Origin of the sequence: Candidatus Cloacimonas sp. (genome assembly GCA_039680785.1) — a bacterium.
GTDB lineage: Bacteria > Cloacimonadota > Cloacimonadia > Cloacimonadales > Cloacimonadaceae > Cloacimonas.
Genome location: JBDKSF010000014.1, coordinates 1 through 46,824, shown reverse-complemented (window position 1 = coordinate 46,824; position 46,824 = coordinate 1). Strand labels below are relative to the sequence as shown.

The 46,824-nt window shown below is 37.7% G+C and carries 29 protein-coding genes and 1 pseudogene; 18 read left to right on the top strand and 12 right to left on the bottom strand.

What is annotated here, in order from left to right; genetic code table 11:
- Positions 1-112: 112 nt before the first annotated feature.
- Positions 113-4,156 (bottom strand): PEP/pyruvate-binding domain-containing protein, encoded by a 4,044-nt coding sequence (locus ABFC98_00695; GenBank protein MEN6444544.1) that lies wholly within the window; start codon positions 4,154-4,156, stop codon positions 113-115.
- Between the two features lie 480 nt (positions 4,157-4,636).
- On the opposite strand from ABFC98_00695, the gene dnaN reads away from it, so the two are divergent.
- From dnaN to mtaB, 7 genes are all read left to right on the top strand, one after another.
- A complete protein-coding gene (gene dnaN / locus ABFC98_00690) occupies positions 4,637-5,806 on the top strand; it encodes a DNA polymerase III subunit beta (protein MEN6444543.1) in 1,170 nt (389 codons plus the stop codon).
- Positions 5,807-5,811: 5 nt separating this feature from the next.
- Positions 5,812-6,885, top strand: a complete 1,074-nt coding sequence (recF, locus tag ABFC98_00685; GenBank protein MEN6444542.1) for a DNA replication and repair protein RecF — start codon at positions 5,812-5,814, stop codon at positions 6,883-6,885.
- On the top strand, positions 6,886-8,109 hold the full coding sequence (locus ABFC98_00680) for an MFS transporter (protein ID MEN6444541.1): 1,224 nt from the start codon (positions 6,886-6,888) through the stop codon (positions 8,107-8,109). It abuts the gene before it with no gap.
- Between the two features lie 175 nt (positions 8,110-8,284).
- A complete protein-coding gene (locus ABFC98_00675) occupies positions 8,285-9,343 on the top strand; it encodes a spermidine/putrescine ABC transporter substrate-binding protein (protein MEN6444540.1) in 1,059 nt (352 codons plus the stop codon).
- Positions 9,344-9,366: 23 nt separating this feature from the next.
- Positions 9,367-11,148: an aspartate--tRNA ligase gene (gene aspS, locus ABFC98_00670; GenBank protein ID MEN6444539.1), complete on the top strand. Its 1,782-nt coding sequence runs from the start codon at positions 9,367-9,369 to the stop codon at positions 11,146-11,148.
- Entirely contained in the window at positions 11,115-11,717 is a 603-nt protein-coding gene (locus ABFC98_00665) for a phosphoribosylglycinamide formyltransferase (GenBank protein MEN6444538.1), read from the top strand. Before aspS ends, ABFC98_00665 begins: the two co-directional genes overlap by 34 nt.
- Complete coding sequence (gene mtaB, locus ABFC98_00660; GenBank protein ID MEN6444537.1) at positions 11,714-12,970, top strand: tRNA (N(6)-L-threonylcarbamoyladenosine(37)-C(2))-methylthiotransferase MtaB; 1,257 nt, start codon at positions 11,714-11,716, stop codon at positions 12,968-12,970. Before ABFC98_00665 ends, mtaB begins: the two co-directional genes overlap by 4 nt.
- A gap of 223 nt (positions 12,971-13,193) precedes the next feature.
- On the opposite strand, the gene ABFC98_00655 is transcribed toward mtaB, so the two are convergent.
- The 11 genes and pseudogenes from ABFC98_00655 to ABFC98_00605 all read right to left on the bottom strand — a co-directional run bounded on the left by ABFC98_00655 (position 13,194) and on the right by ABFC98_00605 (position 30,419).
- On the bottom strand, positions 13,194-13,970 hold the full coding sequence (locus ABFC98_00655) for an ABC transporter permease (GenBank protein MEN6444536.1): 777 nt from the start codon (positions 13,968-13,970) through the stop codon (positions 13,194-13,196).
- Positions 13,967-14,908 carry a UDP-N-acetylmuramate dehydrogenase gene (gene murB, locus ABFC98_00650; protein ID MEN6444535.1) on the bottom strand — a complete coding sequence of 314 codons (942 nt, stop codon included), beginning with the start codon at positions 14,906-14,908 and terminating at the stop codon, positions 13,967-13,969. The genes ABFC98_00655 and murB overlap by 4 nt, the downstream gene beginning before the upstream one ends.
- On the bottom strand, positions 14,905-17,793 hold the full coding sequence (locus ABFC98_00645; GenBank protein ID MEN6444534.1) for a helicase C-terminal domain-containing protein: 2,889 nt from the start codon (positions 17,791-17,793) through the stop codon (positions 14,905-14,907). The genes murB and ABFC98_00645 overlap by 4 nt, the downstream gene beginning before the upstream one ends.
- 15 nt (positions 17,794-17,808) lie before the next feature.
- Complete coding sequence (locus ABFC98_00640; protein MEN6444533.1) at positions 17,809-22,092, bottom strand: sigma 54-interacting transcriptional regulator; 4,284 nt, start codon at positions 22,090-22,092, stop codon at positions 17,809-17,811.
- A gap of 446 nt (positions 22,093-22,538) precedes the next feature.
- The gene (locus ABFC98_00635; protein ID MEN6444532.1) at positions 22,539-23,267 is read right to left on the bottom strand and encodes a hypothetical protein; all 729 of its coding nucleotides are present in this window, start codon (positions 23,265-23,267) and stop codon (positions 22,539-22,541) included.
- Between the two features lie 226 nt (positions 23,268-23,493).
- Positions 23,494-24,174, bottom strand: a complete 681-nt coding sequence (locus ABFC98_00630) for a hypothetical protein (GenBank protein MEN6444531.1) — start codon at positions 24,172-24,174, stop codon at positions 23,494-23,496.
- A 120-nt stretch (positions 24,175-24,294) separates the two neighbouring features.
- Positions 24,295-24,453, bottom strand: a pseudogene (locus ABFC98_00625) (helix-turn-helix domain-containing protein).
- Positions 24,454-24,474: 21 nt separating this feature from the next.
- Positions 24,475-24,612: a hypothetical protein gene (locus tag ABFC98_00620; protein ID MEN6444530.1), complete on the bottom strand. Its 138-nt coding sequence runs from the start codon at positions 24,610-24,612 to the stop codon at positions 24,475-24,477.
- A 98-nt stretch (positions 24,613-24,710) separates the two neighbouring features.
- Positions 24,711-28,361, bottom strand: coding sequence for a hypothetical protein (locus ABFC98_00615; GenBank protein MEN6444529.1), 3,651 nt, complete (start codon positions 28,359-28,361; stop codon positions 24,711-24,713).
- Positions 28,362-28,685: 324 nt separating this feature from the next.
- The gene (locus ABFC98_00610) at positions 28,686-29,750 is read right to left on the bottom strand and encodes an XRE family transcriptional regulator (GenBank protein ID MEN6444528.1); all 1,065 of its coding nucleotides are present in this window, start codon (positions 29,748-29,750) and stop codon (positions 28,686-28,688) included.
- 225 nt (positions 29,751-29,975) lie between these two features.
- Complete coding sequence (locus ABFC98_00605) at positions 29,976-30,419, bottom strand: hypothetical protein (GenBank protein ID MEN6444527.1); 444 nt, start codon at positions 30,417-30,419, stop codon at positions 29,976-29,978.
- 391 nt (positions 30,420-30,810) lie between these two features.
- On the opposite strand from ABFC98_00605, the gene ABFC98_00600 reads away from it, so the two are divergent.
- The 11 genes from ABFC98_00600 (at position 30,811) to lgt (ending at position 46,619) form a co-directional block, all read left to right on the top strand.
- Positions 30,811-31,992: an aspartate kinase gene (locus ABFC98_00600; GenBank protein ID MEN6444526.1), complete on the top strand. Its 1,182-nt coding sequence runs from the start codon at positions 30,811-30,813 to the stop codon at positions 31,990-31,992.
- Positions 31,989-34,079 (top strand): methionine--tRNA ligase, encoded by a 2,091-nt coding sequence (gene metG, locus ABFC98_00595; GenBank protein MEN6444525.1) that lies wholly within the window; start codon positions 31,989-31,991, stop codon positions 34,077-34,079. The genes ABFC98_00600 and metG overlap by 4 nt, the downstream gene beginning before the upstream one ends.
- 12 nt (positions 34,080-34,091) lie before the next feature.
- A complete protein-coding gene (locus ABFC98_00590; protein MEN6444524.1) occupies positions 34,092-35,585 on the top strand; it encodes a SpoIID/LytB domain-containing protein in 1,494 nt (497 codons plus the stop codon).
- Positions 35,578-36,459, top strand: a complete 882-nt coding sequence (gene hslO / locus ABFC98_00585; protein ID MEN6444523.1) for an Hsp33 family molecular chaperone HslO — start codon at positions 35,578-35,580, stop codon at positions 36,457-36,459. Before ABFC98_00590 ends, hslO begins: the two co-directional genes overlap by 8 nt.
- A complete protein-coding gene (locus ABFC98_00580; GenBank protein MEN6444522.1) occupies positions 36,456-39,119 on the top strand; it encodes a CRTAC1 family protein in 2,664 nt (887 codons plus the stop codon). The genes hslO and ABFC98_00580 overlap by 4 nt, the downstream gene beginning before the upstream one ends.
- A gap of 3 nt (positions 39,120-39,122) precedes the next feature.
- Complete coding sequence (locus ABFC98_00575; GenBank protein ID MEN6444521.1) at positions 39,123-40,364, top strand: amidohydrolase family protein; 1,242 nt, start codon at positions 39,123-39,125, stop codon at positions 40,362-40,364.
- A gap of 1,188 nt (positions 40,365-41,552) precedes the next feature.
- On the top strand, positions 41,553-42,512 hold the full coding sequence (locus ABFC98_00570) for a GDP-mannose 4,6-dehydratase (protein ID MEN6444520.1): 960 nt from the start codon (positions 41,553-41,555) through the stop codon (positions 42,510-42,512).
- Positions 42,502-43,875, top strand: coding sequence for an SLBB domain-containing protein (locus ABFC98_00565; GenBank protein ID MEN6444519.1), 1,374 nt, complete (start codon positions 42,502-42,504; stop codon positions 43,873-43,875). The genes ABFC98_00570 and ABFC98_00565 overlap by 11 nt, the downstream gene beginning before the upstream one ends.
- Positions 43,876-43,890: 15 nt before the next feature.
- Positions 43,891-44,997: a DegT/DnrJ/EryC1/StrS family aminotransferase gene (locus ABFC98_00560; protein MEN6444518.1), complete on the top strand. Its 1,107-nt coding sequence runs from the start codon at positions 43,891-43,893 to the stop codon at positions 44,995-44,997.
- 12 nt (positions 44,998-45,009) lie between these two features.
- Entirely contained in the window at positions 45,010-45,795 is a 786-nt protein-coding gene (locus ABFC98_00555; GenBank protein MEN6444517.1) for an electron transfer flavoprotein subunit beta/FixA family protein, read from the top strand.
- Positions 45,792-46,619: a prolipoprotein diacylglyceryl transferase gene (gene lgt / locus ABFC98_00550; protein MEN6444516.1), complete on the top strand. Its 828-nt coding sequence runs from the start codon at positions 45,792-45,794 to the stop codon at positions 46,617-46,619. The genes ABFC98_00555 and lgt overlap by 4 nt, the downstream gene beginning before the upstream one ends.
- The last annotated feature ends 205 nt before the right edge of the window (positions 46,620-46,824 follow it).

Sequence of the window (46,824 nt, the reverse complement as noted above, 5' to 3'; positions counted from 1 at the left end):
TATCTGGTTCCATAAGAGTAGTTTTCCAATTCTACCCAATCCATTGATTCCCAGCAGTTTTTTGTTTTTTAAGCTCAGATTCATTTTGATTTGCTCCTTTTATTTTTTTGTTTTATAAGCAATGCACGCTAACCAGAGGATAATGTCCTTTGTAAATAGCTCCGCTGATAGCATCCAGAGCTATTTTATCGCCTGCTTTCAAACAGGTGTCCCCTATTTTACAGTTAGAATCAGTTTCAGAAACCACCAATTCTCTGCAATTTACCACTCCGATAAGTCCTAAACGCGTAGCTGTAACTGCTGCATGAGAAGTTACACCTCCCCGGGAAGTTAACAATCCCTGACATTCAAAAAGCAGCTCCAAATCATCCGGCACAGTATCAGGACGCACCAAAATTAGGGATTCCCCTTTTCCTGAAAATGTTTCTATATCTTCCTTGTCAAAAACGATTATTCCATTAACCGCGCCTTTCCCAATCCCAATTCCGTAGGCAAGTATTTCCTGTTCTCCTTTTATTGAGCCAAATACATTGTAGTCAGGGGCTTTTTGAATTATCTGTTCGCGAGTTTGCAATATATATAACTGATCCGGAGATGGTCCTTCAAAAGTGAATTCCATTTCCTGATGCGGATAATTTTTATCTTCAATCAGCTGTTTTGCGTAGCGCAACAGAGCATTGTAAATATCAGGAAAAGTGTTTTCCAAAGAGCTTTCCACCACTGTCTGACTATGTAATCTTTGCATTTCCGAAATGGGCAAAGTATGCACTAAACCAGCTACAACATCTTCTCCTTGGCTGCAGAGGGTAAAATCACCATTCAAACAGATTCCCCCTTCCTCATTAAAATCGGCATAAGTAAATAGAACTCCGGTTCCTGATTTTAGCGAGATATTGCCCAAAACCATTTTTTGAATGATGACAGCAGTGCCCCATTCGTCGGCAATATGCAGTTTTTGACGATATAAGCGAGCTCTGTCTGTATTCCAGCTATCCAAAACATTGGAAATTGCTTTGTAAAGTTGCATAAAAGGTCTTTGTTCCAGTTCAATATTATGTATTTCCAGCACTTTTTTATAGTCCTGAACCATATCCTGCATTTGAGCATCGGAAAATTGTGTTTTTAGTTCAACCTGATATCGCTTTTTATAATTTATCATTACAGCATCGAATTCATCGCGAGGAATGCCATAAGCCATTCCCCAACTTTGAATTAGGCGTCTATAGCAATCCCAGGCAGTCCATCCGTAATTATATTTTTTGGATAGTTTAACCGTTACATCGTCGCTTAAGCCAATATTCAAAAATGTATTCATTGCTCCCGGCAAACTCATTGGAGCACCGGAACGCACAGATAACAGCAATGGCTTGTCAGGATCTCCCAAAACCAATCCCGTATTTTTCTCCAGGATGTTTAAATTTTGCATTATCAGAGCATCCAGTTCGTTGGAAATATCAGGATGAGTATTTATTATTTCTCTATGGCGAAAAAGATCAGTAGTAATAACACAACCGGGAGGAATGGGAAATTCGTATTGAAACATCCTTTTCAGAAAATATGCCTTAGACCCCAACAAAACTTGATTTTCAATGCGAGAGTTCTTTTTATTCAGATGAAAAAAGAGATTATCCGGATCATAACTAATCACCTTGGGTATATCTGCGGGCTTAAAGAGGGACTTCATTTCGGATAGGGACTCAAGAATCCGCGTGATAAAATTGTCCAGACCTTGCACCAAAAATGATTTGGAAAGCAGGTTGCGGTAAAATTCCTCCGCAAAAATATCCAATTCCGTATTTCCGCGTTTACTTTTATCCGCTATGTGCGAACCAATCTGGCGCAGTTGAGTTTCATAAAATCTATAATAGTATTCGTTGATGATTTCCACCACGCCATCTTTCAGCAGCTTAAAAATATCAAGATATTGATCTATGGAAAGGTTACTTAAATATTTAGCCGATTTCAACATATCCAAAGCCGAACCGTAAGCATCATTCGTAACCATTATTTGTTTCATTGCATAATCGTAAAGTTCCAGAATACGAATAATGCGGCGTAAAGTTTTTCCCGTAATATAGTTCAGATTCAATTGTTGGACATCGCGTTCAAAGAGTCGTTTCACTACATTTTCTATTCTGAAAATCATTCCCATTGCTTCCAGTTTGGGTTCGCGATACATTCCATACATAGAAGGAATGCCAGCGGCAATGTGTCTTTTGTAATATATGTTTTCCCAGGCAGTAGTGGCTTTGGGATCCAAAATCACCGCATTCATTTTTCCAATGTAAGAAAGCAATTGCCTGATAGAATTGTCATAGTCCTTTCTTAAAAAGCTGTTGGCAAGTCGGGTTTGTTCGTGAGCATTGAACCAATTGTAGCGCGTAAGAAATTTAACGATATCATAAGGATCAAGGTTATATTTATCCTTCAGCAAAAAATGTGAATAGCATAACAGCTTCAGCCGGGTTAAAGAAAAGTCCTCCGGTTCAGTTTCAAATAATTTACTCACTCTTTGCCAAGAGAGGGAAAGCAACTCATCCGGACTAAGATTATTTTTGCTTAAAAATTCATTCACGGCGCTGTTTTGCTTTTTAGTAAGATCATCCGGAAGCATAATATACATCATCACATCTTCGGGAACCATTCCTTTCAGCTCATTATAATCAAGATTTGTCCAATAGCGCAATATCTTGTTTATCAGCATTAGGTGCATATTATTGCTTTCGGTATGAATCTGTTTGCGCAGAAAATGCAATAAGAGGTCTTTTCTATGGCATATTTCATCCAGAGAAGTGCTGATATCCCTTATTTCACCTTCCGCTCCAATTTCATTGAAAAAAACGGGAAACATTTTCAGCAAGTGCTTGGTTTGCACGACCACAGGTTTGAAATTAGAATTCAAAAAGGCGGAAACATCTTTTTGAAATAGGTCCGTATCGGATATAAAAATCCCTTCGCGACTTATGCTGATAATTAAATATGCCAACAGGTCTTTGCACTTCAGCGGATCAATGGCGATTAATTCCAGCAGCATTCGCAAATGTTTTATATGGTTTTTATCCACTTCCAGCTGCCAATCATTATCAATCTTGATTTTCCCGGGCGGAGTGAATTCCAATTCCATAATTTTGGGTAGCAAGTGTTGACAGTGTTTATTATTGTTATGTGAAAGAACTGTTTTACCAATAGTTAAAATACAATCCAGCACAATGTTAAGACGAGTTTTCTTAAATTCATACAAGGTCTCAAAGATGGAATTTAGCATCAGGGGAACTTCTTCTTCACTCAGTTCGTTTTCCAAATCGGATAATTGGCGATTCAAGTCCCACAGCAAATGATCTTTCAGTTCCTCCATCCCGGGTAAACCCAATAAGTAAAAAATGTATTGGATGCGCATAGTTAATGTTTTAAATTCACATATCGCTTCCCGCATTGAAACAGCTATGTCAGAATAAGCGGGAATATCTTTCAGAGAGGCAAAGGTCTGTCTGTTTTCCAGCTCTTTCAGCCATTTACTGTAAAATTCAGCGCCTATTTTAGCAGAGAGCTTTTCTCTTTCGTTTGCGTTCTCAATCCCCATTTTATGTGCCCAATTTTCAATGTCCGTGGTTTGTTGCCAGAATTCCAAACCCGCTTTCAATAGGTCTTTCAGCAAAACAAAACATTCAGCATTGCCATCATACACTTGTACTAAACGAGTTAAACATTTACGACAAACGCCGTTTATGGGTATGAATCTTTCTCTGCTGCGTCTTTGCCAATTAATCAGTTCCTTCAATAAAAAGGCATATACGCTGGCTGGGATGTCCTCTTTTTCACACAAAGCAGAAATAAAATCCAGATATTCTATTATTATTCTTTTTTCTTGCAGTGGCTTACTGCATTTTTTAGCAGCCAAAATATATAAATTGCCTATTATGGTTAAGGTCTTTTCTCTATCAGGAAATTGCACATAAAACCACAAGTCCCCCAAAATACTTTGCCGGATAAGCGTAGCAACTGCTTCAGGATTTGTATAGGGATGATACAGCTCTTCCAAAAAAATTTGGGCACGCTGATAAATGCCATAATTACCTTCAGTTAAGAAAAGTAACCATTTTGCCTGTTCATCAAGCTCTATTTCGGATACTTTGGTAACTGCAAGATTTTCTGCCAATGCTTTTGATTTAAGGGTTTCCAAGACCTAAACCTCATATTTTATTGCAAAATCATAACAATGCTTTTTCTTTAATATATTGGGGCAGATTTCTGTCAAGGAGTTTATCGCTCAAGATATTAGCTTTCTGCCTCGCGGAGAAGTTTCCCTCCATAACCCAATGACTTTCCTCCAACATTATCTGGCGCAGATAATTACACTTAAATTTCGCCCATTACCGATAGACAGTATATAACTTATTGGCAGATGAAAGCTTATCTTACACTATCGTAACACTTCTCTTACACTGACCTTGTCTCGTTACAGAAGTGTTACTTAAATGTTACTGCATTACTAAACCATCGAGTAAGCGGCTTATGGGCAATTGGCGATATCTCTCCAATCCATTTTTCATCCCCCTCCGTGGCTAAAAAAAGTATTTGACTAAATAGCTTATCCTATTTTGTTGGAAAAAAAGAAAAAAATCCGAAAGAGGATATTATGAGATTAGCGATTGAAAAAAAGGATCTGCTTGCCCGTATACAACATCTTGTATCTATTGTTCCTACGAAAAGTACCTCTCCGATACTGAACAATTACCTTATTAATGTATCCGAAGAGACCAATATGATGAGCATTTGCACAACGGATTTGAAGCTAACTGTTGTAGTGGAATTTCCCGCTGCCGTCTCTGAAGGTGGAACAATTGCCGTTTCTGCCCATCATTTTAATGAAATTATAAACTATATGACAGATGCCGTTATCAATCTTTGGCAGCATGATGACCTCTTGATGATTCAAAGTGGGAAGGTAGATTTTAATCTGTTAATTGCCGATCACACTCTTTTTCCCGTTGTTCCTGAAACCAAATTAAACAATGCCATAACTCTGGATGCCGCATTATTCAACCGAATGATTGACAAGACCTATTTTGCCGTTTCCACGGATGTAAACAGGCCCATACTTACTGGTGTTTGTTGGAAAATTTATTCCGATCATCATATTATGGTGGCTACAGATGGAAGAAAAGTTGCTGAAATTAAAATACTAAATTCCTCTCTGCTGCCTTCTTTAGGAGTAAATGATAATCAGGAAAACAATATCTTCACGGATCAAGATCAACTTTATGTAGAAAAAGTGATTCCAGTTAAGACACTGCAGTTTATGCAAAAAATCTTCAACGAAGAAGTGAAAGAGCTAAAAGTGGCTATGGACGATACTCGGATTCTGTTTTCTTATGGTGAGTTCTTTGTTTCCTCGCAAATTATGGAACATAAATATCCTGATTATGATAAAGCATTTCCAACCGATTTACCGAATAAATTCGTCATTAATAAAGATGCCTTGATGACGGCCATCAAAAGAGTTGCCCTGGTTGCTCCGGACGATAATATGCGTATCCATTTTGATTTGGATAGTGAACGCTTTGAAGTTAATACTTCCAATCGCGATACAGGCGACGCAAAACAAAATATGGATGACTATAATTATTCGGGTAGTTCTACGGGAGTTTCTTTTAACTACAAATATATGCTGTCCATTTTGGAAGCAATAGATACAGAAAAAGTCGTCATCAAACTCGGTTCTCCCAAAGAAGCGATGATGATTTTCAATGAAAATGCCGTTCCAGACCAGGAAATTACTTTCCTCCTGATGCCTTTGCGTTCATAAATAATGTGAACCTGGTTAAAATTGAACTGGAGAATTTCCGCAACTATCTGAAAAAAGAGTTCAGTTTTGAGGCACAAGGTGGACTGATTATAGGTCCCAATGGTTGCGGAAAAACCAATCTACTGGAAGCGATTGCCTATTGTAGCATTGGAAAATCGGTGCGTTTTCATCGCGATGAGGAATTATTGCATTTTGATAAGCGATTTTTTAGAGTGCAGGGTTCTTTCATTAGTGATCAAAATTCTGCCAATACAGTTGCTTTAAGTTATGCCGATCAGCGTAAACTATTGAAAATTTCTGATCTGCCAATACGCCAACTAAGCACCCTCTTTGAAGTGATAAAAATTATCTATTGTGCCCCTGAAGATCATCTATTGATAAGCGGTTCACCCCGTTTTAGGCGACAATATTTTGATCTGGCAATTTCTCAACTCTATCCACCTTACATATCTGTTTTAAGACATTTTTTGCATCTGGTTCAACAACGCAACGCAATGCTGAAAAGAAATTACAGTAAAGAAGAACTGCTTAGCTGGAATTCTTCCTTTGCCGATTCCCTGTCTGAGGTCTGGAATTATCGTAATAAGTATCTGAAACAAATAAACAAGGCCTTCAAAGAGACCTTCCAAGATGTTTTTCCTGTCTCCACTTCTATTTCTTTGGCTTATTTACCTTCCCTAAAAATGCCTCTCGAAAGTTCCGTGGATGATATTATCAAGCATTTAGCCCAGCTGGAAGAAAGAGAAAAAATAACGCAACATTCTTTAGCCGGAGCTCATTTGGACGACTATGAATTTAAGCTGGCGGGGAAAAAAATGCGTATTTATGCTTCTCAGGGACAAAAACGCATTGCCGTGATCATCTTGAAACTGATTCAGGCACATCTGATTGAAAATGTAACTAAAATCAAACCCATTCTGCTTTTTGACGATATTTTCGCTGAACTTGATTCATTTCACTCTTTGGCAATTAGAAATTGTATCAATAATCGCTATCAAGTTTTCATTGCCAGCCCCAAAGAAGAAATAGCACAGATCTGGCAGGGCTACCCGATTTTATCTTTAACAGGTGAAGAATAAATGAAATTAAACCGTAACATAATGGGTTGGATGCTTTATGATTTTGCCAATTCGGCTTTTACGACTATAATTGTAACAGTCGTCTATAGTGTCTATTTCATAAAAAGTGTGGTAAGCGGTCCAGCTGGTTATGGAGAAATGCTTTGGGGAAGAGCCATTGGAATTTCTATGACTTTGGTGGCTATTTCAGCGCCCATTTTGGGTGCGGTTGCCGATTATTCTCGTGCCAAAAAAAGAATGCTGTTCATCAATTGCTATATCACTGTTATTTTTACGGCGCTTCTTTTCTTTGTAAAACCGGGCTATGTATTCACCGGAATGCTGTTTTTCATTATTGCCAATTTTGGTTTTAATAGCGCCAATGTATTTTATGATGCTTTTCTGCCCGAAATTTGCCAGCCCGAAGATATAGGCAAGGTCTCAGGTTTTGGTTGGTCTTTAGGTTATGTGGGTGGCTTAGTGTCACTTTTGGTAGCTTTGGTTCTGGTAAAAATTAATGTTCGTTTGGTTTTTCCAGTGGTGGCTTTGCATTTGTTTTTGTTTTCGTTGTTCACTTTTTTTTGGCTGAAAGAATTCAAGCGTCCTTCCAAAAGATCAAACTATTATAAAATTGCCTGGCAAAGAGTGATGTATTCATTAAAAAACATAGCCAGCTTGCCTCAATTGTTAAAATATATCATCAGTTACTTTATTTATAACGATGGAATAACCACGGTAATTGTTTTTGCTTCTATTTATGGAGCGGAACTTTTTGGAATGACGACTACTCAAATGATAACCTATTTTATTTTGGCACAATTCACTTCCATTTTGGGGGCGGCATTTTTTGGCTGGCTAACGGATAAACTGAATGTAAAAATTTCCTTGAATATATCACTATTGATCTGGATTTGCGTTGTTATTTGGGCTTTTTTCTGCCGTAGCGCAACTGAATATTATTTTGTCGGTCTCGTTGCCGGCTTGGCAATTGGAAGCAGTCAAGCAAACAGTAGAACTATGCTGTCGTTATTAACTCCTCGAGATAGACAGGCGGAATTCTTTGGATTTTATACCTTGACAGGACGATTATCTTCTATTATTGGTCCTATATTGTATGGATGGATAGCTCATAAAACGGGAAATATCCGTTATGCGGTTTTAGCGTTGATATTTTTCTTCGTGATTGGCTGGATTATTTTACAAAGTGTTAAGCTGCAGGAAGGAATTGAGCAAGCCAAAAAATAATCAGAAAGCGCCAATCCACTTTCTGCTAAAGTATTTATTTTATTAGCAGCCCAAAGAAAATTATGGCAAAGCCGCGGGCGAATTTTTGTGATACTACAAGACCAAGTTATAGGGAAATGCTTTCTCCGTTTAAACAAGGACTGAAAAGCTTCCCCTACCAAAAAAGGAGAATATGATGAAAAGAAAAAATGTTATCATTCTGATGCTGTTTATATTACTGCTAATTTTAAGCAGCTCCTGCAGTAAAAATAAACCAGTTCTCTATATCTTCAATTGGAGCGATTATATTGATCCTGAGCTCACCAAAGAATTTGAACAGCAGAATAAATGTATTATAAAATATAGCACTTACGATTCCAATGAGAATATGCTCACCAAAATAATGAGCTCCCGGAAAGCATTTGATCTTGTTTTCCCCAGCGGAGATCATATTACAATTATGCGCCAAGCCAATTTACTTGAGCCCTTAGACCTTTCTCGCATACCCAATTATAAAAATCTGGATTCTCTTTTATTGGCAAAAGCAGCCAGCTTTGATGAGGGCAATAAATATGCCATCCCCTATTTTTGGGGCTTAACTGGCATTATTTATAATACAAAATATGTTCCCAAAGAAATTCTCACTTCTCAAAGCTGGAATATTTTAAGCAATCAATTCTTCACCAGTAAAAATAAAGTTACGATGCTGGACGATGCAAGAGAAGTTGTTGGCGCCGCTTTAATTTATAATGGTTATGATCTTAATGATACAAGCACGGAGGCATTGGCTGCAGCTGAAAAAACCCTTGCCGAATGGGATAAAAATATTACCCAGTTTGATTCCGATAGCTATAAAAATGAAGTTGCGGACGGAACTACTTGGATGGCTCAAGCATATAATGGAGATGCTTTACAGGTAATGGAAAATAATCCTGATTTGGGTTTCTTTTTACCTAAAGAAGGCACCAGTTTATGGATGGATAACATAGCTATGCTAAAATCCAGTAATAATAAAGAACTCGCCTATAAATTCATCAATTTTCTGCTGGATGCAAAGATCAATGAACGCAACACGGAATATTGTCGCTATGCAACTCCCAATAAAGAAGCAAATAATTTGTTGCCTGAAGAAATCAAAAATAATGCCCTCATCTATCCTAATGAACAGTATTTGCAAAAATGCTATATGATCAATGCCATTGGCGAAAATGTGAAGAAAATAGATAAACTATACGAAAACATTAAACTAAACTGAGAAAGATAAAGAGAGAAAAACAAATGCCGGATAACTTGGGAAATTTAGCTCGCAGCCATTACTGCGGAGATTTGAACAAAAACCAGATCGGACAAAATGTAACCGTTATGGGTTGGGTAAATAAACGCCGTGACTTAGGTGGATTGATCTTCATTGATTTGCGCGATGTAAAAGGCATTTTGCAAATAACTATCCACCCGGAACAAAAAGAGGTCTTCGCCAAAGCCGAAAAAGTCCGAAACGAATATGTGGTTGGGGTTTATGGAAAAATATGTGCCCGCAGCGAACAAAACATCAATCCTTCTCTTCCTACCGGCGAAATTGAATTAGTGGCTGAGACATTATATATTTTTAATGATGCCCAACCCTTACCTGTCCAATTTAATGAAAGTGCTATGGCAGAAGAAGATTTACGGCTCACTTATCGCTATTTGGATTTACGCAGACCCAAATTACAAAATATTATCATTACCAGACATCGCATTATGCAGATTATGCGAGAATTTCTCAATAATGAGGGTTTTTATGAAATTGAAACCCCAATCTTGATGAAAAGCACTCCTGAAGGGGCACGGGATTATCTTGTTCCCAGCAGAATTCAGCCCGGAAAATTTTATGCCTTGCCTCAATCTCCGCAGATGTTTAAACAACTTTTAATGATAGCTGGTTTTGATAGATACTATCAAATTGCGCGTTGTTTTAGGGATGAGGACTTACGAGCAGACAGACAACCCGAATTTACGCAACTGGACATAGAACTCAGTTTCGTAACCAAAGCTGAAATTTTTGACCTCTTAGAGCGCTTAATGCAAAAGCTTTTTAAGGATATCTTGCATATAAACTTAACTATCCCTTTCCTAATTATTCCTTATAATGAAGCGATGGAAAATTACGGTTGTGACAAGCCGGATATCCGTTTTGACATAAAATTACACGATATCTCCACAATCGTCTCTCAAAGCAGTTTTGCCGTTTTTGCTTCCGCTTTGCAAAACGGAGGTGTTGTAAAGGCAATTGCCATTCCCGGAGCTGCTGATTTTAGCAGAAAACAACAGGATGAATTGGTTGAATTGGCTAAACACTTGGGCGGTAAAGGAATCGCTTTTGCCAAAGTTACTGAAAACGGTTTGGAAGGTGGCATCAGTAAATTCCTAAGTCCGGAGGAAGCTACAGCAATAATAGTAGCCACTAAAGCCGGACAAAATGACCTTATTGCTTTTGCCGCAGATAATTATGAAATGGTTTGCAAAGTTCTATCGGGCTTACGCAATTTTCTGGCAAAAAAGCTAAACCTAATTCAGGAAAACAGTTATGCTTTTTGTTGGATTACCGATTTTCCTCTTTTTGCCAAAAACACCGAAACAGGTAAATGGGAACCGGCTCATCATATGTTTACTTTGCCCAAGGAAGAACATATTCCTTACTTGGATGTTCCGGAAAAAATCGGAGAGATTCAAGGTGAGTTATATGATCTTGTTTGCAACGGAACAGAGCTATCCAGTGGCAGCATTAGATGTCATAGATTCGATATTCAAAAGAAGATTTTCGCGATTTTGGGCTTTACCGAAGAGGAATTGCAAGATCGTTTCGGTTTCTTTTTGGAAGCATTAAAATATGGAACTCCTCCTCATGGAGGCATAGCTCCCGGTTTAGACAGATTGGTAATGATAATTACAGGCGCTGATTCCATCCGGGATGTAATCGCTTTTCCCAAAACATTGAAGGCAACTGATTTAATGACTCAAGCCCCTTCCGAAGTAGATGAACAGCAATGGAAAGAACTACATTTAGCACTCATAAAATAGCTGTTTTTAGCAGCGGCTTAAGTCGCGGTTCAAATTTGAGCGCTATGCACAGCTATTTTACAGAAAATAAGTTACCGATCGAAATCGCTTTGGTGATTTTTACTCGTCCAGATGCCCCTGCCGTTCAATTAGCCAAAAATTTAGGACTACATTATCAAATTGTTGCTGCCCATAATATGCCAAGTTTTGAAAGCAAAGTTCTGGAGCTCTGCCAGCAAAATAAGATAGAACTTATTGCGCTTGCCGGCTTTATGAAAAAGCTTTCCCAGACCTTTCTGGAACAAATAAACATCCCTGTGATGAACATTCACCCGGCTTTACTTCCCAAATATGGAGGCGCAGGAATGTATGGAATGGCAGTTCATAATGCTGTTTTTGCTGCCCAAGAAAAGGAAAGTGGCGTAACAATTCATCTGGTCGATCCCCAATATGATCACGGAAATATCATTGCTCAGGAGACCATCACGATTCAGGACTGTAATTCTCCTGAAGAAATTGCCGAAAAAGTTCTGAAAACAGAGCACTCCACTTATGCCAAAACTATCTATCAATTATTGAGTAAGCGTTGATCCGTATCGCCATATCCACCCTTGGTTGCAAAGCTAATCAAGCGGAATCATCCATAATTTTAGACCAATTCACCGATTACACCTTAGTTAATTGGCAGGAAGAAGCCGATATTTACATCATCAACACTTGCACTGTAACCAACCGAACGGACTATAAAAGCAGGTATTTAATCCGTCAAGCGTTGGCTCAGAAAGCCAAAAATCCCTTTGCTAAAATTGTGGTAACCGGTTGTTTTGCCCAACGCTATCCCGAAGAAATCGCCCAAATGGGCAATATTGATTGGATTGTAGATAATCAACAAAAACTTAATATAGCGGACATTCTGGCAGGCAGCAACTATGAATTTATGGATATTATGCAGGCAAAGGAATATGTTTTCAAACCAACGCACAAAATGTATGATCGAACTCGCGCCTTTCAAATCATTCAGGATGGCTGCGATTTTAACTGTGCCTATTGTGCAGTTCCTTATGGAAGAGGAAGAAGTCGGTCGGCAACTTTGGAACAAGTTTTACAGCAAGCCCAATTATTCGTGGACAACGGTTACAAGGAAATTGTCCTTTCTGGCATAAACATAGGGCTTTATAAAGATGGAACTAACAATTTAGCCACCGTTTTAAAGAGTTTAAATGCCCTAAAAGGTCTGGAATTGATTCGTCTCAGTTCCCTGGAACCGCAACTGTTTAATAGGGAATTACTTAACCTGATTCCTACTTTAGATAAGCTTTGCTTGCATTATCACCTACCGTTGCAATGCGGTGCGGCTACGGTGCTAAAACGGATGCAGCGCCACTATACTCCCACCACAGCTTATAGGTTAGTAACAGATATTTTGGAACGAATTCCTTCGGCAGCTATCGGAATGGATGTGATAACCGGTTTCCCAGGAGAAACGGAAGCAGAACATAAACAGACCTGTGATTTTTTGCGTTCTCTGCCTTTGGCTTATTTGCATATTTTTAGCTTCTCCAAAAGAAAAGGGACTCCTGCTTATGATCTGCCAAACCAAATCCCCAAAATGGAAAAAAACAAGCGCAGTAACGAACTTATCCAAATATCGCACGAACTTACATCCAATTATACAAAATTCCTGTGTGACAATGATATTTTATTACGCGGAATTGTGGAAAAAAGTGAGAATGGCTATTGTGAATTCTTGAGCGATCACTATGTTCGGGTTCGCTTTTTGGGCAATTATAAGGTGGGTGATTTGGGACAAGTAAAAAGCAAGGAAGCGCAAATGCCGCTATAACCAATACTTTGTCCACAAACTAATTGGGCAGGTAGGATTATGAACGGCGCAAAAACAGCAGACAGATAATGGGATTAGCTAAGCCAGCTGAATTTTTGATAGGACAAATAAAAAGATAGATCTGAATTCCTCCGTTCCCCTCTCAAAAACATACTCCTCTTTTTTATAGCTCCGTGCTTTTATCCTTTTTCGGTGTTTTCGGTGTCATCGGTGGCTATTATATCTATCTTGCCGGCTCCAGATATTCATCTATCGTGTGATATTTCCACTTAAGCAAAATTCTATCCAGCAAAGCTACTATGCCAAATAATGCCAAACTCAAGGCAACAATCACTAAAATCACGGCAAAGACCTGGGCTGTTTGATAGGATTTTGTAGCTCTGGTCATATAAATTCCCAAGCCAGAAGTTCCCCCTAACCACTCACCAATTACGGCTCCCATAATGCTGTAAGTGGCAGCCAGTTTTAGTCCTGTAAAAAAATTAGGCAGAGCAGCGGGAATCTTTAAAAGTGTAAATATCTTATAAGGCGTTGCCCCCATAGAAGTTAAAAGCCGTATTTGATCTATGGATACACTTCTGAAGCCGTCATAAAGTCCTAAAGCAATGGGGAAAAAACACATTAGCACTACGGCAAAAATTTTGGCGCTGATTCCATAGCCAAACCAAATTATCAACAGAGGCGCTACCGCTATGATGGGAACTGTTTGTGAAATAACCAGATACGGATAGAATATTTGCTTTATTACTTTGGATAAGTTCATTGCAATAGCCGTGAAAGAGCCCAAAACAATGCTGATTAAAAGTCCGCTGACCGCTTCCAGCAAGGTTGGTTTTAAATGATGCCAAATCAAATCAGGATAATCTACAAACACCTTTAATACTTGTAAAGGAGAAGGGATAACCCAGAAAGCAATGATTCCTTTGGCACTGATAAACTGCCAAAATGCGACCAAGATGATCAAAAACAGCAAAGGAAGCAGGATATTTCGGCTTTTCATATCTCGCCCAAAATGCGAATTTCGGTCTGCAATTTAACGCCATAGCGTAGAAAAACAGTGTTTTGGATATGTTGAATAAGCTGCAAAACATCTTTGGCTGTAGCGGAACCAAGATTGACAATAAAGCCACAGTGTTTTTCAGAAACAGCCGCATCTCCGATTCTGAAACCTTTTAAACCACATTCTTCAATTAATTTCCCGGTATAAAAACCTTGCGGACGCTTAAAAACACTTCCCGCACTGGGCAATTCCATTGGCTGTTTCTGCCATCTTTTTTGTTCTAATTCATTCATCTGCTGCCTAATTAATGCAGGATTTTCTTTTTTTAGATGAAACACGGAAGAAAGATGAATTAATCCTAAATCTTGCAATGCACTATGGCGATAGGAAAAATTGTGGTCTGCAGCTCTCAAATGGATACGAGATTTACCAGCAATAATTTTATCCAATACAGGCATTATACAATTGCTGGCATAGAGGATATCCTTAATTTCGTAATTATAGGCACCCGCATTCATAAAAACAGCCCCTCCTACGGAACCCGGAATTCCTGAGGCAAATTCCAAACCGCTTAAACCATTTTCACAAGCGAAATTAGCCAAATCTTTTAGAGTAACTCCACAAAATGCAGAAATGTATTCTTCATCCTTGGTTATTTTAGTAAAATGCTCCGTGCTGATTACCATTCCTTTTAGCCCTTTATCGGAGATAAGTAAATTAGAGCCCTTTCCTAAAATAAAATAAGGGATAGAATGCGTAAGACAAAATTGTAGCAATTCAACCAATTGTTTTGTGTTATCAGGTAGGCAAAAAATTTCAGCGGGACCGCCAATTTGGAAGGTGCAGTGTTCTTTTAAAGGAACTTCACTCTGAATAATTCCTTCCTCAAATAGATGAGGCAATTCCTGGCGTAAAAGCAAGAATGCGCTAAAACTCATAAATGTCCTGCTAAATTACTGAAAAATTTGCCGATTTCGGAGATCAGATGTTGTTCATTTTGCAGTTCTATGCAACGGCCTGGAAGAATCTGCTTGAAATATTGTCCGTAACTTTTTTTGGAAACGCGGGAATCCATTATCAAGACAATTCCACGGTCAGATTTACTTCTGATTAGCCGTCCAAAACCTTGTCTTAAACGCAATAAGGCATTGGGTAACATTAGGTGCATAAAGGAATCCTTATTCTCGCGTTCTAATTTATCGATAAGAGCTTCCACCAATGGTTCTGAAGGGACTTGAAAAGGAATTTTGTATAATATCAACAAGGATAGTGAATCACCTTGAATATCCACTCCTTCCCAAAAAGAAGAAGTTCCAAGGAGCACGGCATTTTTGCTTTTCTTAAAATCATCCAAAATGGAATTTCGGCTGCTACCTTTGCCTTGAGCAAAAAAAGGACGATTGCTATGATAAAGTGTATCGCTGAGATAATCGTAAACAGTATCCAAATCCTTATATGAAGTAAAAAGAGCCATCGTCCCCACATTGGTTGTAGTGAATATTTGTTCCAAACAACCCAATGCTTGGCTTTGGAAAAACTTATCTTTATGTTCAGGCAGAAAACTGCTAATTAACAATAACGACTGCTTGTCATAATCAAATGGCGAATCCACAATGCTTTCCACTACTTTCTTTTCCGTAACCAAATTTAAACCCGCTTGATTGAGAAAGAATTTGAAAGAACCTCGGATGGATAAAGTGGCAGAAGTAAAAACAATACAAGGTATGTTCTTATACAGCAAACGATTTAATAAACCAGATACTTCTACCGGTGCATAACAAAAAGTGCTGGCAGGATAATTGCGTTCAGGATGGAGCTCGTTTTCAATCCATAAAGCATAGTTTTCTAAATCGGGATTTAATAAATTTAGTAATAAATCTTCCGTTTCGGAAAATCTTTGCAGATAACCGCTTAAGTTATCCTTGATGATGTCCAGATTGAGTAACTGCTCACTTTTCAGAGTAGTTAGCACATTATTTAAGGCAACTAAATCGTTGAGAATATTTTTAAGAGCCAAAGATAACGCTTTCAGCAGATTATAAATATCAGGATAAGTAGCAGTGTCTTTTATGCGTAATTTATGGTAGTTTGCTTCTCTGCTGTTACCAAGATCGGCAGCCATAGTAAAGATAGTGGTAATTAGCTGACGCTGTCCATCAAGTTCATTTGTCAGCTTGGAACAAAGAGATTGGATATGGGTTTTAGTGGCATCGGTCAATATACTTTTCTGAACTGCCTGATGAAGTTGAGGTAAAAAACCTCCGGAGTATTTTTTGGCAGAATGAGATAGCTGATTGAACAAGCTGTTAAAATCAGCATAACTTAAAGTGAAACCCAAGTTTTTGGAAGCAGCGGAAACTAAATTATGCGCTTCATCAATTACCAGATACTCATATTCGCCTAAAGTGGAATTTTCCATTTGCGCATCGGCAAGCAACAAAGAATGATTGGCAACGACGATAGATGCGTTATCAATATCTTTGCGCAATTTCATTACATAACAACCGTGAAAATTAGGGCACTTTCTACCCCCACAAAGATAACGATCGGAACAAATCTTATGCCACAGAACACTATAATGGTTCTTGTCAAAAGAGGAATTTTCGGATATGTCTCCCGTGTGAGTGTGTTCTTTCCAAACAAGCAGATTTAATAAACCATGCGCATCGTAAGAAGACATTCCTCTTGTTTGTTCTTCCAAAATATCCTGCCAGCGTCTTTCACAAATATAATTTTCTCTGCCTTTAACCAAAACGGCTTTAAATGGCAAGGGTAAAATTTTGCGCAATTGAGGCAAATCCTTGAAGAAAAGCTGCTCTTGCAGGTTCTTGGTATTGGTGGAAACAACTACTTTGGCTTTATTGCGGTTGCTAAATTCAATTGCCGGAACCAAATAGGCAAATGACTTGCCTACTCCCGTTCCCGCTTCCACTACTAAAAATTCTTTTTTAGCAAATGCCTCGGCTACTTGTTTTGCCATTGACAGCTGTCCTGAACGATATTCATAATTAGGAAATTCGGTGGCAAAAATACCATTTTCAGCAAAGACATCTTGTATGTTGTTTAAAGAACCGGAACCACTATGCTCAATCACATTATTCAGTTCGTTTATCACTGGAACGGGTTTTATGCCTGAAAGTGCCGTTGTGCGCAGTTGTTTAACAATCCATTTTAAATACCCATTTAAACAACTGGTCAATTGCGCTTGCATACTTAAATCCATTAAGCGTGCATTGATCATATAATTATAGTGTGTTAAAATGTAATCGTTCAGAGCATTAAAAAGAAGCCCAGTAGCAATGGCATCCGCATCAGCTCGATGTGCATTATCGAGTTCAATATCAAAAAATGCAGCGAGCGTAGGCAATTTGTGATCTGTAGTAAAAGGCAGATAAATTCGCCCAATTTCCATTGTATCCAGGTACAGGTTATTTAAAGGAAAGTCATTGCCGTTTATTAAAAAATCATTGATGAAAGAGAGATCAAAACTTATATTATGCCCTACCAGAATGCTGTTTCCAACAAAGTTACTGAAATCCACCAGCACTTTTTTAACCGGAGGAGCCAATTTAAGATCATCCGCAGAAATATGAGTTAAATGTTCAATAAACTTAGGAACTTTACCTCTGGGTTTTACAAAGCTGACAAATTTATCAACTACTTCGTTTCCACTAAAACGGATGGCCGCAACCTGAATAATTTCGTCTTTACTGAAACTGAGCCCTGTGGTTTCGATATCGATAGCCACAAATTCGGGCTTATCAGAAAAAAACTCCATATTGGATACTTCGGGTTTAATTGCTTTCCTGGCTTCGCTATTCACACATCTTCCTGTTCTTTAGTTCTCTTCTCGATAGAGGTTATATCTTTGCATCTTTTTTATCAAACCCTGACGGGATAGGCCAAGTTCTTTGGCTGCCTGGGTCTGATTCCATTGATATTTTTCCAGGGATTGGGAGATCAGTTTACGCTCCAGTTCTTCAATTGCATCTTTCAAATTTTTCTTTCCTGAAAGCATAGCGATCGTATTGGAATATTCCGTATGCCGATACACTTCTTCGCTAAAATCGCTTGGTTTGATGAATGTATTGGGCTCGGCAAGAGTTACGGCGCGTTCAATTTCATTTTCCAGCTGACGCACATTTCCAGGCCAATCGAATTGTTCCAAAATCTTCATTGCTTCTGCAGAGAAGCCGGGAACATTTTTGTTCATCCGTTTATTATATTTATCTAAAAAGTGAATTGCCAAAAGAGGAATGTCTCCAGCTCGGTTTTTTAAAGGTGGAACATCAATGCGAATCACATTCAACCGGTAATATAGATCTAAACGAAAATCGCCTCGTTTAACTCTTTCCATCAAAGGAACATTGGTAGCACAAACAACACGCACATTAACTTTTTCGGTTTTAGTGGCGCCGACTCTTTTAATTTCGCCTTCCTGTAAAAAACGCAGCAATTTGGCTTGGGTTGATTGGCTGATGTCGGCAATTTCATCAAGAAAGAAAGTTCCTCCATCCGCAATTTCAAAAAGGCCTTTCTTATCATAAGCGGCACCCGTGAAAGAACCCTTCACATGACCAAAAAGTTCACTTTCCAAAAGGGTTTCAGGTAAAGCACCGCAATATTGAGCTACAAATGCTTTCGTTCTGCGGTTGCTACTATAATGTAAAGCACGGGCTATCAATTCTTTACCTGTTCCGCTGGGGCCTTCCAAAAGGACAGTGGTAGGTGTATCTTTTACCTTTTCAATGATCTCAAATATTTTCAACATTTCCGGGCTTTTGCCTATTATATCAGCGTAGAGATTATTGGAAGACAGCTGTTCACGAATTATGGCATGGCTTTTTTCCAGATTGGCGCTGCGAATGTTGTCTATAATTACAATAATTTGATTGGCAAGAGCGGAGAGTAAATTGATTATGCGTTCCGAGAAATATTTGGAACCGCTTTTACAAAAGAGCAGAACAACTCCCAAGGTATTTTTTCTGATGGACAATGGCAACACCAGAATATTATTATACATAGGAGCAAAATGCGGTTGTTTAATGTTTTCCAGCTTTCCACTCTGATAAATGTCTGTGCAAATATTCAGGAATTGCTCATAGTATTTCTCTTCCGGCGAAAAATTGTTATAGATCTTATATTCCCAGGCATCCGGTAAACTGGGATTGGCATGCAACAATAAAATTCCGCCGTCGGCGCTGGACATTTCCGTTAAACTGGCAAGGGACTGTTCAATCAGAACATCCAGATCAGTTATGGTATTCAGTTTCTGGGTTATCTCGTAAAATTGATTCAGCAAATTCTCTTCAAATTTTGCCTCTTCCATTTGCGATGAATACTCACGCGAGATTTTTTGCATTAGGATATCGTTCTGTTCCAATAACTTAATGGAGCCGTATTTTTCTATTATTTTCTGGTTATTTTTCAAAATTTGCAGCGCTTGCTCCCATTCCTGCATATCTAAAAGCACACCCGCGAGTTCATAATTTGCCAAAGAGAGTTCATAGTTGCTGCCTACTTCCACAAAATTTCGGATCGCATTATTCAAATGATCCTTGGCAGCTTCTGGGTTTTTTCTTTCCAGCAAAGCGCGCAGATAATAAGCTCTTCCAATTTCAAAGGGCAAATTCTGTTCGGTTGCAAGCTTTTGGGCTTCCGCGATGTAATAATCCGCACTTTCAATATTTCGCGTTAAAATGAAGTAATATGCCTGTTTCAGATAACCTTCGATAATTTTATCCCGCGCCGCAATGGACTTGAAAAAATCCAAGCTTTCCACCAAATAGCGATATGCCTCTTTAAATTTATGCAGCTTGGTGAAAACGCTACCCAGGTTTCCGTATAAATCGGCTTTAATATAATCATCGGAAACGGAAGGAAGTAATTCCAACCCTTTTATGTAGAGGTCATAAGCCAAATTCAATTCATCCTGTTTTTCATAGACCTCGCCTAAGTTATTGAAGCTGCGTAACAGACCTTCGTTAAAATCGCTTTCTTGAGATAATTTTATTGCCTTTTCATAGTAGGATATGGATTCCACCCAATCGCCTTTTTTAAAATATAAAGCTCCTAAGTTATTCATCGAAGCGATGGTATTTCGGTTAAAAACGAATTCATTGGCTATTTCCAGTGACTTTTTCAGCGCTTCTTCCGCTCTATCATACTCATTATGATCCATCAGGGTTACCCCGATGTTATTGTAAATATTGGTTATATTATAGGGCTCGGCAAGCAACCTTTGGATTTTTAGTGCTTCTTCCAGATAATATAACGATTTTGCCGGATCGCCTTTATCATCCATCAAACCACCTAAATTATTATAGCAAACCGAGATCCCATTCAAGTTGTAATACTGTTTTTCCAACGCCAAACTTTTCAGAAAATAGGCCTCGCTCTTTTCCCAAAAACCCTGAAACATATATAACACACCCAAGTTGTTATAGATGGCTGCCAAACCGCTATGATCTTTTGCCAGAGAATAAAGTGTTTCCGCTGCGTTAAATACCTCTTCCGCTTGCTCCCATTCATTGATGTAATAATGAATTTTACCGCGTATTTTCTTTGCTTCTGCTTGAACGCAGTGTCTTAGTTTTTGATCCGAAATACTATTGAAAGAGTGGCTTACATTATCTAAGGTAGTGAACGCATCATTGAATGTTTCGTTTTCAGTTTGGATATCGGCTTTTAGCAACAGAATCTTAATTTTCCAATATGGATCTATGGTGGCGGGAGAATATTGTTTTATTATTTCCAAAGCAAAAGCGGAAGAATTCACGGCATAAAGATCACTTGCCAGCTTATAAACGATCTGTTCTGCCGGCAGATTATTTTCCGTACAAATATGCAATGCCTGCCGAAAATGATCAATCGCTTGATCTTTCTTATTTAAAGCCGAATATGCCTCTGCGATTTTTTGGGTGCTCGCTAATTTGCCTGCTGGATTTTTTGTATGTAATAACACATATTCTTCCAGCTTCAGCACACTCTCGGCATCATTAATAAGTGAGAAATCCGATATCACTTTATTAAAAAGCGCCGCATTATATTTCTTACTGAGCATTTGGAGCGAAACGATCAGCTGAGGATATTCATTTTTTGCTTGCAGATATTCCATCAAACGAGATAATAAATTGTTGTTTATTACCTCCAAACTGCTCTGCAACCATTCGGAAAATGCTTTTTTCTTCTGAATTGAACAACCTTTTGCGGGATCGGAAATCAAACCTTTTTCAGTTAAAAACGCTAAATCCGCTTTGAAATTTTTGGGTTTGCCCAGCGCTTTCAACAGTTCTTCCGCGGCGAAACCATCCAAAACATACATTCCAGCCAGAATTTCTTTTTGGGACGAAGTAAGGGCTTCCAACATTTCGTAATATATCTGCTTTGCATCAAAGGTCTTTTCCAGATAGGGGCTCAAATTAAACTTTCCCTTCGGTTTCTGGGCTTGCATCTCTCTGATGACTTTTTCTATTATCATGAGGTTTCCGGAAGTTATTTTTTGAAATATCTCACTTTCGCTGCCATTATTAAAATCAGTGTCGGGAAAAGTCATTTGCAATAGCTGTTGGCAATCTTCCACTCCCAAAGCGGGAATATTTTCCAGCTCCGAAAAAGGAAATAACCGCGCCTGCGTAAATACTACAATTTGAATTCCCAAGTCCGGAAGATATTGAACCAAATATTGTAAATAATCACGCGTATAACCGTCCAAAACATCACAATCATCCACTAATAACAACAATGGCTGATATAATTCCATCCCTTGCAAGCGTTCCGTCAAATAATAGAAAAAATCATATTTATTGACTGAACCGATATTATCCCTAAATTCTTTGTAGTAACCATAAAGGTCTTCTTCAGTCACATCAGTGATGATTTGAATAAGCTCCGTGAAATGATTCAACACCAAAGGATGCGGAGAAAATCTAATCCGCCGCTCATAAACATCGGAAACGCTATCCATCAAGGGCTGAACAAAGTGACTTTTACCTGTACCAGATTTGCCGGTTATCTCTATTAAATGACTCTTGGAACTATCTCTCAAAAAGCCCATCACTCTGGATAGAGCTATCTTCTTGGTTATATATGCATCCAGTTTCTGAGTTATATCCTCTGCCATTTTTCCCACCTATTGGCGATTTTGTTTACAGTGCACCTGTAAATGCAGTTGACAACCTGTCAAGCAAAAAATGTGTTTTTTTTTGTTCTGCTTAAGCCATTCCTAAGAACCAATTTTCACCTTTACCATATTGAATTCTATCTACTTGCATCATAATATCTTATCATTTATAAAGTTACGCCTGAAATGTCAAACCGTGACACCTGCTTTACAAAACAGCAGAAATGCCCTCCGTTTTTATCACCAATTGTCAAATCATCTGAAATCAAAACCAGTCAAAATCGATAGCTATTTGTCAAATCATGACTCCAATCTGGCATATTATAACAGGGATTTGTTAGACACAATTCAACAAAAACCATCTCACCCCTTATTCGGGAATTTGCAAAGGGAACATCATGAATTATGGGCTTTTGTATTTTCTAATCGTGCTCTCTATTGTTATTCTACTTAATCAAAACAGACCAGCTATTATTATCTCTGATTTCCAGCTGCTTTCTTTCTACACGGTAAATAAAATCCATCAAGCTATAATTTCGTTTTTGTAGGTTATCCTTGGAGATACTTTGATATATCACCAAGCGAGGCGACAAGCATACAACAGCGATCGTCAAACTCTCAGAGTGAATATTGTTTATATCCAAACTCCTTAGGTCTTGCTGTAGTTTTACGAGAAGCCCTTTCCTTTTTTTAGTTGATGCTGTCAAAGTGCCGTTATTCATACTCTTCAATAAATGGTAGTAAAGATTATTTCCTGACTCTCTTGTAGTTTTGTATAGATCGAAATAGTACGATGGTTCCATATTATGCGCTTTGAATTCGATACATACTTCTCGTACGATCTCACTATTTTCAATGGAATACAAGCATAAGTCTAGATTTCCAGATATTTCTTTACTCCCAGTCTTTCTGTATTTGTACATTGTGGGAGTTTCAATTGAATACACATACTCGGAACCCTTTACTACTTCAATAAAACACTGACGTAACTCCTGTTCGCTAACTCTTTTAACCTTATCTTTTTTGGGTTGTTTCTGAAGGGGGAAAATCATTTTATTGCCATTTTCAGGTTTCGTGTTTTCACACTCGCTACCTAGGTCGAACAACATTTCCGCCGCGACTCTAATATATGTTTCTAACCCATGTCCCTTTTGATGATCGTCGGTGATGTTCATTAGCTTTTACTCTTTCCTTTATACTTAGATGTTTCATAATATGCTTTAAGAACTATGGCATGTTGCTGGTTATATTTAATTGAGTCCCAAATGTTGGTGTAAATTCCAACTCATTATTTCTCAGGTTCTTTAAATGCATCTAATATTACTCCTTACTCCCAATTTATGTTATAAAAAACAAATGATGTCACTATTTTCATTTTGTTAATTTCCGTCAAGTTTTTTCTCATAGGGGAGTTGGTGGTAAAGATAAAAAATATTCCCCCTTATTATCCTTTCCAATCAGCTGTATATATTTGTCAACCAAAATTGGAGGAATGACAGGAAGAGGTTTCTTAGTATTCAATTCTGATTGGAAGATTTGTTCAGGATTTTGATTATTTCTACCTCTATTATTTCTAAAGGAATTGAACTTGACTTGGTAAGCGAAGGTTTTAGCCAAGAGATCAATTTCACTATTTGGTTTTTCGGAAAGAAAGAATTCTTCTTCAATAAGGTTATGAAAGAATTCTACATCACTATTCCAAGTAGGTCTGCGGTAGGGAATAAGAAAATGAGTTGCTTGATATTTTTCTTTAACTATTTTTTCAAATAGAGTTACTTTTCGGTCAGTAGGATTAGTGAATTCTTTTCCATTATCAGTTTGGATAACAATAGATTGGGGATCTATGCCATAGTATTGAAGAAAAGAAAGTAGATAATCGACAAACAGGGCTGTAGCCGTAGAAGATTTTTCATGGGTATAAGCAAGATAAATAGCACCTGTTTTATAGTCCCTGGCAGAGATAAGATATTTAGGGAAATAATGTTCCCATCTCCAGATTTCGTATTCAGGAATATCGGTCAGATATTTTATATCTATTGGGAACCGGCTAAATACTTTCTTTTGTTTTCGTACTTCTTGCATATCTTTATGTTTCTTATATTTTTTTCTTTTAGGTAAAACCAGGCCAGCATCTTTAATTACTCTATGGATAGAGACATACGAGAAGTTGAGTTCCAGTAATTCTTTGATTCTTCTATCATTTCAACTTGGGTGAGCTTTGAGACATTCAATAATCTGCAGTTCTATTTCTTTATCAATCTTGATTAGGCAGTGTGTTTTTTTACGGGAAAGATCATTCAAACCATCCTCCTTATATTGTTGGTATCGCTTTACCCATTTACGCACTGTTTTAACCGTTGTCTGATAATGTCGATCGCAGGGTTAGATTTCATATTTTAGAGCATCTTGAACCATCTGCGTACAATAGGTCTTAACATCTTGACTACCAATAAGTTCTTTGTTTTCCATATAGGTATTCATAACGGTTGCATTCTCTCTACCTGTTTCAATAACTCCCATTTTTCTATTTTTTCTTTTACCTGTTTTTGGTTAGTGCCATTTATTATCTCTGGTAGGGGGGGGTACTTATACCCTTTACTAGCCATATTTAGGGGGAGTTAGCTTTTCTTTCTTATACCAACATCATACCAAAGCTCAAGGGTTCTTCTTGCAATGTCATTGATATCTCGGTTTGAATTTAGTAAAGGACCTATTATACTTTCAGCTTGTTGTTTAGTAACAAGACCGTTTAAATCTTGTAACTGCGATATCTCGCTTGTATCTAAAGGCAAAGATGACTCATAAATAAGCCTATCTATTGCAGATAGAATCGTTGAGTCATTCCATATAAGATCTAATACTTTTTCCCAACCTGAAAGCCGTTGGGTTTTGAATATCTCTTCTCCAATTATTGCGACATTTGTTTTTTCTCCGTATGTTTGAACAACCGCTTTAATGAGATGTGGTACCATTGCAATCTCTTTGTTTTCTATTGCCAGCGTTAACTCCTTTAGTCCGAGTTTCGGTAACACTTTTCCAACCATGTTTCTATCCTCACTAAAGACAAGAAGTTCATAATCCTTGATAAAAGCCCTCAAGATGTCATTATCAATATTGAGGCAATTACTTAGATACATCTCCAAATAGGTAAGTAATCCTACTTCTCGATTAATCATCTGAGTATGGGGATCTCGCAGGTCGTGATAATCAGTCACAATATCGCCAAGATGAAACCCAGCATATAATCTTGGTGTGATAAATGAGAGAACATCATCAACTCTACCATTATGCTCAAGGTGCTTAAGTAACAGACGTAAATCATACGAGAAAAACCTATCTGGTTCTTCAGAAAGGAGCTGTTTGTACTCATCCAGAAACAATTCCGATGCCTCAGATTCTTTCAAATATAAAGTCGCTAATGCGCAAGTATCAATGTCGTGATTCTCGATAACTGATGGAATCAACAAGTGCATGCTTTGGTACTTATACTTGCCCAACAACAACCAAATGAAACTCCTCTTCTTTAATACTAGATTTTTGTCAAAATATGAAAAAATGGTTGTTAGATGACCCTCACTTAGGTCTATGAGGTCAAGAAAACTCTCAATCTTACTGATGGTATCCAGATTTCTGTGCTTTCTGCTTTCTTCACGAATTTGCTTAGTATCAAGAGTATTACTTGAACTGGATGGTATTTGTTCTTCACAGGACATTTGATTGTAGATTTCAATGATATTCAAAACATCAGCGTCATCAAATAAAATGTATCCGAGCTTATAACTCTCGATAAGGATTTCCAAATGCTCTGCAAATTTAAGACTTCTGTTAAGCATATCTTTTAAATACGGTATATCATTTGGGTTGTCATCTCTTAATACGATGAAGAAAGCGATATAGAATGTTCGCAAGGATTTCAGGATTGGAGTAGCATTGATTACTGATTTACAGAACTGCACTATATCATCTGTTGGAATGGTATAATAAATGAACTGCATAGAAAAGCAGAAGCCATTTTTAAACTCGTTAAAGCTCGTAAAATTATCACATATTGCACTTTCGATTCTTTCTTGTGCTAATCGGTAGCGAACATTTATCGGGATATAATTCCATGGGTTCGGAGTTATTGTTATGTCGAGCGGTATTGCATAATTTTGTTCAGTTTCGTTCAGAACTTCTAAGCTTTGTGATTCCTCCCCCATCATCAATAGTGCTCGTTTAATATTACTTTTCTTAAAGGATACCTTCTCTTCACTATTAAAGTCATCGAGTAACATTTTACATGATGAAGGAGATTTCAGAATTCCATATGATGTAGTTGCTTCCCAAATATCAAATAGTCTGTTGCTCTTATACTTTGCTTCAACTGTTGGTAACAGTGTATTAACTGCATCATCACCAATTATCAATGCACATTTGGAGGCTAGGATTAGATCAGTTTGGCATAAATGCTGAATCACATATATAGCCTCTTCAAGAGTAAATCTTGATAATGATAAGATTATAAGCATCTCTATATCTTTACCATCATCGAAAAGTGAAATCAACTGATCGGGTTTAATTTGGAATGATCCAAAATAGTATGCAAGAATCTGATGTTGGAAAGAACAGATACCATCTACTACATCCATGATTTCAAAATTTGTCAGAAACGCCATGAATTCCTCTCTAGACAAATCTGAACTTATTTTTTTGCAAATTTGCTGTACTTCAGTGAGGTCAATTGAAGAATCACCTGATAGCAGCATATGTTTGGCTATAGTTATGAATGTTTCTGCAATGTCATTAGTGGAATAAGAGTTTGAGACATAACTAATTCTATATTTGTTCCTATTAAATCTGGTTGAGATGTAGAATTCGAGGAGAGACAAAGCGCTTTTTGGAAGTGACATATTCGCCCTGTAGAATTCAATAGTTTTTACGAAAATAAACGGTGAATAGAGAATTTCTGTATCTTTATAGGTCTCTATGTACTTAAAGATCATCTCTTTTGATTCTTCATAATTCATCTTTTGAAGTATACAGATTTCATACATCTGTCTAATGGATAACTGCATTATGCCATAGGAACATACAGACTTACCCATTATGAAATCTGAGTTAAGGGTGTTGTTTCTCTGAGTAATAATTAATGATATGGGATAACTGTCTATCAATATTGATAATTCAGCAAAAAAATTCTTCACCTCACTCTGTGGAAGCTCGTCAATTGCGTCAAATATGAGAAGAAAACTGGCTCCGATTTGATAGAATGATCCGTGAGATAGTCCTAATCTGCGGTTAATTAGATCACATACCTTCCCGAAGTACGATTTGCATTCAATCAAAACAGGAATAGGTCGTTTTGTATCATTCCTATGTAGCTCAATGGCTTTGTTGAAAATGTACGCTGTCGAAATAGTTTTACCATAACCTCCTTTTGCAGTGATTACAAATACAGTACCAGTTTGGAGATTATTCAGAAACTCCTGATATGATATTACTGCCGACTCGCTGACATTATTTTGATCGTACATAGGGTTTGAATGCATCAAATCATTATTAATGTCTTTATATAGCTCTAATTCAATAGTTTGCTTAAGAATACCTGAAATCACGTTCGTAGCATGATCAAAGTATTTATCCTCATCATAATCAGGCCTCGGATTTACTTCGCTTGACATTTTATTAACGATGAAGAAGTTAGAGATGATGTTATCGAAGTCCTTATTATCACCTTTTTTTATCATTCTTTCGATATCATCCTGCTTGCATATCACAATGTTATCCAAGGTGTTAATGAATTTCTGAACAACTTCGAACAATTCGTTATCATAAACGCCAATACTTTGAAGTTTCTTGCGAATATCAATGAAGAGCTTTTCCTTCTTTAAATGATCTTTCGTGTAATTAATTAGCTCTTCTTTTCTTTTGACTTCGTTATCAGAACACCACTTACTATTGGCACCTTTAACACTAAAGAGATAATACTCTTTAATGATTAAATTATAATACTTTGAAGCTAATGCGACCTTGCACAGTTCTTTAGAAATGGTTGAGTAGTCGACTATTGCTTGCATCTTTTTCGATTGTATGCAAATATATTGGTTATCAGTTCCAGAAACTCTTCGTCTAAGATCAAAACCATTATCATGCGTATCTGGAAATGATGTATCACTTATAGTATTAGGGAAAAAATAATCAGAACAAGCAATGATAAAACTATTGAAATCATTATCGTTCATACTTTCCAAAGGGAGTGGAATGCCCTGGTAAAAAGGATGTTTATCCATCAGATCTCTTAAATTGGAATTTATAAAATGGAGTAGTGTATCTACCAGCCAGTGATTTGATTTCTAAATGTTTTTGTAAATTCCAACTCATTGTCTTGCATCTTATTAAGGACAATTTAATATACTCTCCTTTTAATCTCTATATATGGTCTTGAAACCTATTATTAATTCTATTAAATTGCCTTTTTTTGTCAATATCTTTTTTTATCCAATCTATTCGCGCGTTACTAAGTTTGAAGTTTCCAATTTTACACAAATTTTTAAGACTTATCTGTCACTACATTTTTAAAATGGTAGCAGTGTCTAATAAAAATCATTTCAGATTTAGACCCTACCCAGAATTTTGCCTATTTTACCGAATTCATCATTAACAGTTTGTATATCGGATAATAGATAATTACCGGCTTTGGAGATAGATATTTCTCCCTTTCTCCAGGTAAGATAGACCAGTAAACGATAAATAGCTGGGAAATCGTCTATAGTTATATTATATTCATATTCTTTAATCGGTTCTTTCAATCTGGCTATTTCATCTTTGCCGTAATTCAATATATTTGCCTTTACCAGATTATAAACAATGCATTCATAAGAAACATTAAAATACTTTGCCAATTCCCATATTTTATCTGCTGTTATTGTTTCCGAAAAGGAATTATTCCCTACCTTATTCATTAGCAAAGCATACGGGACAGTAAATCTGGAAGCAAATTCATTTGCCTCTTTTTCTTTAGGGTCTCTTGAGCCAAGACGAGAAATAATAAATTCATCCGTATCCAGATGCATCAAAATGTGTCCCAGTTCATGAGCTAAAGAAAAAAAGTTTCTTTCAATTGTGTGCCCTTTATTAATAAAAACACAATAAATGTCATCTCTTCTTATCGTGATTGCTGATAAATTTGTATTTCTAAAAGGAAGAGCAAAGACAGCAATTCTCCATTTTAGCCAAAGAGCTTCAACTAAGTTATTATAATGCACAATAAGCGGAACCTCCAGTTGGGCTTTAATTATGCCAATTTCTTGGTCGGAGATAGTTTTCCCCCGATATTCATTAGGACCTTGGTAATGGATGTCAAAATCGTTTAACTTTGCAATCCTAATATAGTTATCTACTATTTCCTCGAATAAGGCAACTTCTTCCTTTTCTTCTTTTGTTATTCTACCTTTACCACGATAAGCAGAATATGAAATATATTCTTTATCGGTAACAAAGTATTCCAGAGGAACCTTGATAATTTCCGATATTTGCATTAGTGTTTTCAAAGGAACTTGTCTTTTCCCCTGTTCATAATAGGTTATAAGAGCAGGTGTTACATCCAATTTCTGGGCAAGTTCTTTACCAGAAATGTTTAGTCGCTTTCTATACAATTTTATTTTTTCTCCGACATTCATTATTACCTCCTTATCTCATTAACTATAAGTTAATATAATCAAGCTTATGATTTTGGCAAGTGATAATTTATTAACATCACTCAAACCACTCTATCTGTTATCCAAAACGCTTATGGAATCATTACATTAACTGTTTCGTTCAACTTAATACATCAAATTGAACATTGTGAACCCGCTCTACTTTCTAAACCTTTTTTTAAGGAAGCAAGATATGAAAGAATTGGATCAAATCTCTTTGTTTAGATATTGATAACCAGGAACTTTCGTTAGCAAGCCGTCTTCCACCGCTGTTTTTACCGAAAGGCAGGGTAACTGTTGTTCCAGAATTTGCTCTTTAGTAATAGTTTTCAGGTTCACTTGTTCGGGATATTTGGCTTGCATTGCCCACAACATTTTCACAAAAAGGGAATACCAAGAGGGCACTCGCACGCTATCATCCTTATCCCTCAAAAGGTTCAGGAAATTTTTAAAATCGTTACGATACGCTTCCGAAGGGTTAATATCTTTAATTTGTTTGGCTATGGCAGCATATTCCAGGTTTTTTTCCTGGATGGGCATTTGAGGAGCTCTCCGCATTAAAGTCCTTTTCAAGCGGGGATGATAATAATATATCGCACCATCCAGTTTGCCTGAAAATCCCTTTATTCCATCTTTTACAGTTACTTTCATTGTAACCTCCCTATATTTTGATGCCAAGATATTTCCTTGCTTGAAACTGTCAATCACTTCTTTATCATCCCTTAATCACTCCTTAATTATTAACGCTTGATTGAGGTATGATAAAGAAGTAATAAACTTCCAGAAATAAGAGATAATATGGTTTTATCATTATTATGCCTTAGAGAAAATTATTTTGGTAATTTAACCTATAGGATAGCAAAAGGTTAGCCAAGATAATGCAAATTCAAAGAATAGGTTAGAAAATTCGTCCTTTATCAAAGAGTTCACCGGAATCGGGGAAAAAAATATTCTTCACCCTCAAAACCTTTATTTACGGCGTTATCCACTCAAAAAACCTTTTTTTCTTGACAAAGATGATAAATCTGCAAAAAAGAAAGATATGGCAATAATAGTAAAGAAATTCGGCGGAACTTCAGTTGCTAACATTGATTTAATCCGCAACATAGCTCATAAACTTTCCGGTGAATATCACAAGGGAGAGGGTCTGGTATTAGTTGTTTCGGCAATGGCTAAAACAACAGACGAACTTTTTGCTCTTGCTTATGGAATTTCCCAACATCCTTCTCGGCGGGAATTGGATATGTTATTGACGGCAGGTGAACGGATAAGTATGAGTTTATTGTCTTTAGCTTTGATGGAAGAAGGAATTCCTTCCATTTCTTTTACCGGTTCTCAAAGTGGTATTATCACAGATGAAAAGCATGGCAATGCTCGGATTCTGAAAGTAAATGCTTTTCGCATCCAGGAAGAACTGGAAAAAGGCAAAGTTGTTATTGTGGCAGGTTTTCAGGGTGTTAGCATTAGCAAAGAAATAACTACTTTGGGCAGAGGTGGTTCTGATACATCTGCAGTTGCCTTAGCGTGCTATTTAAAGGCAAATAAATGTGAAATTTACACAGATGTGGATGGGATTTTTTCCGCTGATCCGAAACTTGTGACACAGCCAAAATTGCTTAAACAAATAAGCCCACAACTGATGCTAACCCTATGTTACAATGGCTCTAAGGTATTACATCCCCGGGCTGTGGAATATGCTCTTAAATATGGTGTGGAAGTGGAGATAAAATCCTCTTTTACATTTGCCCCGGGCTCACTGATAACCGATAACAAAACAGGAAAAAATGAGGAAGAACAAATGGAAGAAAGAAAGGTAATTGCCATTGCTCATAAAGAGAATTTAACGCGCTACACTTTACCGCTCAACAGCCAAGTGTTAAACACCTTAACTAATTGGAATTATGAAATATATAAGAGTTTTATGAACGAGGGCTTAGTGGAGCTTTTCATAGAAAGCAAATACATAACAGAAATTGACTATTTTCTACAAGAACAAAACATTAAGCCAGTCAAAAAAGAAGGCGATTTTGCCTTTGTAAATCTCGTCGGTTTAGGTGTAGGACACGATCCTGCTTTTTGGTCATCCGTAATGGATAACAGCAAGGAATTCAATATATTACGCAGTTTTAACAATGAACAAAGCATAGAACTTCTATTACCGGAAGAAAATTGTTCTGCAGCGGTAAAAACCCTGCACAAAATTTATATCGAGGACAAACAATGAAATATATAGTTACCAGCGCTTTACCCTACGCCAATGGAAAATTGCATATCGGACATTTAGCCGGAGCTTATTTGCCAGCAGATATTTTTGTTCGCTTTTTGCGTTTGGAAGGTGAGGATGTCATTTATATCTGTGGAACGGATGAACATGGCACTCCGATTTCCATAACTGCTGATAAAGAAGGAATTACGCCACAGGATGTGGTAACTCGTTATCATCAAAGTATTAAAGAGGCATTTGACGGAACTGGAATTGAATTTGACAATTTTAGCGGCACTGCCCGTCCACCTCACTATAAACTTGCCGCGGACTTCTTTTTACAACTACACAAAAATGGCTATATCAAGCCCAAAAACACGCTGCAATTCTATTGTGAAAATGATAAACGCTTTCTACCGGATAGATATGTGGAAGGAATTTGTCCTCGTTGCGGTGCCAGTAATGCCAGAGGTGATCAATGTGATAAATGTGGCCAAATTTATGAAACAACTACTTTGCAGGAACCCAAATGCAAGATTTGTGGCTCCACGCCAGTGATTAAAGAGACCCAACACTGGTTTATACAATTGGATAAATTTCGGGAGCAGCTGAGGTTATGGCTTGCCACAAAAGATTACTGGAAAGAAAATGTGCGAAACTTTATTCTGGGTTTGCTGGAGCAGGGTTTAATTGAACGCTCCATTACGCGAGATTTAATGTGGGGAGTTCCCGTTCCTCTTCCCGAAGCAAAAGGCAAGGTCTTGTATGTTTGGTTCGATGCTCCGATCGGTTATATTTCATCCACAATAGAATGGGCGGAAAAAATCGGTCAGCCGGATAAATGGAAGGAATATTGGCTGAACCCAGAAACACGGCTAATTCATTTTATTGGAAAGGATAACATTATTTTCCATTCTCTAATATGGCCTGCAATGCTGATGGGACAAGATACGAAATATTGCCTTCCTTATGACATTCCTGCCAACGAATTTATGAATCTGGAAGGCGAAAAAATATCTACCAGTAGAAATTGGGCTATTTGGGTGGACGAATTTCTGCAGGACTTTGAGGGTGAATTTTTGCGCTATTATCTGGCAGTGAACGCTCCCGAAAGACAGGATTCCGATTTTAATTTTAAGGACTTTCAAAATAAGATAAATACAGATCTGAATAATACGCTGGGCAATCTGGCTAATAGAGTTTTTGCCTTTGCCAATAAGAACTTTGCAGGAAAAATAACTGCTTGTGCGTTAAGTGAATCGGCTAAAGTGGTAATTGACGAAGCAGATGCCATTTTAAAAGAAATTGAAGAAAGTTATCAGGACTATCAAGTGAAGAAAAACACGCGCCTGATAATGGATATAGCCCGCCTTGGCAACCGCTATTTTGACGAAAATAAACCCTGGGCAATGCTGAAAGAAGATAAACAATCAGTTATGGAAACACTCTATATTTGCGCCAATTTGCTGGCAAAAATATCCGTGGCTTTTTCTCCGATTCTGCCCAAATCTATGCAAAAACTTAGACAAATGATGGGTTTGAACGCTAAATTCGGTTTTGCAGATGCCTATAATTTGCTGGCAGATATTAAGTTAAATGAGGTTCAGCCCCTTTTTAGAAAAATTGAAGATTCAGAAATTGAGGCGCAAATGACCAAATTACATTCCCAAAATAAGTCCGCTACCACTGACAATGAGAAATCGGCAACTCCAAATTGCCTGCCAAATACCAATTCTGTAGAAAAAAAGGCAGAAGTGGCTAAAAGTGAAATTGCTCCTCTTAAAGAATTAATCAGCTATGATGACTTTGCCAAACTGGACTTGCGTTTAGCGAAAGTTTTAGCGGCGGAAAAAGTTCCCGCCACCGATAAACTCTTAAAATTGCAAGTGGATTTAGGGACGGAACAAAGGGAACTAATTGCCGGAATCGCAGTTGATTATGCGCCGGAAGATATCATCGGAAAAACAGTGCTGATGTTGGCAAATCTACAACCCCGGAAAATAAAGGGTGTAAACTCCCAAGGTATGATTTTGGCTGCCAATGCCAACGGCAAATTATTAGTTCTTTTACCTGACGGAGAAGGAATTCCCGGTTCGGTTGTGCAATAAAATAAAAAAATTATGAGAACTCTCTCTCTGCTCTTATTACTTTTGCTTTGCGGTTCTTTGCTTGCAGGAGCTCAAGTTTTGGACGGAGAATTATATCTGGAAATCAATCTGGTTATTTCTCCTTCATTAAATATCAGTTTTCCGAAAGTTACTACACCCATAATTGTTTCTGAAAATGAAGGGCTCATATCTCGCAGTTTTAATTCCGATATCTATATTTCCATAGTAAATCCTACCAAAACGGTTCGTTACGCTATTCTAAATTATTTAGATACTACTTTTTCACCAGAAGAAGAAAAAAATGCCGTTGTAAAGGACATTTTTGTTTGGGAAGAGGGAAGATTAATAAAGAAAAAAGAATTGCAACATTTTCTGCCGGAAAACTTTAATACGGAAGAAGAAGCACAACAATATGCTCTTCTACATAATATCCCCACTCAATATATCAGAGAAATGCCGCTGCTTAATTCCACGGTGCAAATTCAGGATGCAAAGGGTAACATTTATTATATGGAAACGCCCTTAAAAATACATTCGGAAAATGATCTATGCTTTAATGAAGATGGTTTTGGCTATAGTGGGGATTTTATTTTGAAAACCGTGAAAAGGCAGATTGTTTTAAATCAGTTTCTCCCTTTGGAACAATATCTTGCGGGAGTTGTTCCCAATGAAATTGGTGACAATGCACCCTTCGAAGCGCTTAAAGCACAAACGGTTGCTGCCAGAACTCATGCACTTAGTTTACTGTTAAATAACAAACATAAAACGGATGGGTATGATCTGTGCAATTCAACTCACTGCCAAGTTTATAAAGGTAAATATTTGCAGAATGAACAAATTTGGAAGGCAATATCTGAGTGTGCTTACGAGGTCTTGTGTTTAAACGGAAATCTTGCCGAAGCTACTTATCACAGTTGCTGTGGAGGAAAAACAGATGCCTCCAGTATTATTTGGAAAGGAAAACCGGTTGAGCATTTGAATGGCATAATATGTATTGATAATGCTGAAAATTATGATCTTACTAAAGAATCCGAAGCCCGCGAATGGATAAACGAAAAGCTCCCCACGGAAAATATGACTACTTGGGAAAAGGGGGCACTCTCTTGGCATAAATCAATATCTCTTAAACAATTAGCCGATAATGCAGGACTAAATGACATTGATAAAATTGAGATTATCAAAAGGGGAAATTCGGGACGAATAACAGAGCTAAAACTTATTGGCAGCGAGACGGTTACCCTAAATAATGAATATCAAATCCGTCAAATTTTCGGAAATTTGTTATCTTCTTTCTTTTATATTGAGGGTTCTTATGCCACCGAAGATGGAATCGTAACTATTTATCCTCATAAAGAACTGAACTTAAAAGGCAGAGGAGCAGGACATGGAGTTGGAATGTGTCAAGTGGGAGCTTTAAGAAAAGCCAGGGAAGGTTTTAATTACGAAGAAATTTTGCAGTTCTACTACCCCGGAACAACCCTAAATAAGGACTGGCTAAATGAATAAGGATTTTATTTTGCGTGGCACTGCTCACAACGATAGTTTTAGGTTTTTTGCCGTGCAAAGCCCTAATTGTGTTCAAACGGCGCGTGATTTAAATGATCTTTCTCCTTTATCCACATTACTTTTAGGCAGAATGATTTCTGCCTCGGCAATGCTCTCATGGGATTTAAAAGAAGAGGATAGCGAAGTTACTCTTCGGATTGATTCCCTGGGAGATATGGAAGGAGCAATCGTTATTTGCACGCAAAATGGTTATTTAAGAGGGTATGTAAAAAATCCGCACCTCTTTTATGACCACAAAGAAGATAATTTTCTGGTCGGCAAAGCACTCGGAAAAGGGACTTTAACCATTAGCAGAGACACAAAAGGAGCCAGATCATATTTAAGCACTACGGAGCTAATTACCGGAGAAATTGCCGAAGACCTTGCCTACTATTATCAACAATCAGAACAGATACCCACTGCTGTAAATTTAGGTGTGTTAATTGATAAAGAGGCAAAAGTGCGTGCTTCCGGGGGCTTTATCATTCAGCAGATGCCTTTTGCCGATGTAAAAATAGCGGATAAAATTAAAGAAAATTTGGATAGAACTCCCAATATCAGTGATTTAATGGATATGGGTCTCACTCTGAATGATATTCTTGATCGTTTTGTATTTAAAGGGTTAAAGTGGCAAATAAACGAAGAAAAAGAAATTGCCTACCATTGCAATTGCAGCTATGAACTTTTCAGCAAGGCCTTGTTACTTTTGGGAAAAGAGGAACTGCAGACCTTGCAGGAAGGCATCCAGCCCGTATGTCTTTATTGTAATAAGAACTATAATTTCAGCGCTGAAGACATTCAACAATTAATTGCCCAATTAGAGGGGAAAAAATGAAATATATATCTCTATTCATACTCTTGACCGTTTCGCTAAGTTGTTTTGCCATAACTAATGAAGAGATTCGTTTTTTATGTGATAAGGAACAGTTTCAGGTTCTTGCCAAAAGCTATGAAACCATTCAGTCCAAAATTGCCAAAGGTAATGAAGAAGACCTCAAGACGGTGCTCTATTATGCCCATAGAGCATATTTACAAGATATTGCCAAACAATGTCATAAACGCTTGGCAAGAGATTATAAATCTCTGGAAGATGCTTTACAGTGGCTTTTTTTATGTGAAAGCAGCGAAGTGGATTCATTACAGTTTTATACTGACCTGAATTCTATCACCCAGGCATTAACTGACTCTCTGGATCATTATGTTTGGCTGTATTATACCAAAAGATGCACTGAAGCTGAACTATATGACAAAATTGCCACCACTGAAAAGTATAACACGATAATTGAAGCAATGGCAAAGGATTTGATTGATGAAATCAGTATTGAACGCAGTGATTCTCTCGCCCTTCAAAAACTGCAAGAATTTGAAACCAAATATCCTCATTCTCAATATCGTTCGATTGCTTTATACTATAAACTATACAATCTTGCCAACCGCAAAAATTGGACAGGACTGATTGAAGCTTTACCCCCCCTTGCCAATTTAGATCCTACCTCGGCTTACATTACTTCGCTATTTTTGCTTTCTCCCACTTTTAGAAAGGACTTTACGGGGCAGGAAGACCTTTTACAGCTTTCCGCAAAATATCTGGCAAACGCATATTCGGATAGTGAACAAACACTTTTATACGATATTTATTCAGCTGATGACTGGAAAGCAAGGGTTTTGGAGCAAGAGGTGAAACTGCAATATTACCAATTGATTAAGCCCTTTGGTCTTTTTGGCGATGAAACCGAAACTCCGATTTTAAGCAAAAACAGCCAAAAACAATATGATGACCTCCTTAAATTAAGCGCCCAAGTTCATTTTACACATAACGATCGGGGTGAGCAAGCAGAACAAAATTTCTGGATGGCAAAAGTTCTGCTTCTTTCCGGCAAAAAAAATGATAAACAAAAAGCAGCGGAACATTTTACCCAATGTTTGATTTTGGGCTCCCCCCGAAACCGTTATGATAAAGAGTCAATGGCTTTTATGAATAGATTGCGAACTGAACTTAAGATTAAAGAAGAGCCCTTAAAATGGATGCAAAATATCGCCGGATACAAAGGAATTTGCTTCGAAGATATCAGCGATAATGCCAATTTAGCTGGAAAAGGTTACTCGCGAGTTGCTTTAGCTGACTATAATTCGGACGGTTTAATTGATCTTCTCTTTAATGGTAAATACCTATATAAAAACGCAGGCAAATTGCAGTTTACAGAAGTTACGGATAGTGCTGGCTGTAAGGATTTGAACGGCAGCGGAGGCATTTTTGCTGATTTTAACAAAGACGGCTTATTGGATTTTGTTTCCTATAGCCATTCTTCCGATGGTCAAGGTGACCAATTAATGAAAAATATGGATAACACTCGCTTTGTTAATGTCAATGATCGCGCCGGAGACATTGATGATACCTATCCTACCGAAGCCGTCGCCTGGATTGATAATAACCAAACAGGTTACCCTTCGCTTTATGCAGCCAATTATGAAATTTGGCAAAAAAGAAGCGGTTATCCTGATATTTTTTGGGATAACAAGAATGGCTACTTTAATGATAAAAGCTATGAGTACGGCTTTCGGGAACCCTATTACACTGATAAACCGGGTTTATCCGGAAGAGGAGTAGCCCCCGCTGATTTTGACAATGATGGCAAGCAGGAAATTTATGTGACCAACTATCGTTTAAATAGAAACTTCTGTTGGAAACAGCAAGATACTCTCTTTGTAGATGTAGCGGCACTTTATGGCTTGGCTGGAACTTACAAAAACGGTTATTATGGACATAGCATCGGAGCCGATTGGGGCGATTATGACAATGATGGCGACTTGGATTTGTTTGTGGCTAATTTAGCTCACCCCAGATATATCGATATTTCGGATATCAGTATGCTGCTTAGAAATGACGGATTAACCTATAGAGTAGTGGAAAATGACACTATTTACTACTGGCTGTTTACCGATGTAACCAAACAAGCAGGAATAACTTACGATGAATTGCACAGTGATCCTCTCTTTTTTGACGCTGATAATGATGGTTATTTGGATTTATTTATCACTTCGGTTTACGACAACGAGCGTAGCTATTTATATCATAATAAAGGTGATGGAACTTTTGAAGATGTTACTTGGCTGGCTGGAGCCAGAGTTTATAATGGTTGGGGAAATGCCACTGGAGATTTAGATCGCGACGGTTTGCCCGATCTTGTTGCCGGTAGCGGAACTGGAGCTAAAATATTACATAATAAGACGCTTACTAAAAATAAAGCTCTTTATGTTAAGCCCGTTTGGAAAAATGAAAATATTGAATTGGAAAGCCAAGTGAAAAATTTTGCCATAGTTCCCAATAGTCCTGCTTTTGGAACGAGAGTGGAAATAACGCTTAAAAGACCTTTCCATAAGCAAAAGAAACTTATCCGCGAACTTTGCAGTGCCAAAGGAACCGGCTCTCAAAATGCCCCGGAACTGCATTTTGGGATAAATAGAGCCAAAGTAATCGCCATCAAAAAAGTATAACCTATGCCAAATATTCTTACTAACATCATCAATCCCATCTCCCGCGAAGAAATACTGTTTCTGCCGGAACAAGTTATCAGCATTACCGACAGCATTATTTCCGCCATCACTCCTAAACAGAACTTTACAGGAAAAATAGATGAAAACAGGCAAAATGAATATGCTTTGCCTGGATTTATCGATTTACATACGCATTTAAGTCAATATCGCATCAGGGGACTTTTTGAACCGGCACTTCTTCCTTGGCTGCATAAATATGTTTTCCCTGAAGAAGCTCGCTCCCAAGATAATTTCTACGCTGAAAAATTAAGCAGAGAGTTCTTTTCTGCCTTATTACGCGGAGGGACAACCACCGCCATTATTTATACTGCACCTTTTTCTAATGCCTGCAATATCGCTTTTGAAATTGCAGAACTAATTGGCATACGCGCATTTATCGGTATGACTTTGATGGATATGAATTGCCCCGATTCCCTTAAACAGGATGGCTTTAAAGCACTGGAAGAAAGTATTCTCCTCTACGAAAAATGGCACCTTAAAAACCCCAAACTGGAATATATTTTTACACCTCGTTTTGCCCCCACTTGCTCAATAGAGTTGATGAGCGGGGTAGGAAGATTTGCTAAAGAACATAATGCCTGGATTCAAACCCATCTTTCGGAAAATAAAGATGAACTGAAGTTAGTGAAAGATATCTTTGGTTTATCCAGTTATGCGGAAGTTTATGAACAATCGGGTTTACTGACCGAACAGTCCCTTTTAGCGCATTGCATTCATTTACAGGATAATGAATTGCAAATCTTATCCGCCAATAAATGCAAAATTGCTCACTGCCCTGATTCCAATTTTTTCCTGAAAAGCGGAGAATTTCCCTTAGCTAAAATTGAAGAAGCGGAAATAGAATATGGGTTGGGCAGCGATGTAGGAGCTGGAACCACATTAAATATGCTTTTTCACGCTAAAATGATGAATTACCGTCAAAGCCATTATCCGGTTTTTCCTGCTAAAGCCCTCTACCATATAACATTAGGAAACGCAAAATTACTGGGTATGGATAGCCAGATTGGGTCTTTGGAAACAGGTAAAGAGGCAGATATCGTCTTTTTAAGGCCTAAGGAAAATGATTTTCCCATAGCTGATGTCCCTTCTCACATTGTTTTTTGCCCCGATGCTTGGCAGGTGTCAAAAACAATGGTGGCAGGTAAAGAGCTGTGGAATTGCGATTTTCCTGAAGATATGAAGTAAGTATGAATCTGGAGAAAGCCGTAAAAGAATAAGGTGAAACAGGAAGATAATCTCAGGCGCAGAAACAAATATTTTCTTGTCGAACACTAAAATCAGGAGACACTAAATACCTTTGGTAGTGCTACATTCTTCTAATTTGATAATCACTTACCTAATATAATCCCCCTATTTTTGTTTTTTCCCTTACTTGCTGGAAGGTATTTATTTAGCGTTTAACATCCCTTAATCAAGCGTTAACAATTAACGCTTGATTAAGGGTTGATTAACACTTGATTGACGCTTGGAAGTGAGTGAGAAAAGTGGAACTTGCTTCCGCTATGCAGTTTGGACTATAGGAATAAATACTTATGTTTTTTTTCTCTAAGCCGATGCTTGTTTTGACTTACAATTTTGCCATTGCCATCTCTGTAACCACCTCTCGCAAATTATAAACACTGACAGATGAGCTATAATTGGTTTCCCAACTTCAAAATTGTGAGTTAAAACAAGAAAAGAGATCGCTGGCAATTGAGCTAATTCAACTTTTTTTTAACTCTAAACCGAGCTTCAGCTTTAAAAGTATCAGACAACGAATAAAATTTCTTGTTACCTCTTAATCTCGTTGCAATCACAACAAGAATCGGTTTAGAGTCAAAGACACACGATGCTTGTTTTGACTTACAATTTTGCCACTACCATCTCTGTAACCACCTCTCGCAAATTGTAAACACTGACAACCGAGCTATAACTTGTCTCCCAACCTCAAAATTGTGAGTTAAAACAAGAAAAGAGATCGCTGGCGGATGAGCTACTGCAAGATTTTTTTAACTCTAAACCGAGCTTCAGCTTTGGCAGTTGAAGGCAATAAACAATATATTTTGTTACCTCTGCATATAGTTGCAATAACAGGAAGAATCGGTTTAGAGTCAAAAACTACACGCTTTGAAAGTATCAGACAACGAATAAAATTTCTTGTTACCTCTTAATCTCGTTGCACACTCAAGAAGAATCGGTTTAGCTTCAAAAACCAAACAAAACACGAGTCCAACGGAAAAACGAGTTGAATATCAGTAACTTGTAATACCCCAATTTATTTTAATGGGAGTTCTGAACCTACTTTCTCATTGACAAAATACCAACTATCAAATCATTATACCTAATCGTTTGATAATCACATAAAATATGCTTATAATATAATATGGAGAATATATGAGAGTTCTGGTAACAGGTGGGTCCGGTTTTATCGGCTCACATTTGGCAGAAAAGCTATTGGATGAGGGCAACGAGGTTTTTGTTATTGACAACCTATCTACAGGTCGTCTGGAAAATATTGAGTCCTTTAAGGATAAACCAAAATTTCATTTAACGATAGGCAGTGTATTGAATCGCGAGCTATTGGAGAAACTAATAAGTAATGTAGATCAGGTCTATCACTTAGCGGCAGCGGTGGGAGTGAAATACATAATTGAAAATCCGCTACTATCACTGAAAACCAATATAATGGGAACGGATAATGTATTAGAACTTTGTAACAAATATAAAGCCAAAGCGTTGATCGCTTCTACCAGTGAAATTTATGGTAAAAGTGAGCAAGTTCCCTTTGCGGAAACAGATGATCGTTTATTGGGCTCCACTCATATAAGCAGGTGGGGTTACGGTTGTAGTAAGGCAATAGATGAATTTTTAGCTCTGGCATTCTATCGCGAAAAAAAATTACCCGTAGTTATTGTCCGTTGTTTTAATACGGTAGGTCCGCGCCAAACTGGACAATATGGAATGGTGTTACCCAAATTTATAAAAGCTGCGCTGTTAAATCAGCCCCTCGTGATTTACGGAACAGGAGAACAAACTCGTTGTTTTGCAGATGTATCTGATGTGATAGATGCATTTACCAAACTGATGAATACAACTGAATGCGCCGGAGAGATTTTTAATGTGGGAACAACCGAATCCATCTCTATAACTGATCTGGCTAAGAAAGTTAAGGATATGTGCCATAGTAAATCCCGGATTGAATATATGAGTTATGCGGATGCTTTTGAAGAGGGTTTTGAAGATATGATGCATAGGGAACCTGATTTATCTAAAATTAAAGATTTTATCGGTTGGGAACCTAAACTGAAATTGGATGACATCATCACCCGAATGATAGAATATTATGAAAATTAAACTTCTGCTGATCCTGTCCCTTACTTTTTGCCTATTGTTTGCTATTGAACCTGCTCCAGAGCAGCAACAAATATATATTTCCGTCAGTTTGACCGGTTATGTAGAAAATCCTGGCGTATATCAACTAACTCCTCTGAATCGACTTTCTGATCTTCTTGCTCTTAATAGAAATGCTGTAATAGAAGCTATGAAGATAGAACAGCCAGTTCTTGAAGAAACCCCCAAGCCGGCTGAACAATTAAGCCCTCCCAATCCTGAAAAAGAAAAAAGCAAGGACTATGCTCAAAATCAGGGTTTACGCAGTATCAAAATAACCCGTAACGGTAAAACGGAGACCTATGATCTGCTAAAATTTTATCGTCTGGGTGATCTTAGTAATAATCCATTTCTAAAAGATGGCGATTTGGTCTTTGTTCCTGCCATCCAAAATTTTATTTCCATTGAGGGGGGAATTAACCTGCCCGGTGAACTGGAATTTGTGGAGGGCGATAAACTTGGCACCATAGTAGAACTATCTTTGGGCTTTACTTTTGATGCCGATATTGCCAAAATTCAGCTCTACCGCTATAAAGAAAACCGCATTGATTATGATGTCTTAAACTATGATTTAAAAAATAACCCTTCCTTGCTAAACTTTCCGCTCAAAGCTGACGATCGCCTTATCATATCCTGTGATTCAGAAATAAGAACCCGACAAAGAATTAAGATATTCGGTCAGGTAAAAAATCCCGGTGAATATGTTATTGATGCCAATACAACTCTCTATGAAGTTTTGCAACAGGCAGGTGGATTGACCAAGCGCGGCGATGTTAAAACAATGGTCTATTATAACGAAAATGTAAATGCCGATCCTGATCCATATTTCGAAATGTTACTAAATAGAAGTATGGGAGATATGACCCCCCTCGAATATTCCTATCTAAGAACTAATTTATTACAACTGAAAGGAAAATATAGTATAGACCCAGTAAAAATGATGAACAGTGAAGGCAAAGAAGCAAATCCTGTTTTATACAATGGAGATATTATTTACATTCCCGAAAAAATTGATATGGTCTGGGTTAGCGGTCAAGTTAAAAATCCTGGAATGATTCCTTGGATGGAAGGTAAGGACTGGAAGTATTATATTCAGGCAGCAGGTGGATACACTAATAACAGAAGTTCTGGTAAAGATAGAATTATTCGCGGCACAAGTGGAAATTGGGTTAAGCCGAATAAAGAATTATACATCAAACCGGGAGATACTGTTTTTGTGCCTGCTCAATCAGATCGTTCCACTTGGACTGATGTAAAAGATATCGTTACGCTCACTTCTTCCGTCGTTACCATTATACTTGGTATTAGAGCCCTTACTACAAATTAAAGGAGATAAAAAGAAATGAATGTGCCAATGCTGGATCTGAAAGCTCAATATGCACCTATAATAGGAGAAATAAAAGAAGCACTGGATAATGTGATTACTGAACATCAGTATATTATGGGACCTCAAGTAAAATTATTTGAAGACAAAATGGCTAAATACTTAGGAATTAAAAATGCAATCGGTTGTGCTTCCGGAACGGATGCTCTGGTTTTAGCGATAAAAGCGTTGGAAATTGGACAGGGTGATGAAGTTATCACCACTCCTTTCAGTTTTTTTGCCACTGCTTCATCCATTTGGCGTAATAATGCCAGACCTGTTTTTGTAGATATAGACCCTTTAACTTTCAATCTTGATCCTGATAAAATTGAGGCAGCGATAACGGAAAATACTAAAGCAATTTTACCTGTTCATCTATTTGGACAGTGTGCCGATATGGATTCCATAATGGCAATTGCTGCTAAATATAATTTAAAAGTGATTGAAGATAATGCCCAGGGTATTGGTTCCTCTTGGAATGGAAAAATGAGCTGCTCTTTTGGCGATATTGGAACTTTATCCTTTTTCCCTTCCAAGAATTTAGGCGCAATGGGCGATGCAGGAATGTGTTTAACCAATAATGATGATTTGGCTGCCAAATTGCGTCAATTAAGAGTGCATGGCGAAAATCCCAAATACTTTCATAAATGGGTTGGTTTGAACAGCCGTTTAGACACTTTACAGGCAGCTATCTTAAGTGTAAAGCTAAACTATCTGGAAGTATGGAGTGAAGGCAGACGCACCAATGCAGATTACTATAATGCTCACCTAAAAAACATTCCCGGCATCAGAATACCTTCCATTGACTCAAGAGCAGTTAGCATCTACAATCAATATACTCTTGTTTGTGAACAGAGAGATGAACTGATGGCATATCTGCAAGGAAAAGGCATTGGTTGTGCCGTTTATTATCCTCTACCTTTACATTTACAGGAATGTTTTAGCTCTTTGGGTTATCAGAAAGGAGATTTGCCCGTCGCGGAAGAATTAGCCCAAAAAGTTCTTTCCATCCCGATTTACCCTGAGCTCACAAATGAGCAAAAACAATATGTCTGTGAGACCATAACCAGCTTTTATTGCGGTTGAAGGATGTAAAAAATGCACTATATTGTTTGTATTAAACAAGTTCCAGGAACAACTGAGATCCGAATTGACCCCAAAACCAATACTTTGATCAGGGAAGGGGTAGAGAGTATCTTAAATCCTTTTGACGCTTATGCAATTGAAGAAGCAGTGCGTTTGAAAGAAAAAAATGGCGGAACTGTCACTGCTATAAGTATGGGACCAAATCAATGTGAAGTAACTTTGCGAGAAGCGGTTTCCTTGGGCGTGGATAATATTATCTTGCTGTCAGACAGGCGTTTTGCCGGAGCCGATACTTATGCCACAAGTTTAACTTTAGCCGCAGCGATCAAGAAAATTGGAGATTATACTCTTATTCTAACAGGCCAACAGGCAATTGACGGAGATACGGGACAGGTTGGACCAGGCATTGCTTCCCATTTAAATATCCCGCAGACCTGTTTTGTGCGTAAAATTGAATCTTTTGGGGAAAACTCGATGGTAGTGGAACGCTTGCTGGAAGATGGCTTTGACCGTGTGGAAATGCAACTTCCGGCAGTTATTTCCGTAGTGAAAGAAATCAATGTTCCTCGCTTACCTTCCTTACGGGGCAAGAAGAATGCTAAAACAGTTCCACTAACTGTTTGGAATTGTGATGATTTGGGACTGGATGATAAACAAACCGGTTTAAATGGTTCTCCTACCCAAGTGTTAAATATATTTTCCCCTCAGCACTTAAAACAAGTGGAAAAGTTTGAAGGCAGTGGTGACGAGGCAGTGGAATTAATCGCTCAACGCCTTTCTGAACTTACACACAGATGATTACTTTCCCCCAAATAAATCCCGATATCGTTAGCTTTAGCATAGGCAGTTTAAATCTGCATATTCGTTGGTATGGCTTATTCTATGTTTTAAGCTTCATTTTAACCTTCGTCTTATACAAACCGTTTCTGAAATTGCGCAATATCAAGCTCTCCAAAGAACACTATGAATCCATCATTTTTTATCTGATGTTAGGTGTTATATTAGGTGGTCGTATTGGTTATATTCTTTTTTATAACTTGCCCTATTATATCGCTCATCCGATGATGGTTTTTGCTGTTTGGGAAGGAGGAATGAGCTTTCACGGAGGTGCCTTGGGAGTAATAATTGCCGGGTGGATATATTGTCATCGGCATAAGCTGAATTTTTATGCCATGGCTGATGCGGCAATTCCAATAGTAGCTATCGGTTTGGGACTGGGACGCCTCGGAAATTTTATCAATGGCGAATTATGGGGTAAACCGACAGCTTTACCTTGGGGAATGATTTTCCCTGGCTCAGATGGAGTTCCCCGCCATCCTTCTCAGCTTTATGAACTCTTTCTGGAAGGGATAGTAATGTTTGTAATCACATTTTATCTGTTAAAAAAGTTGAAAAAGGATGGACTTGTATTCTGGAGTTTTATTGGTTTATATGGTATTTTCAGGTTTCTGATAGAATTTGTGCGAGAGCCGGATGAGATTGATTTTTACACACAGTTCGGTTTTATTTTCGGTTTTATGAGCATTGGACAATTCTTAAGCTTAATAATGATAATCCTATCTGTTTTGGGATTTTACAAAATCACAACCCGTCATAAAGAAAACCCAAAGCCGGATAAGTAGTGTTTCTTCTAATGCCATAACCACGAGGTTAGCAATGAAAAAAATAGTTCTTGCCCTATTTACGATTGTAGCTATACTTGTTACTGCCTGCGCAGGACCCAAACGAATAAGTGAAGAAGATAAATTACGCCAGGAATTGCAAAAGTGGGAATATTTTAAGAGCCAGGGAGTAATTGAACTTTCCTATAAAGGGTTTACTATCAGG

Coding starts and splice junctions, on each gene's coding strand:
- ABFC98_00610 (MEN6444528.1), bottom strand. CDS start 29,750: ATGAATGTCGGAGAAAAAATAAAATTGTATAGAAAGCGACTAAACATT.
- metG (MEN6444525.1), top strand. CDS start 31,989: ATGAAATATATAGTTACCAGCGCTTTACCCTACGCCAATGGAAAATTG.
- ABFC98_00605 (MEN6444527.1), bottom strand. CDS start 30,419: ATGAAAGTAACTGTAAAAGATGGAATAAAGGGATTTTCAGGCAAACTG.
- ABFC98_00635 (MEN6444532.1), bottom strand. CDS start 23,267: ATGAACATCACCGACGATCATCAAAAGGGACATGGGTTAGAAACATAT.
- dnaN (MEN6444543.1), top strand. CDS start 4,637: ATGAGATTAGCGATTGAAAAAAAGGATCTGCTTGCCCGTATACAACAT.
- ABFC98_00555 (MEN6444517.1), top strand. CDS start 45,010: ATGCACTATATTGTTTGTATTAAACAAGTTCCAGGAACAACTGAGATC.
- ABFC98_00620 (MEN6444530.1), bottom strand. CDS start 24,612: ATGGGAGTTATTGAAACAGGTAGAGAGAATGCAACCGTTATGAATACC.
- lgt (MEN6444516.1), top strand. CDS start 45,792: ATGATTACTTTCCCCCAAATAAATCCCGATATCGTTAGCTTTAGCATA.
- ABFC98_00570 (MEN6444520.1), top strand. CDS start 41,553: ATGAGAGTTCTGGTAACAGGTGGGTCCGGTTTTATCGGCTCACATTTG.
- ABFC98_00680 (MEN6444541.1), top strand. CDS start 6,886: ATGAAATTAAACCGTAACATAATGGGTTGGATGCTTTATGATTTTGCC.
- ABFC98_00600 (MEN6444526.1), top strand. CDS start 30,811: ATGGCAATAATAGTAAAGAAATTCGGCGGAACTTCAGTTGCTAACATT.
- ABFC98_00565 (MEN6444519.1), top strand. CDS start 42,502: ATGAAAATTAAACTTCTGCTGATCCTGTCCCTTACTTTTTGCCTATTG.
- ABFC98_00590 (MEN6444524.1), top strand. CDS start 34,092: ATGAGAACTCTCTCTCTGCTCTTATTACTTTTGCTTTGCGGTTCTTTG.
- ABFC98_00665 (MEN6444538.1), top strand. CDS start 11,115: ATGGAAAGAACTACATTTAGCACTCATAAAATAGCTGTTTTTAGCAGC.
- ABFC98_00630 (MEN6444531.1), bottom strand. CDS start 24,174: ATGCAAGAAGTACGAAAACAAAAGAAAGTATTTAGCCGGTTCCCAATA.
- murB (MEN6444535.1), bottom strand. CDS start 14,908: ATGAGTTTTAGCGCATTCTTGCTTTTACGCCAGGAATTGCCTCATCTA.
- ABFC98_00560 (MEN6444518.1), top strand. CDS start 43,891: ATGAATGTGCCAATGCTGGATCTGAAAGCTCAATATGCACCTATAATA.
- ABFC98_00655 (MEN6444536.1), bottom strand. CDS start 13,970: ATGAAAAGCCGAAATATCCTGCTTCCTTTGCTGTTTTTGATCATCTTG.
- hslO (MEN6444523.1), top strand. CDS start 35,578: ATGAATAAGGATTTTATTTTGCGTGGCACTGCTCACAACGATAGTTTT.
- ABFC98_00615 (MEN6444529.1), bottom strand. CDS start 28,361: ATGGATAAACATCCTTTTTACCAGGGCATTCCACTCCCTTTGGAAAGT.
- aspS (MEN6444539.1), top strand. CDS start 9,367: ATGCCGGATAACTTGGGAAATTTAGCTCGCAGCCATTACTGCGGAGAT.
- ABFC98_00675 (MEN6444540.1), top strand. CDS start 8,285: ATGAAAAGAAAAAATGTTATCATTCTGATGCTGTTTATATTACTGCTA.
- ABFC98_00580 (MEN6444522.1), top strand. CDS start 36,456: ATGAAATATATATCTCTATTCATACTCTTGACCGTTTCGCTAAGTTGT.
- ABFC98_00640 (MEN6444533.1), bottom strand. CDS start 22,092: ATGGCAGAGGATATAACTCAGAAACTGGATGCATATATAACCAAGAAG.
- ABFC98_00575 (MEN6444521.1), top strand. CDS start 39,123: ATGCCAAATATTCTTACTAACATCATCAATCCCATCTCCCGCGAAGAA.